Origin of the sequence: Pseudomonas sp. VI4.1 (assembly GCF_002029345.1) — a bacterium.
Lineage (GTDB): Bacteria > Pseudomonadota > Gammaproteobacteria > Pseudomonadales > Pseudomonadaceae > Aquipseudomonas.
Window position 1 is genome coordinate 57672 of record NZ_MULM01000182.1, and the last position, 57671, is coordinate 115342.

Annotated in this window: 54 protein-coding genes, 1 tRNA gene and 3 pseudogenes (2 of these 58 cut by a window edge); 42 read left to right on the plus strand and 16 right to left on the minus strand. The window is 59.4% G+C overall.

Going from position 1 to position 57671, the window contains the following annotated elements:
- The 19 genes from BZ163_RS30235 to BZ163_RS30325 all read left to right on the plus strand — a co-directional run.
- Positions 1–853 carry the 3' end of a bifunctional diguanylate cyclase/phosphodiesterase gene (locus BZ163_RS30235; protein WP_128873978.1) on the plus strand. 2867 nt of this gene lie to the left of the window's left edge, so only the last 853 of its 3720 coding nucleotides appear in the window; the start codon falls outside the window, past its left edge; it ends in the stop codon at positions 851–853.
- Between the two features lie 15 nt (positions 854–868).
- Positions 869–945, plus strand: a tRNA-Ile gene (locus BZ163_RS30240).
- A 124-nt stretch (positions 946–1069) separates the two neighbouring features.
- A complete protein-coding gene (locus tag BZ163_RS30245; RefSeq protein WP_128873979.1) occupies positions 1070–2089 on the plus strand; it encodes a site-specific integrase in 1020 nt (339 codons plus the stop codon).
- Positions 2086–2628 carry a hypothetical protein gene (locus BZ163_RS30250; protein WP_128873980.1) on the plus strand — a complete coding sequence of 181 codons (543 nt, stop codon included), beginning with the start codon at positions 2086–2088 and terminating at the stop codon, positions 2626–2628. Before BZ163_RS30245 ends, BZ163_RS30250 begins: the two co-directional genes overlap by 4 nt.
- Positions 2629–2690: 62 nt before the next feature.
- A complete protein-coding gene (locus BZ163_RS30255) occupies positions 2691–2960 on the plus strand; it encodes a hypothetical protein (protein WP_128873981.1) in 270 nt (89 codons plus the stop codon).
- 3 nt (positions 2961–2963) lie between these two features.
- Positions 2964–3287, plus strand: coding sequence for a hypothetical protein (locus tag BZ163_RS30260; protein WP_128873982.1), 324 nt, complete (start codon positions 2964–2966; stop codon positions 3285–3287).
- A 2-nt stretch (positions 3288–3289) separates the two neighbouring features.
- A complete protein-coding gene (locus tag BZ163_RS30265; RefSeq protein WP_128873983.1) occupies positions 3290–3520 on the plus strand; it encodes a hypothetical protein in 231 nt (76 codons plus the stop codon).
- Between the two features lie 159 nt (positions 3521–3679).
- Complete coding sequence (locus tag BZ163_RS30270) at positions 3680–6334, plus strand: phage/plasmid primase, P4 family (protein WP_128873984.1); 2655 nt, start codon at positions 3680–3682, stop codon at positions 6332–6334.
- A 231-nt stretch (positions 6335–6565) separates the two neighbouring features.
- The gene (locus BZ163_RS30275) at positions 6566–6883 is read left to right on the plus strand and encodes a hypothetical protein (protein WP_128873985.1); all 318 of its coding nucleotides are present in this window, start codon (positions 6566–6568) and stop codon (positions 6881–6883) included.
- 317 nt (positions 6884–7200) lie between these two features.
- Complete coding sequence (locus BZ163_RS30280) at positions 7201–7605, plus strand: hypothetical protein (protein WP_128873986.1); 405 nt, start codon at positions 7201–7203, stop codon at positions 7603–7605.
- A 94-nt stretch (positions 7606–7699) separates the two neighbouring features.
- A complete protein-coding gene (locus BZ163_RS30285) occupies positions 7700–8170 on the plus strand; it encodes a hypothetical protein (RefSeq protein ID WP_128873987.1) in 471 nt (156 codons plus the stop codon).
- Complete coding sequence (locus BZ163_RS30290; protein WP_128873988.1) at positions 8167–8655, plus strand: hypothetical protein; 489 nt, start codon at positions 8167–8169, stop codon at positions 8653–8655. Before BZ163_RS30285 ends, BZ163_RS30290 begins: the two co-directional genes overlap by 4 nt.
- On the plus strand, positions 8655–8990 hold the full coding sequence (locus BZ163_RS30295) for a hypothetical protein (protein WP_128873989.1): 336 nt from the start codon (positions 8655–8657) through the stop codon (positions 8988–8990). Before BZ163_RS30290 ends, BZ163_RS30295 begins: the two co-directional genes overlap by 1 nt.
- Positions 8983–9921 carry a hypothetical protein gene (locus BZ163_RS30300; RefSeq protein WP_128873990.1) on the plus strand — a complete coding sequence of 313 codons (939 nt, stop codon included), beginning with the start codon at positions 8983–8985 and terminating at the stop codon, positions 9919–9921. Before BZ163_RS30295 ends, BZ163_RS30300 begins: the two co-directional genes overlap by 8 nt.
- Positions 9922–10022: 101 nt before the next feature.
- Positions 10023–10403, plus strand: a complete 381-nt coding sequence (locus tag BZ163_RS30305; RefSeq protein ID WP_128873991.1) for a hypothetical protein — start codon at positions 10023–10025, stop codon at positions 10401–10403.
- Positions 10404–10413: 10 nt separating this feature from the next.
- The gene (locus BZ163_RS30310; protein WP_128873992.1) at positions 10414–10602 is read left to right on the plus strand and encodes a hypothetical protein; all 189 of its coding nucleotides are present in this window, start codon (positions 10414–10416) and stop codon (positions 10600–10602) included.
- On the plus strand, positions 10599–11051 hold the full coding sequence (locus BZ163_RS30315) for a hypothetical protein (RefSeq protein WP_128873993.1): 453 nt from the start codon (positions 10599–10601) through the stop codon (positions 11049–11051). The genes BZ163_RS30310 and BZ163_RS30315 overlap by 4 nt, the downstream gene beginning before the upstream one ends.
- Positions 11052–11056: 5 nt before the next feature.
- Positions 11057–11239 carry a hypothetical protein gene (locus BZ163_RS30320; protein WP_178110516.1) on the plus strand — a complete coding sequence of 61 codons (183 nt, stop codon included), beginning with the start codon at positions 11057–11059 and terminating at the stop codon, positions 11237–11239.
- Entirely contained in the window at positions 11239–11919 is a 681-nt protein-coding gene (locus tag BZ163_RS30325; RefSeq protein WP_128873995.1) for a hypothetical protein, read from the plus strand. Before BZ163_RS30320 ends, BZ163_RS30325 begins: the two co-directional genes overlap by 1 nt.
- A gap of 25 nt (positions 11920–11944) precedes the next feature.
- Here BZ163_RS30325 and BZ163_RS30330 read toward each other — a convergent pair whose 3' ends face one another.
- A complete protein-coding gene (locus BZ163_RS30330) occupies positions 11945–12157 on the minus strand; it encodes a hypothetical protein (protein ID WP_128873996.1) in 213 nt (70 codons plus the stop codon).
- Between the two features lie 283 nt (positions 12158–12440).
- Between BZ163_RS30330 and BZ163_RS30335 the strand changes: the two genes are divergently transcribed.
- Positions 12441–13238, plus strand: coding sequence for a hypothetical protein (locus tag BZ163_RS30335; protein WP_128873997.1), 798 nt, complete (start codon positions 12441–12443; stop codon positions 13236–13238).
- Positions 13239–13283: 45 nt separating this feature from the next.
- Complete coding sequence (locus tag BZ163_RS30340) at positions 13284–13517, plus strand: hypothetical protein (protein WP_128873998.1); 234 nt, start codon at positions 13284–13286, stop codon at positions 13515–13517.
- Positions 13518–14419: 902 nt separating this feature from the next.
- Here BZ163_RS30340 and BZ163_RS36145 read toward each other — a convergent pair.
- The gene (locus BZ163_RS36145; protein ID WP_128873999.1) at positions 14420–14608 is read right to left on the minus strand and encodes a hypothetical protein; all 189 of its coding nucleotides are present in this window, start codon (positions 14606–14608) and stop codon (positions 14420–14422) included.
- Between the two features lie 664 nt (positions 14609–15272).
- On the opposite strand from BZ163_RS36145, the gene BZ163_RS30355 reads away from it, so the two are divergent.
- Positions 15273–15581, plus strand: coding sequence for a DUF3077 domain-containing protein (locus tag BZ163_RS30355; protein WP_128874000.1), 309 nt, complete (start codon positions 15273–15275; stop codon positions 15579–15581).
- 303 nt (positions 15582–15884) lie between these two features.
- On the opposite strand, the gene BZ163_RS30360 is transcribed toward BZ163_RS30355, so the two are convergent.
- Together BZ163_RS30360 and BZ163_RS30365 are read right to left on the minus strand one after the other, a co-directional pair.
- Positions 15885–16532, minus strand: a complete 648-nt coding sequence (locus BZ163_RS30360; protein ID WP_128874001.1) for a peptidase M41 — start codon at positions 16530–16532, stop codon at positions 15885–15887.
- Positions 16533–16680: 148 nt separating this feature from the next.
- A pseudogene (locus tag BZ163_RS30365) lies at positions 16681–19034 on the minus strand (glucose/quinate/shikimate family membrane-bound PQQ-dependent dehydrogenase).
- A 176-nt stretch (positions 19035–19210) separates the two neighbouring features.
- On the opposite strand from BZ163_RS30365, the gene BZ163_RS30370 reads away from it, so the two are divergent.
- From BZ163_RS30370 to BZ163_RS30415, 10 genes are all read left to right on the plus strand, one after another.
- Positions 19211–19672 carry an Lrp/AsnC family transcriptional regulator gene (locus BZ163_RS30370; protein ID WP_128874002.1) on the plus strand — a complete coding sequence of 154 codons (462 nt, stop codon included), beginning with the start codon at positions 19211–19213 and terminating at the stop codon, positions 19670–19672.
- A gap of 180 nt (positions 19673–19852) precedes the next feature.
- Positions 19853–21550 carry an NAD(P)/FAD-dependent oxidoreductase gene (locus BZ163_RS30375; RefSeq protein ID WP_128874003.1) on the plus strand — a complete coding sequence of 566 codons (1698 nt, stop codon included), beginning with the start codon at positions 19853–19855 and terminating at the stop codon, positions 21548–21550.
- Positions 21551–21562: 12 nt separating this feature from the next.
- Positions 21563–22357 (plus strand): carbon-nitrogen hydrolase family protein, encoded by a 795-nt coding sequence (locus tag BZ163_RS30380; RefSeq protein WP_128874004.1) that lies wholly within the window; start codon positions 21563–21565, stop codon positions 22355–22357.
- Positions 22358–22462: 105 nt separating this feature from the next.
- Positions 22463–24892, plus strand: coding sequence for a pyrroloquinoline quinone biosynthesis protein PqqF (gene pqqF / locus BZ163_RS30385; RefSeq protein WP_128874005.1), 2430 nt, complete (start codon positions 22463–22465; stop codon positions 24890–24892).
- A gap of 156 nt (positions 24893–25048) precedes the next feature.
- Positions 25049–25123 (plus strand): pyrroloquinoline quinone precursor peptide PqqA, encoded by a 75-nt coding sequence (pqqA, locus tag BZ163_RS30390; RefSeq protein WP_009045898.1) that lies wholly within the window; start codon positions 25049–25051, stop codon positions 25121–25123.
- Between the two features lie 87 nt (positions 25124–25210).
- A complete protein-coding gene (pqqB, locus tag BZ163_RS30395; protein WP_128874006.1) occupies positions 25211–26122 on the plus strand; it encodes a pyrroloquinoline quinone biosynthesis protein PqqB in 912 nt (303 codons plus the stop codon).
- A gap of 11 nt (positions 26123–26133) precedes the next feature.
- A complete protein-coding gene (pqqC, locus tag BZ163_RS30400; RefSeq protein ID WP_128874098.1) occupies positions 26134–26871 on the plus strand; it encodes a pyrroloquinoline-quinone synthase PqqC in 738 nt (245 codons plus the stop codon).
- Positions 26868–27143: a pyrroloquinoline quinone biosynthesis peptide chaperone PqqD gene (gene pqqD, locus BZ163_RS30405; protein ID WP_128874007.1), complete on the plus strand. Its 276-nt coding sequence runs from the start codon at positions 26868–26870 to the stop codon at positions 27141–27143. Before pqqC ends, pqqD begins: the two co-directional genes overlap by 4 nt.
- A complete protein-coding gene (pqqE, locus tag BZ163_RS30410) occupies positions 27136–28290 on the plus strand; it encodes a pyrroloquinoline quinone biosynthesis protein PqqE (RefSeq protein ID WP_168187424.1) in 1155 nt (384 codons plus the stop codon). Before pqqD ends, pqqE begins: the two co-directional genes overlap by 8 nt.
- On the plus strand, positions 28256–30079 hold the full coding sequence (locus BZ163_RS30415) for a S9 family peptidase (RefSeq protein ID WP_128874009.1): 1824 nt from the start codon (positions 28256–28258) through the stop codon (positions 30077–30079). The genes pqqE and BZ163_RS30415 overlap by 35 nt, the downstream gene beginning before the upstream one ends.
- A gap of 152 nt (positions 30080–30231) precedes the next feature.
- Here BZ163_RS30415 and BZ163_RS30420 read toward each other — a convergent pair whose 3' ends face one another.
- A complete protein-coding gene (locus BZ163_RS30420) occupies positions 30232–30390 on the minus strand; it encodes a YqaE/Pmp3 family membrane protein (protein WP_007904205.1) in 159 nt (52 codons plus the stop codon).
- A 209-nt stretch (positions 30391–30599) separates the two neighbouring features.
- Positions 30600–31883: an aspartate aminotransferase family protein gene (locus BZ163_RS30425; protein ID WP_128874010.1), complete on the minus strand. Its 1284-nt coding sequence runs from the start codon at positions 31881–31883 to the stop codon at positions 30600–30602.
- Positions 31884–32052: 169 nt separating this feature from the next.
- On the opposite strand from BZ163_RS30425, the gene BZ163_RS30430 reads away from it, so the two are divergent.
- Entirely contained in the window at positions 32053–32970 is a 918-nt protein-coding gene (locus BZ163_RS30430; protein ID WP_128874011.1) for a LysR family transcriptional regulator, read from the plus strand.
- A 252-nt stretch (positions 32971–33222) separates the two neighbouring features.
- Here BZ163_RS30430 and BZ163_RS30435 read toward each other — a convergent pair whose 3' ends face one another.
- The 8 genes and pseudogenes from BZ163_RS30435 to bioB form a co-directional block, all read right to left on the minus strand.
- On the minus strand, positions 33223–35001 hold the full coding sequence (locus BZ163_RS30435; protein WP_128874012.1) for an acyl-CoA dehydrogenase C-terminal domain-containing protein: 1779 nt from the start codon (positions 34999–35001) through the stop codon (positions 33223–33225).
- A 313-nt stretch (positions 35002–35314) separates the two neighbouring features.
- On the minus strand, positions 35315–37111 hold the full coding sequence (locus tag BZ163_RS30440) for an acyl-CoA dehydrogenase C-terminal domain-containing protein (RefSeq protein WP_128874013.1): 1797 nt from the start codon (positions 37109–37111) through the stop codon (positions 35315–35317).
- A 266-nt stretch (positions 37112–37377) separates the two neighbouring features.
- A pseudogene (locus tag BZ163_RS30445) lies at positions 37378–39182 on the minus strand (phenylacyl-CoA dehydrogenase).
- A gap of 298 nt (positions 39183–39480) precedes the next feature.
- Positions 39481–40161, minus strand: a complete 681-nt coding sequence (bioD, locus tag BZ163_RS30450; RefSeq protein ID WP_128874014.1) for a dethiobiotin synthase — start codon at positions 40159–40161, stop codon at positions 39481–39483.
- A complete protein-coding gene (gene bioC, locus BZ163_RS30455) occupies positions 40158–40970 on the minus strand; it encodes a malonyl-ACP O-methyltransferase BioC (protein ID WP_128874015.1) in 813 nt (270 codons plus the stop codon). Before bioC ends, bioD begins: the two co-directional genes overlap by 4 nt.
- Positions 40963–41693, minus strand: a pseudogene (locus BZ163_RS30460) (alpha/beta fold hydrolase). The gene bioC and the pseudogene BZ163_RS30460 overlap by 8 nt, the downstream one beginning before the upstream one ends.
- Positions 41686–42864, minus strand: a complete 1179-nt coding sequence (bioF, locus tag BZ163_RS30465; RefSeq protein WP_128874016.1) for an 8-amino-7-oxononanoate synthase — start codon at positions 42862–42864, stop codon at positions 41686–41688. The pseudogene BZ163_RS30460 and the gene bioF overlap by 8 nt, the downstream one beginning before the upstream one ends.
- A gap of 170 nt (positions 42865–43034) precedes the next feature.
- Positions 43035–44090: a biotin synthase BioB gene (gene bioB, locus BZ163_RS30475; RefSeq protein ID WP_128874017.1), complete on the minus strand. Its 1056-nt coding sequence runs from the start codon at positions 44088–44090 to the stop codon at positions 43035–43037.
- 92 nt (positions 44091–44182) lie between these two features.
- On the opposite strand from bioB, the gene BZ163_RS30480 reads away from it, so the two are divergent.
- From BZ163_RS30480 to rarD, 5 genes are all read left to right on the plus strand, one after another.
- Entirely contained in the window at positions 44183–44923 is a 741-nt protein-coding gene (locus BZ163_RS30480; protein ID WP_128874018.1) for a ComF family protein, read from the plus strand.
- A gap of 147 nt (positions 44924–45070) precedes the next feature.
- Entirely contained in the window at positions 45071–45835 is a 765-nt protein-coding gene (locus BZ163_RS30485) for a TOBE domain-containing protein (RefSeq protein WP_128874019.1), read from the plus strand.
- Positions 45836–45893: 58 nt separating this feature from the next.
- Positions 45894–47795: a PhoX family phosphatase gene (locus BZ163_RS30490; protein WP_128874020.1), complete on the plus strand. Its 1902-nt coding sequence runs from the start codon at positions 45894–45896 to the stop codon at positions 47793–47795.
- Between the two features lie 208 nt (positions 47796–48003).
- A complete protein-coding gene (locus tag BZ163_RS30495) occupies positions 48004–48978 on the plus strand; it encodes a serine/threonine protein kinase (RefSeq protein WP_064680141.1) in 975 nt (324 codons plus the stop codon).
- A gap of 186 nt (positions 48979–49164) precedes the next feature.
- Entirely contained in the window at positions 49165–50052 is an 888-nt protein-coding gene (gene rarD, locus BZ163_RS30500; RefSeq protein ID WP_128874021.1) for an EamA family transporter RarD, read from the plus strand.
- A 213-nt stretch (positions 50053–50265) separates the two neighbouring features.
- On the opposite strand, the gene BZ163_RS30505 is transcribed toward rarD, so the two are convergent.
- On the minus strand, positions 50266–50784 hold the full coding sequence (locus BZ163_RS30505) for a glycine cleavage system protein R (protein WP_128874022.1): 519 nt from the start codon (positions 50782–50784) through the stop codon (positions 50266–50268).
- A gap of 544 nt (positions 50785–51328) precedes the next feature.
- Here BZ163_RS30505 and BZ163_RS30510 point away from each other — a divergent pair.
- The gene (locus tag BZ163_RS30510) at positions 51329–53506 is read left to right on the plus strand and encodes a malate synthase G (protein ID WP_128874023.1); all 2178 of its coding nucleotides are present in this window, start codon (positions 51329–51331) and stop codon (positions 53504–53506) included.
- Positions 53507–53593: 87 nt separating this feature from the next.
- Here the strand turns inward: BZ163_RS30510 and BZ163_RS30515 are convergent, their stop codons facing one another.
- Positions 53594–54040 (minus strand): response regulator, encoded by a 447-nt coding sequence (locus tag BZ163_RS30515; protein WP_128874024.1) that lies wholly within the window; start codon positions 54038–54040, stop codon positions 53594–53596.
- A 252-nt stretch (positions 54041–54292) separates the two neighbouring features.
- Between BZ163_RS30515 and BZ163_RS30520 the strand changes: the two genes are divergently transcribed.
- The 3 genes from BZ163_RS30520 to BZ163_RS30530 form a co-directional block, all read left to right on the plus strand.
- A complete protein-coding gene (locus BZ163_RS30520) occupies positions 54293–56233 on the plus strand; it encodes a putative nucleotidyltransferase substrate binding domain-containing protein (protein ID WP_128874025.1) in 1941 nt (646 codons plus the stop codon).
- Positions 56230–56937, plus strand: a complete 708-nt coding sequence (locus BZ163_RS30525; protein ID WP_128874026.1) for a PolC-type DNA polymerase III — start codon at positions 56230–56232, stop codon at positions 56935–56937. The genes BZ163_RS30520 and BZ163_RS30525 overlap by 4 nt, the downstream gene beginning before the upstream one ends.
- A gap of 251 nt (positions 56938–57188) precedes the next feature.
- Positions 57189–57671, plus strand: partial view of an RNA polymerase sigma factor gene (locus tag BZ163_RS30530; RefSeq protein WP_128874027.1) — the 5' portion only. It continues 36 nt past the right edge of the window; only the first 483 of its 519 coding nucleotides appear in the window; it begins with the start codon at positions 57189–57191; its stop codon lies off the right edge, out of view.

Genomic DNA, 57671 nt, shown 5'->3' on the forward strand with positions numbered 1-57671 from the left:
GGTCGAAAGCTACACCCGCGACCTCACCGCCCAAGCCAGCGAGCGCGTCGCGCTGGAGCACGAACTGCGACGCGCCATCGAGCGCAATGAACTGTTCCTGCACTATCAGCCGAAGATCAGCCTCGACGACCATCGCCTGGTCGGCGCCGAAGCACTCATTCGCTGGCGCCACCCGACCTTCGGCGACGTGCCGCCGGAGCACTTTATTCCCCTGGCCGAAGAAAACGGCATGATCCTGCAAATCGGCGACTGGGTACTCGAAACCGCCTGCCGGCAGATGTACGAATGGAACCAGGTCTACGAATGCCTCGGCCCACTGTCGGTCAACCTCGCCGGCGCGCAACTGCGTCAGCCGAACCTGCTTGGCCGCATCGAACAATTGCTCAAGGACAACGGCCTCAGACCCGACCTCCTGCAATTGGAAATCACCGAAAACTTCATCATGAGTCAGGCCGAAGAAGCGCTGGCGGTGCTGCACCAACTCAAACACCTGGGCGTGCAACTGGCGATCGACGACTTCGGCACCGGCTACTCGTCCCTGAGCTACCTCAAACGCCTGCCGCTGGACATTCTCAAGATCGACCAGTCCTTCGTCCGCGGCCTGCCGGACGATCCCCACGACGCGGCCATCGTTCGCGCCATTATCGCCCTGGGCCGAAGCATGCAATTCACCGTGATCGCCGAGGGCGTGGAAACCCTCGCACAGCAGCAATTCCTCGCAGCGGAAGGGTGTGAACAGATCCAGGGCTACATCGTCAGCCTGCCCCTGCCACCGGCCGAATTCGCCGCGACGTTTCTTCGTACAGCCAAATTGGATTTTTCGGATAGCACAGCCGAGAAACCATCGCTATAATCCGCGACCTACTGAGGGCCTATAGCTCAGTTGGTTAGAGCAGAGGACTCATAATCCTTTGGTCCACGGTTCAAGTCCGTGTGGGCCCACCAGATTCTCCACCAACATCAAGGGTTTACCTGCGATGTCGCAACAACCGAAAGCGTGCAAGGTACGGGAAAAGGTACGTCCTCCCGTTCGACTAGCTGGGCCCATCCGGGCCTTGGGAGTTACGCCATGCACGTCACCTACGTCAAGAAACCGCTCAAGGTCGGATTCAGCTACAAGGCTGTGATCCGTTCCGGCGACAAATTGATCGCCAGCAAAACCTTCACCCTCAAGAAAGACGCCAAGACCTGGGCAGACGCCCTGCTGCGTGATAATCAGCGCCTTGAAGCCCTGGGCAACCCGAAGGCGAGGATCACCCTCAGCACCCTGGCCGAGCTGTACATGGATGCGTGGACGGGTCGGGACATCTCTCGTCAAGGCCGGGTCAAGGCGCTGACTGATGCCTACGGCAAGGAACGTCTGCTCGACATCACCACGACCTTGATCAAGGCCGACCTCAAGACCTACGCCGAGGGTCGCAAACCAGCGACGATCAATCGACGGAAAGCCTGCTGGTCGGTACTGATGCAGTTCGCCGTTGACGAAGAGTACATCGCTACCAACCCCGCGAAGGGCATCGCCAGCAAAACCGAGAACAACGCCAGGATTCGCTCTCTCGACGACGATGAGCGCAAGGCGCTGCTCGCTGCCTGCGACGCATCGGACTGGCCGCTGTTGAAGCTGCTGGTCGTGTTGGGAATGACCACCGGTGCACGCCTGGGCGAATTGCAGTCATTGCGCTGGGAAGGCATCGACCTCAAGAAGCGTACCGCGACCCTCGCCATGACCAAGAACGGCGATCCCCGCGTGCTGGTGTTTCCGGCACCAGCGATCACCACGCTGATGCTGCACAGGAAGGCCGAGGGGTTGGTGTTCGGTCGCGCCGATGGTGAGAAGCCGATGTGCTTTCGCAAGCACTGGAACGCGGCGCTGAAGGTGGCTGGCCTTAAGGCGTTCCACTTCCATGACTTGAGGCACGACGCGGCCACCTCCTTGATCAACGCTGGCACCGACTTGTACACCACTGGTCAGATCCTCGGCCATCGCAGCCCGCAATCGACGGCACGCTACGCCCACCTCAGCATCAAGACCAAGCAGGCCGCTGCCGACAGGACGATGGCTGAGGTGTTCGGGAGGCTGGAAAAATGAATGACCTTCGTGAGCGTGCCGAGTTTTGGGGTGTAGATCCTGAACCGTTGATCCAGGCGGTCGAATCCGCCATGCGGGACAGGCGCTACTGGGAATTGCGGAAGCCGCTGATTGCCAGTGCCGAACCCGCCGACTGCAAACATCGGCTCAAGCAGGCGCACAAGGCGATTGCAGCGCTGCCGCTGCGCGCCCGTGACCATCTGCATTGGCATCTGGCCGACCGCATCGCCTGTGACGCCAGGCTTGGCCGTGAACAGGTTCGCCACCTGATGCAAGCCGATCTGCTGACCATGATCCTCGACGCCTTGGCCGAACGTTTCGACAGCGAGGTCGAAGATCGTCAGCAGGAATTCATCCGGCTGGTGCTGGCATGGAAAGATGCAGGCGGTGAGGTCGAGATTGACGGACGGTACGACGGCGACTTGATCGAATTCCTGGGTATTGCCTACCAGTACCTGGGCGAGACCCTGACCGCCGACGCGATCCGGCTTCGGCTGGACCGTGCCCCTCGACGCGGGCCCCCCGAAACCGAGGGGTAGGCGTCGGGTAGCAGAATCGGCTTAGGTAAAATCGAGACTCCAACACACTCTTCGGAGTCTCGATGATGACCACTGCAACTTCACCTATCGTTACGCATGGCAGCGAGCAAAGCTTGCCGCAGTTGCTGGCACAAGCCAAAGCCGTTGTCGTCTCGCGTCAGCAGTTGCTTGAAGCCATTCCCGCCTTAAAGCCTGCCACCCTCTCCTATCTGCTGCGCAACTCCGAACACAACGGTCTGGCTAAAACCGGCGCCGTACTGCGTCCCGGCAAAGAGTTTTTATTTGACTTGGAAGTGTTCCTGACTTGGCTGCGTTCGCGCAAGGCTTGGTAAATCATGACCCCCGACGATGTAAAGGAGACACTGCAAATGTGCAGTCCCTCCATCTCACTCACAGTGAAGCAAGCCGCCCAGGTGATGAACGTCAGCGAGCGTTCCGTATATAGCGCAAGAAAGATCCAGAGGGAAGCTACGCCCGATGTGATTGAGGCGGTAGAGCAAGGTCGCATGTCACTGAATGCGGCACTGAAGACCCTTAATCCAGACAAGGCACCAACGATTAGTGTGGGCGAGCACCTGAGCCTGGTGCTGGCAGAAAACGAAAGTCTTAAGCGTGAGATAGCAAGGCTTAACGCGAAAATCAAAATGCTGGGGTATTAACCATGGCTACTTTTCTGCGCGTTATCTTCGTTGGCGAGCCGCTTTATATAAACGCCGACTTTATCGAACACGTTGATATACAGGATGGTGTTGCCTTTATATTCACCTCCCATTTTCTTAAGGAGGTGGAAAAGGGAACTGGGTTGGAAGAGGCTGATGCGCCTCATATGAACGCCAATCTTTGGTTGGCCTATATCGAAGAATCGCAGAAAACCAAGGGCGTGCAATCATGAACCACGAAACCTTAACCCTGTACCACCACTATCTCAGCGCAAGCGAGATTTACAGTCTGAAAGAAAGGCAGGCATAAAAAAGCCCTCTCAGGCAAGGATGCCGGGAAGGGCTTGAGGTGTACCCGTAACAACGCACATGCCATTAAGGGTAAACATATTATGGCGGATAAAACAGAAGTACCGCAAGTCAATACCGGGAAAGTCCTGGCTTTCCTGAAACTGTTCACGAAAGGGTTAACCGAAGGCTATCTGCAAGTCGAAGCCATCGCATCGGCGATGACGAAAGACGACAAGCCGGATATCCGGCGTCGAACCGTCGCACTGGCTAACCTCGACGACCTGACCACGTTCATCGAACAGTACAAAGAGTGGAACCTGTATTTCCGGCCCAACCTTCTGAGGGACTCACAAGGTAGCGGCAAGGGTGGCGCAGCCTTAAAAACCGACATCATTGCCGGAACCTGTTTCCATCTCGATTTTGACCCTAATGATCCACCAGAAGGTATGACGCTGGATGCCAAGCGCGAGCATCTAATAGCCGAACGCGAACGTATCAAGCTGGCACTGGCGAACTTCAAGGTGTCACCCTCATTCGTGATCGACTCGGGTGGCGGCTACCAAGCGTTCTGGAAGCAGCAAGCACCTGCCCCGATAGGTGAGGTCGAGGCGATCAACCAGCGCCTGTGTGTGTTCTTCAAGACCCCGGATAGCTGCCACAGCAGCCAGCACCTCATGCGCCTTCCGTACACCGTCAACCGGCCCGGTTACAAGAAGCTCGCCAAGGGTCGCGAGGTAGTGGCTACCAAGCTGCCGGTGAAGAACGACAAGCGCTACACCCTGGATGACTTCGCGTTCCTGCCTACCGCGGAGGCGACCGGCGCGAAGGCCAAAGCCAAGGGCAAGGTCGAGACTGATGTCTCTGACCTGCCGAAGCGTTTCCGCGACCTGCTGGCTACAGACGAAGGTCTACAGAAACGTTGGTCTGGTAACGACGAGGGTCTAAAAGAGGGCGACCGTAGCGCCCGCGACATGTCGATCACCTCACGGCTGGTGCGGTACGGCTTCAATAACGCCGTGATCGCCAGAATCCTCAGGGCCTGCCCTAACAGCAAGGCCTGTCAGGATGAGCGGAACGACGACTATATAAACGCCATGATCAGCAAGGCACGTTACGGTAGAGTTCTATCTGCTACAGAGCCTTTGTCTACCGCGCACAGGTTTGTAGCCGAGGTGTTGACCGACGATGATGGTGTTCCTCTGCTGCGGCGCTGGAACGACGACTATTACTTGTGGCAAGACGGGGCCTACAAGCTTCGCGCCGACTGCGATGTCGAGAAGCTGGTTTGGGAATACCTCGAACCGGCCAAGGTTCATATCCCAGGCAAGACGCCCAAGGCTGCCGCTGCGCTTGCACCGGCTCAGATGTCCGCACTTGCACCTGCGGCGCAGGCTGCCGTGAATACCATGCTGGCGGCTACGGCTGCGGCTGTGAAGGCTACGGCTGCGCTTGCTACGACTGCTTCCTTCAAGGTGAACCCGACCAAGGTCAGGAATGTCGAGGCAGCGCTTTGTAGTGCGGTTCTGCTGACCAGTGATGTCCAGAATCCAGCATGGATCGACGGCGCGACGGGGTATGACCCTGCTGAGCTGCTGATCATGGCGAACGGCATTCTGCATATACCGACGCGGGAGCTGCTGGATCACGATCCAAGGTTATTCAGCAGCATGGCGCTGCCGTTCGCCTATGACCCGAATGCCAAGAAGCCCGAAGAGTGGTTGAAGTTCCTGCACAGCCTGTTCACAGATGAGGGTGGTGTTCTCGACGAAGAGGCTATCGATACCTTGCAGGAGTGGTTCGGCTACTGCCTGACCACAAAGGCGCAGCATGACAAGATCCTGATGATCATCGGCCCCAAACGTGGCGGCAAAAGCACCATCGTTCGGATTCTGCGTGCATTGATCGGTGAGATGAACTGTGTAGGTTCGACCCTGGACGCGATGGCTGATCACTTCGGGATGGAGTCGATGATTGGCAAGCGCCTGGTGATATTCCCCGACTCACGCCTGAGCAGTAAAGCCGACATGCGCAAGCTGACCGCCAACGTGCTGACCGCCTCAGGAGGTGATCGGCAATCCATCCCACGCAAACACAAGCCGGATTGGTTGGGTCAGTTGCTGATCAAGCTGATGCTGATCAGCAACGAATTGCCGAAAATGCTCGATGACAGCGAGGCTCTGAATTCGCGGCTCATCTTCTTGCACTTGCGCAAGTCCTTCAGTGAAGCCGAGCAGGACAAGAACCTGACGGAAAAACTGCTGCTGGAATTGCCCGCCATTTTAACTTGGTCGCTTGATGGTTTGGTGCGGCTTAACTCGCGTGGTTATTTTATCCAGCCTACTTCGGCGCTGGAACTGGTAGAGGAAATGGAAAACCTGACGTCGCCTATCGGCGCTTTTATCCGGGATAGGTGCGTGATTGACCCTAATGCGTGGGCCTATAAAGAAACACTTTTTACGGCGTGGAAAGGCTACTGCCTTAGTGAAAATCGTAATTATGAGGGAACTACCGCATCTTTCGGCGTTTCGTTGCGCGCGGCAGTGCCTAAATTGATAACGAAAAAGGTCGGCCCGAAGGGCGCTCAACGTTCGGCCTACTTCGGAATTGGCATGGCTACTGTCGCTACCCGCGTAAGTGATGACCAGAAGAGGTTTTTTGACGGCCACCAGCCACCGGCAGGCGCCGAAACGGCAAAAACGTCTGAAATAGCTGATCTAGACGCTTTCAAGGCTAAAAAAAGGGCCGAGCTGATGTAAGGCGGTATCCATGGTATCCAGGCGTATCCATGCAATTTCTCATTGCAGTTGAATAATTCACTAAAAAAAAAAAAGGTAATTATTTATATGCAATGGGGTTTTGCCTGGATACGCCTGGATACCGCACCGCCAGCACCTGTGAAAGGCGCGGGCTAGACGCTCGCAAGGCGTATCCAGGCGCCTGGATACGGCCCGGATACCGCCAAACTGTGAAATGTGGAGGTTTTTATCATGCAAGAAGTTAAAGTGGTCGATGCGGCATATGTCCGTGGGATGGTCATGAACCAAGACGTTACAAATGGTCTGGAGTCCGGTCGCTTTTATCTGGCGATCAAGGTGAAAAAGCCGACTGCCAAAACTAAGTCCATGCGCCAGTTTCGTAACAGGCGTCTCGAAGCTGGGTATCGGCGCTTTGAGGTTTTATTACCAGCACATATTTATGACGCGCTGTATTCCTTACGGCGTGAAGGTGAAACCTTTATAAAAATGTTTGAGCGGTTACTGTCCGGTGATATCGATCAAACATCCATGGCGCAGACACACGAATAGAAAATCCGCAGATTCCCGAACACCTGGGTGCGGCAGCGCGGCAAGAAGGCTACTCGAAAACAATACCGCCAATTGGCGGGGTTTTTACCCCATAAACGGATACTCAATCCGTGTGTCATACACAGCTGGCGCGGCTCCCAAGCCAGCGAGGTACGTTTTTGAGGTACGTTCAGACGCCGAATGGTGGATAAATGTACAGCACTAATACGACGCCTTCTGCGGCATCACAGGCGGACCCTGGCAAAAGGTATTGCCGAAGAGCTAGCGCGTCCCACACGCGACCACGCGCAGCCAGATTTGATATTTGAGGTGATGATATGACCAGCAGCACGTATGAATCAACCATGCCCGACACTCTGGAGCGTGCGCGCCGTATGGCACCGCCCTTGCTGGGTCGGACCAACGCTTTGCTCGATGAGCTGGAGTGGTCGCGGGTCGAGTTACAGCGGCTCCAGGCTCAACAACCTGCACCTGATCCAGATAAGGCATTAGCCAGGAAACTCAGGGCAGCACATGCCCGTGAATCAAGGACCGCAGACCTGCACACCGCAATAGACGTCTACGTCGAGAAGTATCGCAAGCAACTTCGTGATTGGACTGATAGCAAAAAATCCAGCCGCGCCAAGTGGCTGGCAAGGCTGATGAAAGCCGACGCTGGTGCGAATGACGCGGTGCCACACTGGCGTTATATCGAGAGCTACATAAATACCATGCACTTCTAATTACAGAACGACAGGGTATTTCCTTTTCATGCCTTACAACGACCGCGCTTCACGCTATACATACTCCAGACATAACCAACTGGAGTATCCCCAAGTGAGCAGATCAGACGTAGCCGTAGAACAGCACCAACCGGTAGTCTCTTTGACCTCGAAAGATGTTCGGTTGAGGGAAAGTGCGGGCAATGAATTTCGTATCGTATATCCAGCCGGGACACCGCCAGAAAGACGTGAAGAATCAAGCTTTTACGCTACTGTTGCCCACCAATTCCAGCCGTATGACGAACTCATCCTTATCGATGCCGGGCGCACTAGTTACAGCCGCTACTTGGTCCTGGCCTGCGGTGTCGGTTACTGTGAGGTTCATAAATTATACGAATCCCACTTGCCTAGTCTGATGTGCAGCATTGGTGAACGCCTGCCCTCAAACCATAAAATAGTATATTGCGGGCCTGATGAACTGTGGAGTGCTGTCCGTTCCAGTGACGGCATCACGATCATCAAGAACGCCCAGTCACAAGATGCCTGCCTGCAAGAATTGCTGCAACATGCGAGTCTCAGGAAATGAATAATGACCTTATCAATCGACATGTCTTGAACGTGACGATCCAGTTTATAAGTTTCAGGGGAACTCTGGAGGCGTTCGTGGGCTATGTGACGCATAGCATGGGCGACAGTGCGCCCTCCATTGCGGATGTTATTCATTATCTTATAAAGGCCGAAACACATAAGGAGCTATTAAATTGGGACGTGGGCATCTGGAGAAACACGGACGGTAGTTGGAGCCTTGTATCCCTTGCCACACCGCCAGATATCGAACAAATGCGCTACCGGCTGGAACATTTCCCTATCTCCAATACGCAATGCCGTTGGTGTTTACAGGACGCCAAGCGCTTGGCCGACAATGATCTTATCGTTGAGAAAGACATAAAAGGTCTGCCGGTGCACAACTCCCGGTGCCATAAAATTTGTATGAAGCCCTGGCTGACGATGAGAAACCAAGTAGCAAGAGCCGACGCCCAAACCACTCCACAAAAAGCGAGTCTTATCTAATGGCAGACCTCAACCACCAAATCGTCTCCGCGCTTAAAACCCTGATCCGCCAGAACGGCGGTGAAATCCACGGTTATTGGCCTGACATTGCCGACCGGATCGCCTGCGAGATTGGCGGCGACCCCGACGACTTCATAGTGAAGAAGTTCGAGGAACATTTGCGCGCCATGGGCCTGAAATACTTCTTCGAAGACCATAAGGACATCGATTTTATGCGGGACTGGATCACCGGGGAATTGAATTTCGTGGACCGCAAACTGGTTTTTACTGCGTGCGAAGTCTCCTTTAACAGAGTGACGAAAGAGATTACGTGGAAGGAGGTGAAACATGAGTAACGATGTCGATGTATATGGCGGTGGCAATGACCTCCAGCCCTATTCCCAGCCACTGGCGCCAGCCCCGTCACCCGATTGGGGCGGCAATGGTGTTGACACTCTAACGTCACGCGAACTCGACGAGTATCAAGGTCAACGTAGCGACCAAGGTTTGCAAATCTTCGGCCAGACATTACCCGCTGGAGCCGATCCCCAGCACCTAGCTCAAACGTTAAACGAGATCCAGGCATTAATAGCTTCTGATCTGATGCGCCTTGGTCATCCGCAGGCTTATATCAATGCGGCCATAAGCTGGTTTCAAAACTCTGCCCGTAAAACCCCGGTGCGTGAGCGTAAGCTGCATAATTTTAACTTGTACAATCAGGCCGGTGATCTGGCCGCTGAGTCCTGGGCAAATGCCATGGCAAGGGCCGGTGCTACTCAGGATTTTATCTCTAATTGTCTTTGGCTTTTAGGGGAACTTAATAAAAAGCTTGGTGAAAGCCAAGATACCCCAGCGCAGGGAAGCGCACCTATTTCTGCATCAGGACGGCCTGATGATCTGGACGATGCTACTTATAATCAGCTTTACGATTACAACGAAAAAATGAAGCCACGCACCGAGGGCATTCTGCGTGGTAAATGGGGTAACGCTTATGAAGCCAATCGTCGTATGGTCGATGACTATCTGCAATCGCTGAGTGCTGCGGAGAAGAATCACTTTGACCAGTTCCTGAACAACGGCTTGCACGCTCTCAATGACCCCACTGTGATTCTCGGGCTGCATGGTCAGGCGATTGGGATCAATAACATACCAAAATCAGGATCGGCGCTGGCGGACGAAATCAACATGATGCATGACGTTATAAAGAATCATCGGAAGCTGTGGTTATCTGATGAAAGGATGCAAAGTCGCTACCGCGAGCTTATCCGCATTAGGGATGGTGGCTGACATGAAAAGCGTAAAACACATCGTCGCGAAGATGGAGTTAGAGCGGCGGCGCTTTGAAAAAAAGCAAGCCAAGAAAAATCGTAAACAGAGGGGTGAATCAAATGGCTAACGTACTGCATCCACGACCAAGTAACAGAACATTCGCTTCCATAACGATGTCCACAACATCCACGGGAGAATCAGAGCCAGTGTCACTTTCCGGGTTGACCCTTTCAGCCGTCCAGATTTCCAGCGGATGGACCACGGCATCGTTAGGCTTTAAATCAAACTGTGATGGCAGCACCAACTTCTACCCCGTCAAGGATTCCCTTGGAAATTTTCTCACATACAGTTGCAGCGCAGCGCAGGTGCTGGCACTCGATCCGGCGTTGTTTGCAGGGTTGGAGCGATTGGTACTGGTGTCGATGACCACCGCCGGAGTAGGCGTAGCGCAGAATGCTGCGCGCAGTCTGGTCCTCGGCCTATCACCGGCTTACATGTAGGAGATTTTATATGACTGACATAAATGCCCATTCGTTGTTAAACGAAGCCCGCGAAGCACGCGAAAAGCTGGCCCTTCTCGGCGGGCATGACCGGTTGCTGGCCAAGATCGACTCGATGCTGGCGCTCCATCACCATCACGGCGGACAGCTGCTCACGCTGAAAAACTGGCTCGATCAGGCCGAGAGGATTCTGAAATGAACCCGAAGCTTCAGATCCTTGAGCGCAGATTGGCGCGGCAGTCCCCTGAGAAGATCCCGGCGCCCGCCGATGATGATCTGGCCGCCGCGATCCAGCGACTGGTTGATCAGCGCGTAGCTGATGCACTTGAAAGGCAGCCTGTAAAGCCACCAGCCCGTGTGCAGCGGGTGCTCGACCAGTTCGATGCACCCAAGCCCTACACCAGCTTCGACCAGATCCCAGCGACGCCCAAGACACCCGCGCCGAAGGCAAGGGAAATCAGCCTCCAAAGGGATGAGTTGGGTAGGATCAACATCGTGAATGCAGGCGGTATGCAGTGGTATGCGCAGCGAAACGAGCTGGGCGATATCGTCCGCTTGGTGCCTGCCGACATTACGCCCATGCCTCCCGCTATCGAGCCGCCAGCACTGGCAGCAGCGCGAAAATATAACCCCGGTGAACCGAGGTAATGACCATGAAGATCGATTTCGACGCTAACGAAGACAGCCAGGCACAAGCGATCCTGTTGGTGAACGCCCTGAGCCAATGGATCGAAGAGCAGCCACAACAACCGCCACGTCCCGGCAAGGCGCAGTTTTGCTACCGGCCCGATGGCACGCTGGATTCGATCCACGCCGAGTTGGACGGGGCTGAATAATGGCAACCCGAGGTAAACCCGTTGGCTTGCCGAAATCCGGTGGCAGGGTTAAAAAATCTTTGGATCGTCAACAGAGGGTGCTAATCAGTGGCGAGCTGGCGCACTCGATCTTGGCTACGTTCGAGTTGTTGGGTGGCACCGCTGCCATGTTTGAATGGGCGGCGGAAAACCAGACGGTGTTCTACACCCAGATCCTTTCCAGACTGATGCCAGCTCCTCAGCGGGATGATCCCGCTATCGAGGTCAACACGCAGGTCAATATTGGAGACGCGAACCTGACCGAGCGCCAAGCCGCTGTGCGGGTCGCGTTCGCCTTGGCTAAAGCAACCTATCAGTTGCAGGATGAAGAGCCCGCTATCGATATCACACCACGGCAAGCCTGCGACTGGCGCGACCCTGTCGGTGTAAGAGAACCTGATCCGCCACCACTACTTCGGCCCGAGCCTGAGCCGATTGGTCCCGACAAACAACGCTGGGTCGAAGAACTGCCATTGACCGATGAGCAGCGTCGAGACAACGCCCTGGTACGGGAGACGCTGGAATGCACCTTGGAAAATTACCGTGGCGGTCCCGGCGAGCAAGGAGGCTCGGTGTCACGGTCAAGTCCGACTGCGGTGACGAAGCGATCAGCTGGTGAGCTGGCCCGAAGCATGTCGCGTCGAGGCCGGGACCTGCTGTGAAGAGGTCGGGCCAGCCGTCGAGTAATCAGGACTGGCGTATCGTCAAAATGGCATCGGTGATGGCTTGAGCATTCGCATCCAGCGTTTCCATGGCCGTCGTGGCGTTAGCTGCAACACTCCCCACTCCGTTCTCTGACAGCCATGCAGTGATCTCTTCTATCGCTGCTCCCAGGGCGTGCTGGTTGTGCAGGAGCAACGTCAGGGCATCCGCCGTGGCGATCTTGCAGTTATCGGGCATGGCAATCGTCCTTGAGGAATGGTGCAGGAAGCTTAGTTCATCTGCCCTGGCTGAGAGCTGATCGGTGTGACCAGACCTCTCAAACTGACCGCGCACAATCGCGCTGAAGCAACGTTCTCTACCAGGGCGATGCAACCCCACAGGCCGCCTTGTTCACTCCCCCTGATTTCCGTAGGAATACAGTGAACAGAAACTGAATTTTGTGATATCAAAGAGCCTTCAAAGGATAAGTATGGGAGTCGGTAGGTGCTGGCTCCCCTTTTTAAGAAAAGTAGGGATAGGAATGCTCCTCGCAAAGAACTGCTTCACAAAGGACAACCTGAAAACTAGAAAAACGATAAAGCTGGGCACATTGTATGAGTATAGAAAAATCGAAAGTGCTCAGATCGTCGATAAGGATGAAGGCAAGTACTCTTTTTTACTAAAATTTGACGGAACAGTTGAGATTGAACGGCGCTGGTTCAGTCTCATGTTTCAAGGTGCAATCGGCTTAGGTGGCGATGAGCATCACCCGCGAATCCCAGGAGCCATGAGCGCAGCCATCCATAAACTTGAAATGGTTGGCGGCGATGAACAGATCATCAAAGTGCGAAATTCAAGCGCAAGCATCCAGCGAGAAGCGCTGAACGGATTTATTTTTTGCATGTCCCAAGTTAGGAAATTTCGAGATGCTGTAGGATTATTTCCCGACTACGATGATTGTTGGTACATGACCACAACCAAAGCTCATGACCTTGGGGTAGCGCTTTCAATACTGCTACGGGACCGCATTACCTCTGGGCGTCATTCAGGTAATCACATCGTGGACCCAAATATTCCATTAGTAAATCTGTCGATTCACTGTCGGCATGAACTGGTGTCTTATCTTGGTCGTGAGATTCATATTTCAGATACCAGCGTGTTCACCGCAGACCACTTCATGGACAAAATCTGGGATATGGCGTTCGTAAAGCCACCCTCTTTCCTGGCAGAGAAGGAATACCGATTCAGCTTCACAGTGGTGGCGGGAGACAGAATCCTCATACCTACTGTGGATAATGTGGTTTTGAATGCTGAGCACCTGGTGGATTGGGCGATATGATCTGCGATTGATTGCGCATAGCATTCATTAACTAGGAGAAATGTAATGTCCAACGTTGACGTGTATTTGCCAGCAGTAGATGGATCGGCGTATTGGCCAGTAGCGAAAGGAGACTCGTGCAAGGAGGCTGTACACGTCCTCTTCACGGACGACTTCGCCGCGCCACCTCACCGGCTAGTGATCAAAGTCACAACGGAAACGGGGAAGGTGGTCGAAGTGAGCATTCCCTACGATGACACTGGAAAGGCCACAGTGCGAATCGACGGCGAGTCCGTGTAAGCATCTCGGCGGAATCTGCGCCCGACAGGTGCCGACCAGCGGTCGCTGTAACCCAACCAGAAACGACAAGGGCCTGCATTGCTGCAAGCCCAATCCGCGAGGTACGTCGCGAGGTACGTAAAGCAACGCCAAACGACTACATTGCAACTCCACGCAACTACGGCTAACCTTTGATTTAGCACGCTTTGCACGTAGTTGTGTGGCGTTCTGGTGACTATAAGCGGGACTCATAATCCTTTGGTCCACGGTTCAAGTCCGTGTGGGCCCACCAAACAAATCAAAGGCTTACGTCATTCAGACGTAGGCCTTTTTTGTTTCTAGGGGCTTTCGCACCTATATAAAGTCAGTAAGGCGAGCCTGCCACCTGCCGGGGCGCAGATTCCGCCATGCTGGGCTGTCGCCAGGTGGATGCTGGCGCCACACCTATGCCGCAGACAGACCGGTATGGGAAGGCGCTTACGCTGCACAGCCGAAGGAGTTGCACCAGAATCCAGCCGACGCTAAATCCGACCTTGGCATTTTCAGTGGCAAGAACCTGTGGGACCTACAAGCGAACGTCGATCCAAGTAACGTCATCTTCCAAGTCGGTGATTGTAAACCCAGGCGACTTTAAGACTTCAGCCTGGCGAACCTCGCTCATTTCACCCCAGAAGCCGTCTGTAGCGAATACAAAGCGCTCGCCTGCCACCGCACTTCGAACCACGATCTCGGGCTCAGGCGCCCTGCCGGCCTTATAGCTTCGAGTAATCCGGTGGCGCGCTGGATCGCATGCCAGCTCGCGGTGTGATCGGTCGCGCTTCCAGTTGGCAAGGCAATGAGGTGACGTGATCCAGTCAATCCGCCCCTCGGCATTGACCACACCGCAGCCGCAGTCGCCTTCGTATGGATCGTCAGCAGGCCATTTACAACCACGGCTCTGAAGCAATGCCGGGATGTGGACCGGTCAAATGATCAGTAGCTAGAGCGTCCTCCATGAAGCGAATGACATCTGTCATGATTGGCACGGCACCTTTGTCCGCTATCGGTAGCCTTTCTTCCTGCGCATGCAAGCTGGCCATTTTGAACAGCAGCAAAATATCTTGACTCTTCATGAAGCCCTTTAGCTTCTCTGTCCACATTCCATAAAACGTGGACAGCGGTCACATGCACCAACTCACATAGTCAACATCTTTATGAGACTCCGGCGATAAGCGGGGTAAGCACAAAGCCGGCAGCGATGGCGGATGGGTGATGCTCATCCACAAACATCCTCTATGACGCTGGATATCCTATATGCAGATACAGTTGGCCTCGGTGCATCAGTCGGCGGCTCACAATCCTTTGGTCCTCGGTTCAAGTCCGTGTGTGCCCACCAAACAAGAAAGCCGCGCAATGCGCGGTTTCGTGTAACTGACGTTTAACTTTGTTTGCAGGAGCTGTCGAAATATCGGATGACGTCCTAGGACCTTGTAGGCAAACTCCGAAAATTGCGTTTGGGCATTTTGATGCCTTGTTGCGCTTTTCTTCGACGGGATACTCTCCGGATATCGCTGCCATTCAGCGATCGGGCTTGGAAACCCGTCTAGTCAAGTCAAGTGCAACAGTCCCGTCACACTCCAGACGTTTTTACGGCTGCGACTCAGTGTTATGGCAGCTGTGCGTGGGACGTCTTCGGACGTGCCGGTTTCCTTGGCTCCCGGTTTCCAACCTGCGCACAGCTGCCACCCATTCGCTTGGAAACGAATGTGGCAGCTCTTTAAGTCGAGGAGCTTCATCATGACAAAAGCAAATTCATCTGATTATTCAGAACTAAAAACCGTCGGCTTCACCCCCTTCCTGTACCTCTCGGACCAACCGCTGTTCCACGTCTGCCGCAACGTCCCCATCGCCGACGCCCTGGCCCAAGCCTCCGACCTGTTATTCCTCGCCAAATCGCTGACCGTCGACGCAGCCTATGTCCAAGACTCCGATCGCCACGCATGGGCCGCGCACTATCTGACGACGATGAGCAAAGCAGTGATTGATGATGTGGTGAAGGTGCTAACGCGGGAGCCGGCTAGAACGGCGGTTAAATCTGAAGAATAGCGGCAAATCAAGCAGCGCTATGAGCCCCGAACTGTCGGGGCTTTCGAATCATGATCGGGACATTCTTGAAATGCGTAATGCAGACAAACCTGTCTGATAGACAGCAAAAAGCCTCGATACTTTCGCATCAAGGCTTCTTGTGAATCTGAATATCGGCCTCTCCTTTCACGGTTTCCCGCTTATCCCGCTCACTGGCTGGGAGTGGCTTGCGCCACCGAAATCAACACCCCTTGCTTCCAAGGTTCCGGTCTGTGCTGACAACGCAACAATAGCGTTGATATCAAACTGGGGCATCCAACGTTTCTACGTCCAAACCTTTAACGCTGGAATAGCCTGCACTGGCCCCAGCCGTTCAAGCATCTCCCCCGTCAACACAACCTCATACGTATCCCCCGCCCTTCCCCACTGCTCCACCATGACCATGCCGTCCACCAACGCCAATGCCAATTCAGTAATAGTATCGGCCAACGCTTCCACGATTTCTTGAGTCCGCAGCCACACGCGACCGGTAATCTCCTTGAGCTCCGCCATTATGCGATCAGACGACGCGGGATCTGTATCGGGGTAGACAATGTTGCGTAGCAGTTGCTGCAACTCTCTTATTTTTGCGTAATCCTGCTCCGCCCCAAGGCCTCCTTTGAGGATGATTGTGGCTTTCGGCTTATCGACGAGTTTCCTGGGCGAATGGGTTGAAGATAAGGTCTGCCCCATGGCGCCCGCCAGGAGGACCATCATCCGGGCTTGCAAATACTCCTTCATCGCGTCTACCGACGAAATCGACCGCGCCAAGGTGATTGAAGCGCCACCTTGATGCCGTAAGTCCATGGTCACTGCCAGCGTCACGCCGCCCGTTGCAAACCCCAAGGCACGGGCCATGACGTAGTGCGCCATTTCGTGATGTGCAATCTGCAATGCATGGTCCCGCACAGCGGGAGGCATCTTCTTCGTCATTTGTGTCACCTCGCATCCCTGGATTTCGCATTCGACTACGAGTGAAAGTCGCTGTCCATCCTGGCGTCCCGTTGATGGCGTCAGGTCAGTTCGCACAGCCAAAAAAGCCGCGCAATTGCGCGGCTTTTTCGTACCTTCGATTCAGCCTTTACTTCGGCAACGCATACGCAATCACGTAGTCCCCACGATCCGGCGACTGCCGCGCACCGCCAACAGTCAGCAAGATGTACTGCTTGCCGGTTTTCGGCGAAACGTAAGTCATCGGTCCAGACTGACTTCCCACAGGCAAACGCGACTTCCAGATTTCATTACCATTGCCGGTATCGAAAGCGCGCAGGTAGAAATCCTGAGTGCCCGCAAAGAACAACAGACCCGACTGGGTGGCCAGCGACGCGCCGAGGGTCGGCATGCCTATCGGAATCGGCAGGTGCATGCGGATGCCCAATGGGCCAGTGTCTTGAACGGTACCAACGGGGACTTGCCACATCAGCTTGTGGGTCTTGAGGTCGATGGCGGACATGGTGCCAAACGGTGGTTTCTGGCATGGAATGCCGGCTGCCGAGAGGAAGCGTTCGCGCATGGCGCCGAACGGTGTGCCTTCCTGCGGCACCACGCCCATTTCGATACCACTGGCCCCGGCGGCGATCTTGTCGCGGGGGATCATGTAGTTGGCCAGGCCCAGGCGCATGTCGTTGACGAACATGTAGTTCGTGTTCGGATCCACCGAGACGCTGCCCCAGTTCATGCCACCCAGCGAACCCGGGAACTGCAAGGCACGGTCCATGCCCGGCGGGGTGTAGACGCCTTCGTGGCGCATGCCTTTGAACTGGATGCGGCACATCAGCTGGTCAAACGGCGTGGCGCCCCACATGTCGGATTCGGTGAGGGTCTGGTTGCCGATGGACGGCATGTCCACCGAGAACGGCTGGGTCGGTGAGTAGCGCTCGCCAGGCACGCTGCCTTGCGGGACCGGACGCTCTTCGACGCGGGCGATCGGCACGCCGGTTTCGCGGTTGAGCAGGAAGATCTCGCCCTGTTTGGTGACTTGCGCCAAGGCTGGCTGGGTGCCGCCCTTGTCGTCAGGCACGTCGTACAGCAGCGGCTGGGCGGGCAGGTCGAAGTCCCACAGATCGTGGTGCGTGGTCTGGAAATGCCAGCGCACCTGGCCGGTCTTCACGTCGATGGCGACAATGGACGAGCTCCACTTGTCGTCAAATTCCGTGCGTTGGCCGGCGAAGAAGTCCGGCGTGGCGTTGCCGGTTGGCAGGTAGACCAGACCGAGACGGGCATCGTAGGACATGGCCGACCAAACGTTCGGGGTGCCACGGGTATAGGTTTCGCCGGCTGGCGGACGTTTGGTGGTGTTCGGGTTGCCCGGATCCCAGGCCCACACCAGCTCACCGCTGCGCACGTCGTAGGCACGGACCACCCCTGGCGGTTCGCCGGTGGAATAGTTATCGGCCACGCGGCCGCCGATGATCACCACGTCCCCGGCTACCAGCGGGGTTGAAGTCTGCTGGTAATAACCAGGCTTCACTTCGCCCATGTCGGTGGTCAGGTCGACCGTGCCCTTGTTGCCAAACTCTTCACACGGCTGGCCGGTTTCGGCGTTTAGCGCGATCAGTCGCGCATCGCCGGTCGGTAGAAACAAACGTTTCGTACAGGCAGCAGGCTGACTGTCCGAGGTCGCAGGCGTTTCGGAATAGCCCAGCCCCCGGCAGCGCTGCCAGTTGGGCGCGGTACCTTGTGGATCGAACTTCCAGCGCTGGGCGCCGGTGTCGGCATCCAGGGCGAAGACTTTGCCGTAGGCGGTGCAGGTGTAGACCGTGTCGCCGATTTGCAGCGGCGTGTTCTGGTCTTCGGCGCGGCGCCGGTGCTTTGTGGAATGTCGCCGGTGCGGAAGGTCCAGGCCACCTGCAGCTGGTCGATGTTGCCTTTATTGATCTGGTCCAGCGCGGCGAAGCGGTTGCCGGCGGTGGTGTTGCCCCAATGCGCCCAGTCTTTCTGTTCAGTGCCCGCAGCGACCGGCGTCACAGCGGGTTCACTGCTGGCCTTGACCACATGGGTCGGCACGAACATGTAGGCCAGCGTCGCAACGACACCAACCCCCAGAATGCCGGCGAGACCGTAGGCACCACGGCCCGCCGTCGCGCCGGAGGCACGCACCAGGGTCGGGTAGATCAACACGACAACCAGGCCGATCACGGCGAAAGTCAGCACCCGCGAAACCAGCGGCCAGTATTCGAACCCGGCATCCCATACCGCCCAGATCGCCGTCAGGATCAACGCCAGGCCATACAGCCATGCGCCCTGCGGTTTACGCCGGGCGATCATCAGCCCGGACACCAGCATCGCCAGGCCCATCAGCAGGAAGTACGCGCTGCCGCCGAGCGAAATCAGATAGCCACCGCCACCGGCCAGGCCAAGTCCGATCAAGGCGATCAGGACACCCAGCCCCAGTAGCAACCATTTGCTGCCGCCGGCAGCCCCAGAAGTATTCATGTCGAAAAATTTTCCCCATTCGTGACAAGCGCGGAATAATGTACGAACTAGTTACTTATGGCAAATTGTCGCAGGCAAAAATGGCATGAACGGTACTGAGCCTAGATCAAACAGCCGGGTGACGAGATGTGCCTGTAACATGCACACCCATTGCTTTGTGCCGCTGGAGCCCGCCCTTGCCTGATATCCGCCCCCCCATCCTTGACGAAATCGACCGCCAATTGATCGCGGCCCTGCAAATCAATGCCCGCGAAAGCGTAGCCATGCTTGCACGGCAATTGGGGATTGCCCGCACGACCGTCACATCGCGGTTGGCACGATTGGAGAAGGCCAAAGTGATCACCGGTTACGGCGTGCGTTTGGGGCAGCGCGTGGTGGATGGAGGATTGCAGGCGTATGTCGGGATCACGGTGCAGCCGCGATCCGGCAAGGAGGTGTTGCGTCGCCTCAGCGCCATGGCTCAGGTACAGCAGCTCTGTGCGGTGAGTGGCGAATTTGATTATGTGGCGTGGTTGCGCACTGACTCGCCGGAGCAGCTGGATCAGTTGCTGGATCAGATTGGCAGTGTGGAGGGGGTGGAGAAGACGACGACTTCGATCATCTTGAGCAGCAAGATTGATCGGGGGCAGCCGGTTTAAGCATCGTCCAATGTGGGAGCATTGATCAGTGTGTAGCTATAGATCGTCATATTGATTAATTAATTAGCAAAACGACGACACTTTGCGTCTTATTAACGTGTTCTACGCTCTCTAGAATGGCTGTCATCTTTTCCTATACTCAGATGCGCATTCCGCGTCGGGTCGCCAGCAAGGTCAGCCATGAACAACAACAATCGCCATCCTGCAGACGGTAAAAAACCAGTCACCGTTTTTGGTCCGGACTTTCCCTTCGCCTTCGACGACTGGATCGAACACCCGGCCGGCCTGGGCAGCATTCCTGCGCACAATCACGGTGTCGAAGTGGCGATTGTCGGCGCCGGGATCGCCGGGCTGGTGGCGGCTTACGAACTGATGAAGCTGGGCCTCAAGCCCGTCGTCTATGAAGCCTCGAAAATGGGTGGGCGCCTGCGTTCCCAAGCGTTCAACGGCGCCGAAGGCATCATCGCCGAACTCGGTGGCATGCGTTTCCCGGTGTCGTCCACCGCGTTTTATCACTACGTCGATAAACTCGGCCTGCAGACCAAACCTTTCCCGAACCCGTTGACCCCGGCTTCGGGCAGCACCGTGATCGATCTGGAAGGCGAAACCCATTACGCCCAGAAGCTGGCGGATCTTCCTGCACTGTTCCAGGAAGTGGCCGACGCCTGGGCGGATGCCCTGGAAGCCGGTTCGCAGTTCTCCGATATCCAGCAAGCGATCCGCGACCGCGACGTGCCACGTCTCAAAGAACTGTGGAACACCCTGGTGCCGTTGTGGGACGACCGCACCTTTTACGATTTCGTCGCCACCTCCGAAGCGTTCGCCAAACTGTCGTTCCATCACCGCGAAGTGTTCGGCCAAGTCGGTTTCGGCACCGGCGGCTGGGATTCGGACTTCCCCAACTCGATGCTGGAAATCTTCCGCGTGGTGATGACCAACTGCGACGATCACCAACACCTGGTGGTCGGTGGCGTGGAACAAGTGCCGCTGGGTATCTGGCGTCATGTGCCGGAACGCTGCGTGCACTGGCCCGAGGGCACCAGCCTCAGTTCACTGCACCGTGGCGCGCCGCGCTCCGGCGTGAAGAAAATTGCCCATGCCCCCGACGGGCGCTTTACGGTCACCGACAACTACGGCGACACCCGCGAATACGCGGCGGTGCTCACCACCTGCCAGAGCTGGCTGTTGACCACCCAGATCGAGTGCGACGAAAGCCTGTTCTCGCAAAAGATGTGGATGGCCCTGGACCGCACCCGCTACATGCAGTCGTCGAAAACCTTCGTGATGGTCGACCGCCCGTTCTGGAAGGACAAGGACCCGGAAACCGGCCGCGACCTGATGAGCATGACCCTCACCGACCGCCTGACCCGCGGCACGTACTTGTTTGAAAACGGCAAGTTCGCCAACGGCGACGATAAGCCGGGGGTGATTTGCCTGTCGTATTCATGGATGAGCGACGCGCTGAAAATGCTCCCGCACCCGGTGGAAAAACGCGTGAAGCTGGCGCTGGATGCCTTGAAGAAGATCTACCCGAAAGTCGACATTGCCGCACGGATCATCGGCGACCCGATCACCGTGTCCTGGGAAGCCGACCCGCATTTCCTCGGTGCTTTCAAAGGCGCCCTGCCCGGCCACTACCGCTACAATCAGCGGATGTACGCGCATTTCATGCAGGCCGACATGCCGGCCGAGCAGCGCGGTATTTTCATCGCCGGCGACGACGTTTCATGGACGCCGGCCTGGGTCGAAGGCGCGGTGCAGACCTCGCTCAATGCCGTGTGGGGCATCATGAAACACTTTGGCGGTGAAACTCACGCCGAGAACCCGGGCCCAGGCGATGTGTTCAACGAGATCGGTCCGATCGCCCTGCCCGAGTAAGAGGAATCCGAAATGCGCGTAGCCCTTTACCAATGCCCACCCTTGCCCCTGGAGGTTGCCGGCAATTTGCAACGCCTGCATCAACTGGCGCTGGAGGCCAAGGGCGCCGACTTGCTGGTGCTGCCGGAGATGTTCCTGACCGGCTACAACATCGGCCTCGATGCGGTCAGCGTGCTGGCGGAGGTGTACAACGGGGAGTCGGCGCAGCAGATCGCGCGCATCGCCAAGACCGCGGGGATTGCCATTTTGTATGGCTATCCCGAGCGCACTGAAGACGGACAGATCTACAACGCCGTGCAATTGATCGACGCCCAGGGCGAACGCCTGTGCAACTACCGCAAGACGCATCTGTTCGGCGATCTCGATCGCTCGATGTTCAGCGCGGGCAAGGATGACTTGCCCTTGGTCGAGCTCAATGGCTGGAAGCTCGGCTTCTTGATCTGTTACGACCTGGAGTTTCCGGAAAATGCCCGGCGCCTGGCCCTGGCCGGTGCCGAACTGATTCTGGTACCCACGGCCAACATGATTCCCTACGACTTCATCGCCGATGTCACCGTGCGCGCCCGGGCCTTCGAAAACCAGTGTTATGTGGCCTATGCCAACTACTGCGGACACGAAGGCGACATCCACTACTGCGGCCAGAGCAGTATCGCCGCGCCGGACGGCAGCCGCATTGCCCAGGCGGGCCTCGATGAAGCACTGATCGTCGGCGAGCTGGATCGCCAGTTGATGGTCGATTCCCGCGCTGCCAATCGCTACCTCCTCGATCGCCGCCCCGAGCTATACAGCGACCTGCACAAGCGCTGATCCACTTGAGGAATGTGCTCGATGAGTTTGCCCTGCCGTGTGGAAATTCATTGAGAACGCCCCCTGATCCGCTAGCATTAGCGCTTCTCTGTTCTGGAAGTGCTCATGCCTGCGCTGAATCACCCCCGCCTTCACACTGAAACCCTGGCCAACGGCCTGCGGGTGACGTTGCGTCATGCGCCCGAATTGAAGCGTTGCGCTGCGGCGTTGCGCGTGGCCGCGGGCAGCCATGATGTGCCGCTGGCCTGGCCTGGCCTGGCGCACTTTCTTGAACACCTGTTGTTCCTCGGTACCGAGCGATTTCCGGCAGGCCAAGGCCTGATGGCTTACGTACAAGGTCACGGCGGGCAGGTGAATGCGCAAACCTGTGAACGCACCACCGACTTCTTTTTTGAAGTGCCCCTGCAGGCGTTCAGCGGTGGGCTGGAGCGACTGTCAGACATGCTCGCGCATCCGCGCATGAACCCGGACGATCAGCGGCGGGAACGGGAAGTGCTGCACGCAGAATTTGTCGCCTGGTCTCGGGATGCGACAGCCCAGCGACAATTTTCGCTGTTTGATGGCGTTTGCGCCGCTCACCCGTTGCGTGCGTTTCATGCGGGTAATCGCTATAGCCTGCCGCTGCCGCAGAGCGGGTTCCAGCAGGCACTGAAGGATTTCCATCAACGGTTTTATCAGACCGGGCAGATGACGCTGAGCCTGGCGGGGCCGCAGAGTATCGATGAGTTGAAGTCGCTGGCGCAAAGCGTTGGCGCTGTCCTTGCGCCAGGAAAACAAGTCCCGCAACAACCCCCAGTGCCGCTGATGGCGTCTTCCAGCAATAGTTATCAACAGGCCGGCGAAGGTCGGCTGGACCTGTTGTTTGCCTTCGAAGCGCTGCCGGATTCATCGGCCGAAGCCTTGGCGTTCCTGTGCCATTGGTTGAACGCGGCAAAACCCGGGGGGCTGCTCGCGGTATTGCGCGCCAGCGGGATGGCCGACAGCCTGAAAGCCGCGCCGCTGTACCGGTTCAATGCGCAAGCGTTGCTGCACATCGAATTCACCTTGCCCAACCAGGCAGCCCACGCCGGGATCCGCGAGCAGTTACTGGACTGGCTGGGCTTTTTTGCCTCTGGCCAGGACTGGAGCGCATTGCGCGAAGAATACGCTGCCCTGTTGCAACGACAGCAGCAAGTCAGCACGGCCCTGCAACTGGCCCGGCTGGACAGCGAGCAGCTTGAGCGCGGTTTATCCGACCAGGGTGCCGTCGCCCTGAAGCAGATCCTCCAGCAAATGGGCGCTGTGGATAACTTCAGCCACCCATGGCAACTGCCGACAGCCAACCCGTTTTTATCCACCGAACCTCAAGCGCCGAGTGCCGGACTGATCCGCGGCCAGACCAGCAAACACCGTGGTCTGCGAACCTTTGCCCAGGATCGCACGCGCAGTCGCCGCGAACACTCGCCGATGCACTTCAGCCAGGCCTTGCCGGATAACACCGCGCAAGGCGCCGTATACCTGCGTTGGCGCCTGGACTCGGCGCCTTGCAGCAAGCTTCAATCCGCACTGGAACACCATCTGCAACCCTTGCGTGACGATGCTCGGCAGGCGGGTGTCGAGTTTTCTCTCAGCGCTTCGGGCAATGAATGGCTGTTGAAGATGACCGGACTGCAGGAGCCGATGCCGGTAGTCCTCGAGCATGCGTTGAAAGAACTGACAAAGGCGGCTATCGATGTCTCACCAGCGACATCGACAAGCACCCCGCTGATGCCGATTCGGCAGCTGCTCAAGGCACTGCCTGAGCGCTGCCTTGCGCACACCGCCGAAACGGGCGACTGGCAGCAGCTTTGGACGAATGCGCGCTGGGAGGGTCTGGCGACCGGCTTGTCCGCCCGGACTCAAGCGGCGATGGGCCTGGCCTTGAGCCGTGTACCGGGCAACCCGGACACTCAACTGACGCCGCTGTCATCGATCGGCGCACAGCTATGGCACTGCATCGACACCGACTCCAGCGAGCACGCGCTATTGCTCTTCTGCCCGAGCGCAACCCGGGACATCGCCGACGAAGCCGCCTGGCGCTTGCTCGCTCACCTGTGCCAGACCCCCTTCTACCAACGCCTGCGGGTAGAGCTGCAACTGGGCTATGCCGTCTTCAGCGGCCTGCGCCAGGTTCATGGGCAGACCGGGCTGCTATTCGGCGTGCAATCACCCAGCGTTGCGCCGGTGGACCTGCTGGGGCACATCGAACAGTTCCTGAACGCCTTGCCAGGGCTGATCGATGGCATCGATGACTTGGCCTTCGTCGCCCAACGCCAAGCCTTGGCCGATCAGTTCGTCAGCACCGCGCTGCCCGTCGCTCAGGCTGCCGAACTGTTGTGGCAGGGCAAACTGGCCGGCCACTCGTCGGATTATCTGACCCAATTGCCCGAGGCGATTCTGCAGATCGACCGCGCCACCCTGCTCAATGCCATCCGGCGACTGAACAAGGCAGACGGCGGCAGGCGCTGCCTGGCCAACAGCGCGGCGCCGGGTGCGCCCTGGCAAGCGGCAAACTGATCATTACCGGTACTGCAATGAGCTTTCTCAAAGATTCGCGGCCAATCATTTTGAAATTTTGAGTAACATAGCCGCCTAACTATCTGAACATCTCCGCTGGAGGTGGACTATATGTATAGGTATCAACTGTCCCGTCTACCTGAAAGGAGCACTCTTATGTCCTGGTCCAAACCTGCTTACACCGACCTGCGTATCGGCTTTGAAGTCACCATGTACTTCGCAAGCCGCTAAGTTCTGCCATTTTTGGTGGAGCATGATGTTCAACGCCTCGGCTCGCCGGGGCGTTTTTATTTTCAGCGTTTAAATGATGGAGCAGCCATGTTTGTCCAGATTCTAGGTTCCGCCGCTGGCGGCGGCTTCCCCCAGTGGAACTGTAACTGCGCGAACTGCGCGGGTTTTCGTAGCGGCAGCCTGCGAGCCAAGGCGCGAACCCAGTCATCCATCGCGATTTCCGACGACGGCGTGAACTGGGTGCTGTGCAATGCCTCGCCGGACATCCGCGCCCAGCTCCAGAGCTTCGCGCCCATGCAACCGGGCCGCGCCCTGCGCGATACCGGGATCAGCGCAGTCATCCTGATGGACAGCCAGATCGACCACACCACCGGCCTGCTCAGCCTGCGCGAAGGTTGCCCGCATCAGGTCTGGTGCACCGACATGGTCCACGAAGACCTGACTACCGGCTTTCCGTTGTTCACCATGCTGACCCACTGGAATGGCGGGCTGAGCTGGAACCGCATCGAACTCGACCGCAGCTTCACCATCCCGGCCTGCCCGAGCCTGCGCTTTACCCCGCTGCCCCTGCGCAGCGCCGCGCCACCGTACTCTCCACACCGCTTCGACCCGCACCCGGGCGACAACATCGGCCTGATCGTCGAAGACCTGAGCACCGGCGGCAAGCTGTTCTACGCCCCGGGCCTGGGCAAGGTCGATGCGCCGCTGCTGGAAATCATGGCCGGCAGCGATTGCCTGCTGGTGGACGGCACGATGTGGGACGACGACGAAATGCAGCGTCGGGGCGTCGGCACTCGCACTGGCCGGGAAATGGGCCACCTGGCACAGAACGGCCCCGGCGGCATGCTGGAAGTGCTGGAGCAACTGCCCAAGCCGCGCAAAGTGCTGATTCACATCAACAACACCAACCCGATTCTCGATGAGGACTCGCCGGAGCGTGCGGAGCTGGGTCGGCGCAAGGTTGAAGTGGCGTATGACGGCATGAGTATTGTGCTGTGACTGACATCGCAATGTCCCCCGCCGAATTCGAAGCAGCCCTGCGGGCAAAGGGCGCCTACTACCACATCTACCACCCCTATCATGTGGCGATGTATGAAGGCCGGGCGACCCGCGAGCAGATCCAGGGCTGGGTCGCCAACCGCTTTTACTATCAGGTGAACATCCCACTGAAGGACGCCGCCATCCTCGCCAACTGCCCGGACCGCGAGATCCGCCGCGAGTGGATACAGCGCCTGCTCGACCATGACGGTGCCCCCGGCGAAGACGGCGGCATCGAAGCCTGGCTGCGTCTGGGCCAGGCCGTCGGCCTCGACCCGGATCAGCTGCGCTCCCAGGAACTGGTGCTGCCCGGCGTGCGTTTCGCCGTGGACGCCTACGTCAACTTCGCCCGCCGCGCCAGTTGGCAGGAAGCCGCAAGCAGCTCGCTGACCGAACTGTTCGCGCCGCAGATCCACCAATCGCGCCTCGACAGCTGGCCGCAGCATTACCCGTGGATCGACCCGGCTGGCTACGAGTATTTCCGCACCCGCCTGGGTCAGGCGCGCCGGGATGTCGAACATGGTCTGGCGATCACGCTCGAGCACTACAAGACCCGGGAAGGCCAGGAGCGCATGCTGGAAATTCTCCAGTTCAAACTGGACATTCTTTGGAGCATGCTCGATGCCATGAGCATGGCCTACGAACTGAACCGCCCGCCGTATCACAGCGTGACCGGGCAACGGGTCTGGCATAAAGGAATCACCCTATGAGTTTCGACCGCAGCAAGACCCCGACCTGGCGTCCCGGCTATCGCTTCCAGTACGAACCGGCTCAGAAAGGCCATGTGTTGCTCTATCCGGAAGGCATGATCAAACTCAATGAAAGCGCTGCCTTGATCGGCGGCCTGATCGACGGCGAGCGGGATGTCGCGGCGATCATCACCGAACTGGACGCGCAATTCCCCGGCGTGCCCGAGCTCGGTGAAGACATCGAGCAATTCATGGAGGTCGCCCGTGCTCAGCACTGGATCGAACTTGCCTGATTCCGTTTCAGCCAAGTTACCGCCCAAACCCGAGATCGGCCTGCCGCTGTGGCTGCTGGCCGAGCTGACGTATCGCTGCCCGCTGCAATGCCCCTACTGCTCCAACCCGCTGGATTTTGCCGAGCAAGGCAAGGAACTGAGCACCGAGCAGTGGATCAAGGTGTTCCGCGAAGCGCGGGAAATGGGCGCGGCGCAGTTGGGTTTTTCCGGGGGTGAACCGCTGGTGCGCCAGGACCTCGCCGAGCTGATCTTTGAAGCGCGCAAGCTGGGCTTCTACACCAACCTGATCACCTCGGGCATCGGCCTCACCGAGCAGAAAATCAGCGACTTCAAAAAAGCCGGCCTGGACCACATCCAGATCAGCTTCCAGGCCAGCGACGAGCAAGTGAACAACCTGCTGGCCGGCTCGAAAAAAGCCTTCGCGCAGAAACTGGAAATGGCCCGCGCGGTGAAAGCCCACGGCTATCCGATGGTGTTGAATTTCGTGACCCACCGGCACAACATCGACAAGATCGACCGCATCATCGAGCTGTGCATCGCCCTTGAAGCCGACTTCGTCGAACTCGCCACCTGCCAGTTTTACGGTTGGGCGCAGCTCAATCGGGTCGGCCTGTTGCCGACCAAGGAACAACTGGTCCGCGCCGAACGTGTCACCAATGAATATCGCGCCAAGCTGGAAGCCGAAGGGCATCCGTGCAAACTGATTTTCGTCACCCCGGACTATTATGAAGAACGCCCGAAAGCCTGCATGAACGGCTGGGGCAGCATTTTTCTGACCGTCACGCCGGACGGAACCGCCCTGCCTTGTCACGGCGCCCGACAGCTGCCGGTGCAATTTCCCAACGTGCGCGACCACAGCATGCAGCATATCTGGTACGACTCGTTCGGCTTCAACCGTTTTCGCGGTTACGACTGGATGCCCGAGCCGTGCCGCTCTTGCGACGAGAAAGAAAAAGACTTCGGCGGCTGCCGTTGCCAGGCGTTCATGCTCACGGGTGACGCGAGCAACGCCGACCCGGTGTGCAGCAAGTCGCACCATCACGGCGTGATCCTCAAGGCCCGCGAAGAAGCCGAGCACGCAACCCAGACCATCGAACAACTGGCCTTTCGCAATGAACGAAATTCACGCCTCATCGCCAAAAGCTGAACCCTTCAGCGCCGCCAGAGCCGTCGCCGCCGGTGTCGACTTTGCCGAATTGCAGCTCGGCCGGCATGGACTGTTCTGGAACGAGTACCGCCCCGAAGATGCCGCCTGCCGCCTCTGGCAGTGGCGCGACGGCCAGGCCCATTGCCTGACGCCGCCGGGTTTCAGTGTGCGCAGTCGAGTGTACGAATACGGCGGTGGGGCGTTTTGCCTGACCGATGACGGAGTCGTTTTCGTCAACGAGGCCGACCAGCAGCTTTATCGACAGTCGCTCACCGGCGAGCCTGAGGCGCTGACGTCAAACGAGTGTCGCTACGGCGATCTGCAGTTCGCCGACGGGCGGGTGCTGGCGGTTGAAGAGTACCGTGACCGGCATCGTCTGGTGGCCATAAACCTGCTGGACGGGGCGCGACACTTACTGGCCGAAGGTGCGGATTTTTACGCCGCACCGACCCTGAGTCCGGATGCTCGCCGCCTGGCCTGGATCGAATGGCGCCGCCCGGACCAGCCATGGACCGCGACCCGCCTGATGGTTGCCGAACGCCAGGGCGATGGCGGTTATGTCCAGCCGCGCTGCGTGGCCGGCGATGGCGTTCAGGAGTCGTTGCAACAGCCTCGGTTCGATGCCGGCGGCCGGCTGTTTTGCCTGACCGATCGCGGCGGCTATTGGCAGCCATGGATGGAATCGGGCGATGACCTGAGCCCTTTGCCCAGCGCCGCAGCCGACCATGGGCCGGCACCGTGGCAACTGGGCGGATGCACCTGGCTGCCACTGGGCGAAGGCCGCTATCTGGCAAGCTGGACCGAAGGCGGTTTTGGCCGGCTGGGACTTGGCGGTGACAAGGGAGAGGATTTCACCGGCGACTACAGCCGCTTCCGCCACCTCGCCCTGGACGAGCAGTTCATTTACTGCATCGCCGCGTCGCCGATCAGCCCGGCGGCGGTGATTGCCATCGATCGCAGCACCCGCCAGGTCAAGGTGCTGGCCGGCGGTGTCGCGCCATTGCCTGCCGAACAGATCAGCCTGCCGCAAACCCTGCGCTATCCGAGCGGCTCGGGCCAAGCCCATGGCTTCTTCTACCCGGCGATGAGCGGGAAGGCGAAACCGCCCCTCGTGGTGTTCATCCACGGCGGCCCGACCTCGGCCTGCTACCCGATGCTCGACCCGCGTATCCAGTACTGGGCGCAACGCGGCTTCGCCGTGGCCGACCTCAATTACCGCGGCAGCAGCGGCTACGGCCGGGCTTATCGCCAGGCGCTGCATTTGAGCTGGGGCGATGTCGATGTCGAAGATGCGTGCGCGGTCGTCACCTATCTCGCCGAGCGTGGGCTGATCGACGGTGACCAGGCGTTTATTCGTGGCGGCAGCGCCGGCGGCTACACCACCCTTTGCGCCTTGGCCTTCCACCAGGTCTTTCGCGCTGGCGCCAGCCTGTATGGCGTCAGCGATCCTGTCGCCCTTGGCCGTGCGACCCACAAGTTCGAAGGCGACTATCTGGATTGGTTGATCGGTGATCCGGTCGTGGATGCCGAACGTTACGCCGCGCGAACGCCGCTGCTGCACGCGGGCAACATCAGTGTCCCGGTGATTTTCTTTCAAGGTGAACTGGATGCCGTGGTGGTGCCGCAACAGACACGCGACATGGTCGAGGCGCTGCAGAAAAACGGCATCCCGGTTGAAGCGCATTATTACGCGGACGAACGCCATGGTTTCCGCAAGGCCGGCAATCAGGCCCATGCGCTGGAGCAGGAGTGGTTGTTTTATCGGCGGGTGATGGCGCTCGCGGTCTGAAGTCTGCGCTTGGCGCAGGAATTGTGGCGCCTCATTCGCGAGCAAGCCCGGTCCCACATTTGATCTCGGTCGCACACAAATACTGTGCTCACTGAAGATCTAATGTGGGACCGGGCTTGCTCGCGAAAGCGATCTATCTGACGCAGATGAACTCAGCGTTTGGCAATGATGTACACCGCATGCACGATCCCCGGAATATAACCGCACAACGTCAGCAGAATATTCAGCCAGAACGCGCCAGCAAAACCGACCTGCAGGAACACACCCAGTGGCGGCAACAGAATGGCGATGATGATTCGAATAAAGTCCATGGGGCAGCTCCTGGTTGAGGTTGGCTCGTGTGAGCCTACACCTTATCGACCCATACCGTTCGTCAGGGTTCAGTATCGTCGCAGTCCGGGCATCGAACCTTGACGGCAAAGGCTGCCGACAAAAAAACGCCCCGCGCCAAAAGAAACAAGCGCGAGGCGATGCGTTATACCGCGAGACGGTTCGGTATTTCGTGCAGGACCGAGTCTGATCAGACCGCAATCCCTTTGCGGCACTGCAGTTGCGCGGTGCGCACACGGGAGAAGGCACGCGCCAGGCGCAGAAGCATGTCGTCGATGTTGGCCTTGCTGACGGTCAGGGCCGGGGTAAAGCGCAGGCAATCGGGTTGCGGGGCGTTGAGCAGCAGCCCTTCGTACAGCGCAGCTTTGACGACGTTGTCCGCCGAATCGTCAGACAACGTCAGCCCCCAAAGCAGCCCCTGCCCACGTAATTCGCCGTGGCCGTAGCGATGGGCCAATCGAGCCAGGCCGTCGCGCAGGTGCTGGCCGGTATCGCCGACATGCTCGAGAAAAGCCTTGTCCTGCACACTGTCGAGTACGGCAAGACCGGCCGCCGTCATCAGCGCATTGCCATGGTGAGTGCCCATCAGCTCGCCGATATCGAAACAGCAGGCCTTGCCCCGCGCCAGCAACGCCGCCAATGGCACGCCCCCGCCCAGGCCTTTGCCGAGCACGACGATATCGGCCCGCACTCCGTAGGACTGTTCGGCGAGCAACGTGCCGCAGCGACCGACCCCGGTTTGCACTTCGTCAAGGATCAGCAGGATCCCCAGTTCACGGCACAGCCGCTCGACCCCCTTGAGGTAATGCGCGGTGGCCGGAATCACCCCGGCTTCGCTCTGGATCGGCTCCAGCATGATTGCCACGGTCCGGGCATCCACGGCCGCGTGCAGCGCCGCAAGGTCATTGAACGGAACGTGACTGAAGCCTGGCAGTTGCGGCTCGAATCGATTGATCAAGCTGGAACTGTCCGACGCCGATATCGTCGCGAGACTACGCCCGTGGCAACCGTTATTGGCCACGATGATTCGCGAGGCACCACCGCGATGCTGCTGTCCCCACTTGCGTGCCAGCTTGATCGCCGCTTCGCAGGCTTCACTGCCACTGTTGAGCAGGTACGCCTGGTCACTGCCGGTACTGGCGCACAAGCGCTGGGCGAGGTTGAGCATCCCGCGGTTATGCAGACCGAAACCGGGGTTGATCAGCGACCGGGCTTGCGCCGCGAGGGCATTGACCAGTGCCGAAGGACTATGCCCGAGGCTATTGGCGCCTACACCCTGTGAGAAATCCAGGTACGCGCGGTCTTCGCTGTCCCACAACCAGGAGCCCTGGCCGCGCGCAAACACCTGTTTCGGCCGCTCGACACTGGGCATCAGGCACTCACTGGTGAGGTTGTCGCCCTTGGACGGCGGGTGGTCGTCAACGGCCAAGTCATCAAGACTCGGTGGATTGCGCCGCAAGTTGAACAAATTCATCTGCTCAAACCTCGTGTGAGGTTTTTTGCCTTACCTATGTAAACACCATCGGTATAAACGGTATTCATCGCGCTCTTTGGCCCTGCAAGCCTTGTGAATGCGGTTAGACTAGGCTCAGACAAGACGTTGGACCATTTCGATTTCACAGCATTTTCGATAAGCATTACTTATGGATTTCAAGCAACTGCGTTATTTCGTCGCGGTCTATGAAGAGGGCCATGTGGGCCGGGCCGCCGAGCGACTGTCAATCTCCCAGCCGGCGCTGTCACAGCAGATTCGCCATCTCGAACAGAACCTGGATGTCAGCCTGTTCGAACGCAGCAGCAAACGTCTGCTGCCAACCCTGGCCGCCCACACGCTGTACAACCACGCGCTGCCGTTGCTTGATGGCCTGCAACGGGCGCGCGAAGCCTTGGGTAATTTCAAGGGGCAGGCGCTACGCACCCTGGCCATCGGTGTGTTGCAGACCGTCCATACCAGCCTGGTACCACAGATGCTCGAACGCGTGCGCAAGGCGCAGCCGCATCTGGTGGTGCAGATCTATGAACTGACGGGGCTGGAAATCGAGCGACGGCTGCTCAACGGTTCGCTGGATATCGGCATCAGCTACTTGCCGCCCCGTCAGCCCGGCCTGCACGGTGTGCTGCTCTACGAAGACGAACTGACCCTGGTCATCCCGGCGGACCACCCATTGCGCGAATTCAAGAAAGTGTCCATGAGTCAGGCCGCGGAGTTGCCGATGTTGCTGCTGGGTGAAGAGTTCCAGGTGCGACAGATCTGGCAAACGCAACTGGCCAGCCTGGGACGACGTCCGCAGGTGCAGGCCGAACTGAACAACATGGCGGGGATTCTCGACAGCCTGCCCCACACCCGGCTGGCGACTGTCCTTCCCGGACGCTCGCAGAGGGCGCTCGGGAACAACCAACTGCTATGGAAACCACTGACCGAGCCGCGGGTGCCATTGAAAGTCGGGTTGGTGTGTCGGGACGTGCAGCGTCAACAAGCCTCGCTGGCGTTGTTGCGGACCTTGCTGGAAGAGGTGATGAACGGACCGGATGACCGCCTGGACAACTCGCCCTCCCTGTAGGGGTCAGCTGAACACTGTTCAGCGGAGCACTTTTCAATCGCGCAAAGAAAACCCCGCCGAAGCGGGGCTTTGCAGACTTTTCCCTGACATCCTTTTCACTCCGCCGTCCTGGCAGAATCCTACGTGTCCGTGTTGTTGCTTTGCGCTTCCTGCGCGACGTCCATAAGCAGTAGATTAACTGTGGATCCAATTTTCGACTATGGGAAAACAGCATCACGCTTTGTAAGAGATTGCTTACATGGCGTTACCGGGTCAGAACTGGGCAGCATCGAGCAAAAACAGCGATTCGCTACCGGCCTGCACCGATGCGCTCAACGAATGAATACGCGGCAACAAGCGCGCGAAATAGAACCGCGCCGTGCCCAGTTTGCTGGCGTAGAAATCGTCCTGCGCTTCTTTGCCCAAGGCCGCCTTGGCCATCAGTGCCCACATGTAGGCATAGGCCACGTAACCGAAGGTTTGCAGGTACTCGACCGAGGCGGCGCCGATTTCGTTCGGGTTGTGTTTCGCCCGGTCGAGCAACCACGCGGTCAATTCGTCGAGGGTGGTCACCGCGTCGTTCAGCGGCTGGGTGAATTCGGCGAGGTCTGGGCTGGCGGTCGCGGTGAAATGGCGGATTTCGTCGGCGAACAGGCTGTAGAACGCCCCGCCCGTGCCGACGATCTTGCGGCCGACCAGGTCCAGCGCCTGAATGCCATTGGTGCCTTCGTAGATCTGGGTGATGCGCACGTCGCGCACCAGTTGCTCCTGGCCCCACTCGCGGATGTAACCGTGGCCGCCGAATACCTGCTGGCCGTGGATCGTGGTTTCCAGGCCGAGATCGGTGAGGAACGCCTTGGCCACCGGGGTCAGCAAGGCGACCAGGTCTTCGGCGCGTTTACGGGTGGTGGCGTCTTCGCTGAATTTGGCGGTGTCCAGTTGCATCGCCACATAGGTGGAGAAGGCCCGCCCGCCTTCGTTCGAGGCTTTCATGGTCAGCAGCATGCGACGCACGTCCGGGTGGACGATGATCGGGTCGGCGACCTTGCCCTGGTTTTGCGCGCCGGTCGGCGCACGGCTTTGCAGGCGATCGCGGGCGTATTCCACGGCGTTCTGGTAGGAGCGCTCGCCGCTGGCCAGGCCCTGGATGCCGACGCCCAGGCGCTCGTAATTCATCATGGTGAACATCGCCGCCAACCCTTTGTTCGGCTCACCGACCAGGTAACCCACGGCTTCGTCGAAGTTCATCACGCAGGTCGCGGAGGCCTGGATGCCCATCTTGTGTTCGATCGAGCCGCAGTTGACCGGGTTGCGTGCGCCCAGGCTGCCATCGGCGTTGACCATGAACTTCGGCACCAGGAACAGCGAAATGCCTTTCGGCCCCGCCGGTGCGTCCGGCAGCTTGGCCAGCACCAGGTGGATGACGTTCTCGGTCAGGTCGTGTTCACCGCCGGTGATGAAGATTTTGGTGCCGCTGACCTTGTAGGAACCGTCGGCCTGAGGCTCGGCCTTGGTACGGATGATCCCCAGGTCGGTCCCGGCGTGCGGCTCGGTCAGGCACATCGAACCGGCCCAGACCCCGGCGTACATGTTCGGCAGGTAGGCAGCTTTCAGCTCGTCACTGGCGTGGGCGTTGATCGACAGACAAGCGCCGGCGGTCAGCATCGGGTACAGGCCGAACGACAGGCTGGCGGAGTTGACCATTTCCTCGACCTGGGCCGAGACCGCCTTGGGCATGCCCATGCCACCGTAGGCGGGATCGCCACCGACACCGACCCAACCGCCTTGCGCGTAAGTCTGGTACGCCTGCAGGAAACCGGCCGGGGTGGTGACGACTCCGTCCGCCCAATGGCAGCCTTCTTCGTCAGCCGCACGGCTCAACGGCGCGATGCTTTTGCTGGTGACCTTGCCGGCTTCTTCGAGAATGGCTTCGACGGTTTCGGCATCCACGGTCTCGGCCAGCGCCGGCAGTTCGGCCCAGAGTCTGGCGACCTCGAAGACTTCATTGAGGACGAAGCGCATATCGCGCAGGGGCGCTTTGTAGTCAGCCATGGCAAACCTCGCAAGATCTAAACAGGTGAGTCGTAGGGATGTCTCTTTCGTTGAGGCCGAGTGTACCCCAACAACTTTTACGACACATAGGGTCAGTCAGTGACCGTTTTGTTATTTTTGGTCACTGAATATCCAGGGATGACACAGCCCGCTGTAGGAGCAAGCTTGCTCGCGATGGTCGTCAACGATAACGCGTGCTGACTGGATAACCGCGGCGCCCTTGAGTCCTTCGCGAGCAAGCTCGCTCCTACATAAACGCGGCGCACTCGGGTCCATCGCCGGAACGCTGCCCGGAGCGAGTTCGTGCCTACATTTAAAGCGCGAACAACTCCGCCGGCAGCTGCATCAGGCAATCGCTACCCGCCTCGATAGCAGCCCGATGCGCGGCGGTGCGTGGCAACAATCGCTTGAAGTAAAACTCGCTGGTCGCCAATTTGCCCTTGCAGTAATCGGCATCGCCACTGCCGTCGTCGAGCTGCGCCTGAGCCACCAGCGCCATACGCAGCCACAGATAACCCAGGATGATGTAACCGCTGTACATCAGATAATCCACCGATGCAGCACCGACCTCATCCGGATTTTTCATCGCGGCCATGCCGACTTTGGTGGTCAACTCGCCCCATTGCTGATTCAGTTCGTTGAGCTGCGCCACATAGCTGGCGAGCTGCGGATGCCCGGCGTTGGCGGCGCAGAATGTGTGGACGATCCTGGTGAATCCGCGCAACAGCTTGCCCTGGCTACCAAGCACCTTTCGTCCGAGCAAGTCCAGCGCCTGAATCCCGTTGGTGCCCTCGTAGATCGGCGCGATCCGGCAGTCGCGGACCAACTGCTCCATGCCCCATTCACGAATGAAACCGTGACCACCGAACACCTGCATGCCGTGGTTGGTCACCTCCAGGCCCGTGTCGGTCATGAAGGCTTTGCAGATCGGCGTCAGGAACGCCAATAAGTCTTCGGCCTCTTGCCGTGCGCCAGCGTCCGGGCTCAGATGCGCGGTATCCAGCCATTGCGCGGTGAAGTAGGTCAGCGCCCGATTGCCTTCGTTGAAGGCTTTCATGGTCAGCAACATCCGGCGCACATCCGGATGAACGATGATCGGGTCGGCGACTTTCTCCGGTGCTTTCGGGCCGGTCAGCGAGCGCATCTGCAGACGGTCATTGGCGTATTGGATGGCCCCCTGGAAACTCGCCTCGCCCAGGCACAGCCCCTGCATTCCGGTGCCAAGGCGTGCATGGTTCATCATGGTGAACATGCAGTTGAGGCCCTTGTTCGGCTCACCGATCAAAAAGCCCTGGGCCCCGTCGAAGTTGAGCACGCAGGTGGCCGAGGCCTTGATCCCCATTTTGTGTTCGATCGAACCGCAGGACACCCCGTTGCGCTCGCCCGCCTCGCCTTGGGCATCGGGCAGGAACTTGGGCACGATGAACAGCGAAATGCCCTTGGTCCCGGCCGGCGCATCCGGCAGCTTCGCCAGCACCAGGTGAATGATGTTATCGCTCATGTCGTGTTCGCCGGCGGAGATGAAAATCTTGCTGCCGGAGATCGCGTAACTGCCATCGGTCGCCGGTACGGCGCGGGTCTTGATGATGCCCAGGTCAGTGCCGCAATGGGCTTCGGTCAGGCACATGGTGCCGGTCCATTGGCCGGCGGTGAGTTTGCTCAGGTAGGTCTGCTTTTGCGCGTGCGTACCGTGCGCGTGGATCGCCGACATCGCACCGTGGGTCAGGCCGGGGTACATGCCCCAGGACGTATTGCTGGAACCGACCATCTCACTGATGACCAGGCCCAGGGAGCTGGGCAAACCCTGGCCGCCGTAGGTCGGATCCGCTGCCAGACCATGCCACCCGCCTTCAACGTATTGGGCGAAGGCCTGCTTGAACCCTGCAGGCGTCGTCACCACGCCGTTGTCGAAATGGCAGCCTTCTTCGTCACCGCTGCGGTTGAGCGGTGCGAGCACGTTCTCACAGAACTTCGCGCCTTCTTCAAGGATCGCATTGACCATGTCCGGGCTGGCATCGGTGGCGCCCAGCGCGGCGTAGTGGCGGTGAAAGTCGAACACGTGGTCGATCAGAAAGCGCATGTCGCGCAGGGGAGCTTTGTACTCAGGCATGGTTATTTCTCCGGCAGCAGATGGCTCAAACCTACTGCCGCCCGCCAGGCCCCACAATCACTGTCCAGACGCTGAATGCGCGATCATCACTCAACCCGCAGCGGCGTTTTTTGTGCTCTGGAATGTGAGCCAGATTTTTGCGACTCAAGCGGCGCATCTGATTCACCGCGTCGTCTGGTTCGCCAGCAAGCCGGCTCCTACACGGGGCACAAAAAAAGGCCGCTGCTTCCGAAGAAGCAGCGGCCTTGTGAAAAACCGCGTAAGGCTTAGTAGCCCAGTGCGAAGTCTTCTTCTTTCATGTCCATCAGGTTGCTGGCGCCCGACAGCATGGTTACCACGTGGGTGCGGGTACGCGGCAGGATGCGCTGGAAGTAGAAGCGCGCGGTCTGCAGCTTGGCGGTGTAGAACGCCTCTTCCGAGGTGCCGGCAGCCAGTTTTTCGGCAGCCAGGCGCGCCATGTCAGCCCAGAAGTAGGCCAGGCAGGCGTAACCGGAGTACATCAGGTAATCCACCGACGCCGCGCCGACTTCTTCGCGGTCTTTCATGGCCGCCATACCGACCTTCATGGTCAGTTCGCCCCATTCCTTGTTCAGCGCCGCCAATGGCTCGACGAACTCTTTGACCGCTTCGTTGCCTTCGTTGGTCTGGCAGAACTTGTGGACGATCCTGGTGAAGCCTTTCAGGGCTTCGCCTTGAGTCATCAGCACTTTACGGCCCAGCAGGTCGAGTGCCTGGATCCCGGTGGTGCCTTCGTACAGCATCGAAATGCGGCTGTCGCGAACGTTCTGCTCCATGCCCCACTCGGCGATGAAGCCGTGGCCGCCGTAGATCTGCACGCCGTGGTTGGCGGACTCGAAACCGACTTCAGTCATGAAGGCTTTGGCGATCGGCGTCATGAACGCCAACAGGGCGTCGGCTTTTTTCTTCTCTTCTTCATCCACGCCATATTTGACGATGTCGACTTGCTTGGCGGTGAAGTAAACCATCGCACGGTTGCCTTCAGCGAAGGCTTTCATGGTCAACAGCATGCGACGTACGTCGGGGTGCACGATGATCGGGTCAGCGGCTTTTTCCGGCGCTTTCGGGCCCGTCAGGGAGCGCATTTGCAGGCGATCGCGAGCGTATTTCAGGCCGCCCTGGAAGCCGATTTCGGCGTGGGCCAGACCTTGCAGTGCGGTGCCCAGGCGAGCGGTGTTCATAAAGGTGAACATGCAGTTCAGACCTTTGTTCGCCGGGCCGATCAGGTAACCGGTGGCCGCGTCGAAGTTCATCACGCAGGTGGCGTTGCCGTGGATGCCCATCTTGTGTTCCAGGGAACCACAGGTCACGGCGTTACGCGCGCCGATCGAACCGTCGGCGTTCGGCATGAACTTCGGCACGATGAACAGGGAAATGCCTTTGGTGCCGGCCGGTGCATCCGGCAGGCGTGCCAGCACGATGTGGACGATGTTGTCGGCCATGTCGTGTTCGCCGGCCGATATGAAGATCTTGGTGCCGGAGACTTTGTACGAACCGTCGGCCTGAGGGTCGGCCTTGGTGCGCAGCATGCCCAGGTCGGTGCCGCAGTGCGGTTCGGTCAGGCACATGGTGCCGGTCCATTCGCCGGACACCAGTTTGGTCAGGTAAGCCTCTTGCTGCTCAGGCGTGCCGTGCTCGGAGATGGTGTTCATCGCGCCATGGGACAGGCCTGGGTACATGCCCCACGACCAGTTGGCCTCGCCGACCATTTCGCTGACTGCCAGGCCCAGAGACTCCGGCAGGCCTTGCCCGCCGTGCTCGACGTCGTGGGCCAGGCTTGGCCAGCCGCCTTCGACGAATTGCTTGTAGGCTTCCTTGAACCCGTCGGGGTTTTAACGCCGGACTCGCTCCAGGTGCAGCCTTCGGTGTCACCCACGCGGTTCAGCGGAGCCAGTACCTGCTCACAAAACTTGGCGCCTTCTTCGAGAATGGCGTCAACCATGTCCGGAGTTGCGTCTGCACAAGCCGGAAGGCTCTGATAGTGCGCTTCGTAGCCGAGCAGTTCGTCACGAACGAAGCGAATATCACGCAAGGGGGCCTTGTAGTCAGGCATAGCGATAAACCTCTGCTGATGTAACCGGGAAATGAACGACCGCATTGATTTGTTGTGACGGTCAAACAGTTGTTTGAAACATACGTTTACCACCAAATCTTGTCAAGCGCCGATCTTTTGCCGTTCGTCATCACGCCGCGTGAATGGCGGGCGTGCAGCCACGCCACGGCAGCGATGGGACCCATGGGCCATGCATGAAAGATTAGTTGAGGGATAAGGACTTACGCAGAAAAACGCCGCGCAGGGTCGCGGCGTTGGCAGGTGAATTCAGCCAGGCGGGTTCAGCGAGGCGCAGCCCTCAATCCAGCAGATCCAACTGTAGATGCTCGGCCACCGCTTCGGCCGTCACCGATTTGAGTTTCGGCACGCGGCCAAGGCATGGCGCCGGGATTCGCTCGGCGAGTGTCGCCAGGTTCTCTTCCAGGCGCGCGGTTTTCGAATCGATGATATTGGCCACCCAACCCGCCAATTGCAGACCGTCCCGCGCAATCGCCTCTGCGGTCAGCAGCGCATGATTGATGCAACCCAAACGCACACCAACCACCAGGATCACCGGCAAGTCCAGCGCCATCGCCAGATCCGACAGGTTGTTCTGATCCGCCAGGGGCACGCGCCAGCCGCCGGCGCCTTCGATCAGGGTGAAGTCAGCCTGCAGGTCGAGAAGCTCGCGCATCGGCGTCAACAGTGATTGCACGGTCAATACCACGCCAGCCTCCCGCGCCGCCAGATGCGGAGCGATCGCCGGCTCGAATGCCACCGGGTTGACCTGGGCATAGGTCAAAGGCACCGAGCATTGCGCCATCAACGCCAGCGCGTCGGCATTGCGCAAGCCCTTGGGCGTGACGTCGCAGCCGGAAGCCACCGGCTTGCCCGCCGCCGTGCTCAAGCCTGCCAATCGCGCGGCATGCAGCAGGCCTGCGGCAATGGTGGTCTTGCCGATATCGGTGTCGGTGCCAGTGATGAAATAGGCTGCACTCATAAGGGTTTCTCCAAAACGGCGTACACCACTTGATAAGTCGCCGGCAGACCTTCGGCCTGGCGAAACTGCTCATAGGCCTCGACCAGGCCGAGGATTCGCGCCCTGCCGGTCAAACCGCCCGGCCGACCGGGGTTCAGGTTGTGCGCACCCAGCGCCTTGAGTTCATGAGTCAGGCTGCGCACATCCGGGTAATGCAACACATGGGGACGGGTTTCCAGCTGCGCGACGGTCAACCCGCTGCCCGCGCAAAGCTGTTGATAAACCCCGAACTCACGGAAGCGATTGACGTGCACCATGCCGTCCACCTGACGCCAACTGTCTCGCAGTTCGTACAATGTACCCACGCACAGACTAGCAAATGCGAACATTCCGCCAGGTTTCAGCACTCGATGCGCTTCACTGAGCACCGCGGCGAAGTCTGCGCACCACTGCACCGCCAGGCTGGAGAAGATCAAATCGCAGGTCGAAGCCTGCAATGGCAGGCGCTCGGCATCCCCGGCGATGAAATGCGTGGCCCCACCCAGTGGCCGTGCGTGATTGAGCATACCTTCGGCGATGTCCAGCGCCACGCCGTGGCAGGCCGGGAAACGCTCGTTCAACGCCCGACTGAAGTGTCCGGTGCCGCACCCCAGGTCCAGCCAGCGACCGGGTACGAAGTCTTCCGGCAAGCGGTTCAACAACTGGCTGCCAACATCGCGCTGCAATTCGGCAACGCTGTCATAACTCGCCGCTGCGCGGGAAAAGGAGGCCGCCACCTGGCGCTTGTCAGGCAAGCCGCCGGGCAGGTTGGGAAAGGATAGATCAGTCATCGCCGAACTCATGCAAAAAGGCCTGGATCGCCCCCGCCACACCGTGGGGGTCTTCCAGAAGAAACGCGTGGCCGGCCCGTTCAATCAGGCCGATTTCGACATCCGGCAGCAACCCCAGCAGGGCTTGTGCGGCCTCGGCGGGAACCAGCCCGTCGAGCCCGGCGAACAGGTGCAATTGCGGGCCGCGGAATGCCTGCAGCGCTTGACGGGTATCCAGTTGCGCGAGCAGTTCCAGACCGTTTATCGCCACCGATGCACTGGTATGCGGTGCGCCGCCGAGCAACAGTCTCGATAACCCGCGCGGTCTGCAGACCCCTGGGCGCAGAGCAGCGAAAAGCGTTTCAAGGTCGTGCGCGGTTCTGCCTTGCAGCCGGCCAGAAACGCGTCGAAGGTCTCGCCGGGCATCGCACTCGGCCATTGCTCATGGGCGACGAAGCAAGGATTGCTCGCCAGGGTCAGCAAGCCGCAGCAACGATCGCCGCGGCGGGCCGCCAACTCGGTGGCGAGCATACCGCCGAGGGACCAGCCACCCAGCCAGGCGTCCTGAGGCACGGTCGAATCCAGCTCATCCAGCCATTCTTCAAGATCGCTCGATTCCAGTTCCGGCAACGGCTCGATCTCGACCCGCAAGTGTTCATCCAGCCCCTGCAATGCCGCGGCCAATGGCTCCAGCGGTGAAATCCCCAGGCCCCAGCCGGGCAGCAGAATCAGACGATCACGCATGGTTTGGCTCCGGTCGCAGTTGTTGAAAACAATCGGCCAATCCATTCAACAATAGCTGCACCTGCGCCTCGCTGTGGGCAGCGCTCAAGGTCACGCGCAGTCGGGCGCTGCCGGCGGGCACGGTTGGCGGACGAATCGCTGTCACCATCAATCCGCGCTCGCGCAGCATCTGCGACAGTCGAACCGCACGCCCGGCATCGCCGATCATGATCGGCTGGATCGGCGTGAAGCTGTCCATCAGTTCCAGGCCAATCTGCTCGGCACCCTGGCGGAACTGGCGGATCAGCGTGTTCAGGTGCTCACGTCGCCAGTGTTCGCTGCGCAGCAGTTCCAGGCTTTTCAACGTCGCGCAGGCGAGGGCCGGTGGCTGGCTGGTGGTGTAGATGTAGGGGCGGGCGAACTGGATCAGCGTCTCGATCAGCTCTTCGCTGCCAGCGACAAAAGCACCGGCCGTACCGAACGCCTTGCCGAGGGTGCCGACCAGTACCGGCACGTCGTCCTGGCTCAGGCCGAAATGCTCGACGATCCCGCCGCCATTGGCGCCTAGCGGACCAAAGCCGTGGGCGTCATCGACCATCAGCCACGCGCCTTTGGCCTTGGCCTCCCGGGCCAGCGCCGGCAGGTCGGCGATGTCGCCGTCCATGCTGAACACGCCGTCGGTGACCACCAGCGTGTTACCGGTGGCCTTCTCCAGACGGTTGGCCAGACTCGCCGCGTCGTTATGCAGATAGCGATTGAAGCGCGCACCGGACAGCAGGCCCGCGTCCAGCAACGATGCGTGATTGAGGCGGTCTTCGAGCACCGTATCGCCCTGCCCCACCAGTGCGGTGACCGCGCCAAGGTTGGCCATGTAACCGGTGGTAAACAACAGCGCACGCGGGCGACCGGTCAGGTCGGCCAGCGCTTCTTCCAGCGCGTGATGCGGGCTGCTGTGGCCAATGACCAGGTGCGAAGCCCCGCCGCCGACGCCCCAACGGCTCGCACCGGCGCGCCAGGCTTCGATCACTTGCGGGTGATTGGCCAGGCCCAGGTAATCGTTGTTACAGAACGCCAGCAACGGCTGCCCATCGACCACCACTTCCGGGCCTTGAGGGCTTTCGAGCAGCGGGCGCTGGCGATAAAGGTTTTCGGCACGACGGGCAGCAAGGCGTGCGGCGAGATCGAAAGACATGCAGGCCTCTGAGGTCAAATCACATAACTCAGGTGAACACAATCCATGTGGGAGCGGGCTTGCTCGCGAAAGCGGCGGCACCGTCGACATCAATGTTGAATGTCATACCGCTTTCGCGAGCAAGCCCGCTCCCACATAGTTTTATATTCCAATCAAATCAACGGTGGCGATCAAACAGCCGCGTTATAAAACTGCTCGCTGCTCTTCTGCTCAACCAAAGCCTGCTCGATCGCCGCCTGATGCACTTCGTCGGCGTGTTCTTCGCGCGCTTCCGGCAGGATGCCCAGGCGCGAGAACAGTTGCATGTCCTTGTCGGCCTGCGGGTTCGCGGTGGTCAGCAGTTTGTCACCGTAGAAAATCGAGTTGGCGCCGGCGAAGAACGCCAGGGCCTGCATCTGTTCGTTCATGGCTTCGCGGCCAGCGGACAGGCGCACGTGAGACAGCGGCATCAGGATGCGGGCGACGGCGAGCATGCGGATGAAATCGAACGGGTCGATATCGTCGGCGTTTTCCAGCGGCGTGCCAGCCACCTTCACCAGCATGTTGATCGGGACCGACTCCGGATGCTCCGGCAGGTTGGCCAGCTGGATCAGCAGGTTGGCGCGGTCATCCAGCGACTCACCCATGCCGAGGATGCCGCCGGAGCAGATCTTCATCCCCGACTCACGCACATAGGCCAGGGTTTGCAGGCGCTCGCTGTACGTACGGGTGGTGATGATGCTGCCGTAGAATTCCGGCGAGGTGTCGAGGTTGTGGTTGTAATAGTCGAGGCCAGCCTGGGCCAGCGCTTCGGTCTGGTCCTGATCCAGGCGACCGAGGGTCATGCAGGTTTCCAGGCCCATGGCTTTCACGCCTTTGACCATCTCCAGCACGTACGGCATGTCTTTGGCCGACGGATGTTTCCAGGCAGCGCCCATGCAGAAACGAGTCGAGCCGATGGCCTTGGCGCGAGCGGCCTCTTCGAGGACCTTCTGCACTTCCATCAGTTTTTCTTTTTCCAGGCCGGTGTTGTAGTGACCGGACTGCGGACAATATTTGCAATCTTCCGGGCAGGCGCCGGTTTTGATCGACAGCAGCGTCGACACCTGGACCCGGTTGGCGTCGAAATGCGCGCGGTGCACCGTCTGCGCCTGGAACAACAGGTCATTGAATGGCTGAACGAAGAGTGCTTTGACTTCAGCCAAAGACCAGTCATGACGCAGGGTTGCAGTGGTGCTGGCGCTCATGGGCGTTTCCTTTGTTTTATGCTTGGCAAGCGCCTGGGGATCGGAATATCCACAGGGCGACACGGATGTTTCAGCATATTTAAGGAAGAGCGATGCGCTGTCAACCACGATACGACGGATCGGTTTACATCTGGTTAAAAAACGTACAGCACTGCTTGCTGTGCGGCGAAACGTCCGATGACGCGACACCCATTTGCACCGCCTGTGAAACCGAGCTCCCCTGGCTCGGCGACCAATGTCAGACCTGCGCCCTGCCCTTGCCCGCCGCCGGCATAACGTGCGGCCAGTGCTTGAAGCAACCGCCGGCCTTCGAACGGGTCGCCGTTCCCTGGACCTACAGCTTTCCGGTCGACAGCCTGATCACCCGTTTCAAGCACAGCGCGAAATGGCCGTTCGGTCGCCTGCTCGCCGAACTGCTCGCCCGATTTCTACTGCATCGTTTCGATGAAGACCTGGATCGACCCGACACGCTGGTTCCGGTACCACTGGCGGCCAAACGCCTGCGCCAACGGGGTTTCAACCAGGCGGCGATGCTTGCCCGCTGGCTCGGCACCACCCTCGACATTCCTTGCGATGAAAGGCTGTTGCTGAGGGTCCAGGACACCAGCGCGCAACAGGCGCTGAAGGCCGCTGCCCGCAAAAATAACCTGCGCCATGCCTTCGCACTGGCCCCGGATGCACCGATCAAGGGTCGGCACCTGGCGCTGGTGGATGACGTGCTGACCACCGGCGCCACGGCCCAGGCACTGGCCCGTCTATTGATGGACGCCGGCGCTGCACGGGTCGATGTCTATTGCCTGGCCCGAACCCCCAAACCCGGCGACACGGTTTGACCTGAGGACACAAACCCTGTGGGAGCCCTGTGGCGAGGGAGCTTGCTCCCTCGCCACAGGGCTCCCACAAGGATCGGGTCTGACTTGACTCCCGCAGCCCAAGCCGCCAACGTCACTCCCCATCACCACCGCCCAAAGCGTCTAGCCATGTCCTTGCCTACGTTGTTGTCCCAGCACATTGTCCGTCGTCCGCAGCGCATTGCCTTGCTGCAACACATTGCCGAACAGGGTTCGATCACCCGTGCCGCAAAAAGCGCAGGCCTGAGTTACAAGGCGGCGTGGGATGCCATCGACGAGCTGAACAACCTCGCGCAGAAACCGCTGGTGGAGCGCAGTGTCGGCGGCAAGGGCGGCGGTGGCGCCAGACTGTCCAGCGAAGGCGAGCGCGTCTTGCGCCTTTATCAAAAGCTGCAAGCGCTGCAGGCTCAGGTGCTGGAAGCTGCCGAAGATGCCAGCGACCTCGACCTGCTCGGTCGATTGATGCTCCGGACCAGCGCGCGCAATCAATTGCACGGCAAGGTCGTGGCGATCGCGAGCCAGGGTCGCAACGACTTGATTCGACTGGAACTGGCCGAAGGCTTGGTCATCGATGCGCAGATCACCCACGACAGCACCCTGCGCCTGGAGCTGGAAAGCGGGATCGAAGTGGTGGCGCTGATCAAGGCCGGCTGGCTTGACCTGCTCGGCCCCGAGGACGATCCAACGCCGGGAAACAATTGCCTGACAGGCGTCATCGAAGAAATCCTCGATGCCGAAGACGGTCCCAGCGAAGTGCGCATCGGCTTGCCCAATGGCCAGACCCTGTGTGCGCTGGCCGAACCGCTGCACTTGCGGAGCCGGGGCCTGGCCAAGGGTAAGGCGGTACGGGTGCAGTTCGCGCCCTCCAACGTTTTGCTCGGTACACCGCTCTGAAACATTACCGTCACGATCGCTCTTTAAGGTGGCTGCAAAAACCCGCAGGGAGCCTGTTGTGAGCCTATTAGAAGAAAACCAGTCCACCGACCTCGAAACCATGGTCGGCCTCAGCCGTCGTGGCTTTATCAGCGCCGGCGCCCTGTGCGGTGCAGCGATGTTCCTCGGCGGCAACCTGCTGAGCCGTAGCGTGCTCGCTGCCAGTGTCAGTGCAGGCACCGGCAAACTGTTAGGTTTTGACAGCATCCCCGCCGCTACCAGCGACACCATCAGCTTGCCGCCTGGCTACAAATCCTCGGTATTGATCAGCTGGGGCCAGCCGTTGCAAAAGGACGGCCCGGCGTTCGACCCGAGCGGCAACGGCACCGCCGAGCAACAGGAAGTCCAGTTCGGCGACAACAACGACGGCATGAGCCTGTTCGAGTTTCCTGCAGAGAAAGACCGGGCGTTGATGGCGATCAACAACGAGTACACCCACTACCGCTACCTCTACCCCCACGGCGGCATGCCGCAATCGGCCGACGATGTGCGCAAGGCACTGGCCTGCCAAGGCGTGTCGGTGATCGAGGTTCAGCGCAAGGACGGCCAGTGGCACTTCGTCCAGGGTTCGCGCTACAACCGGCGCATCCACGGTAACGCGCCGATCAGCCTGAGCGGCCCGGCCGCCGGCCATGAACTGCTGAAAACCAGCGCCGACCCCCAGGGCAAGAACGTCCTCGGCACCTTCCAGAACTGCGCCAATGGCAAGACGCCCTGGGGCACTTACCTGACTTGCGAAGAGAATTTCACCGATTGCTTCGGCAGCAGCCATGCCGAGCAAAAATTCGATGCCGCGCAGAAACGCTACGGTGTGGTGGCGGCCAGTAAAGAGATCAACTGGCATCAGCACGACGAGCGTTTCGACCTGGCGAAGAACCCGAACGAGCTCAACCGTCATGGCTGGGTGGTGGAAATCGACCCGTTCGATCCGCAGTCGACCCCGGTCAAGCGCACGGCCCTGGGCCGCTTCAAGCATGAAAATGCCGCCCTGGCCGAAACCAAAGACGGTCACGCAGTGGTGTACATGGGCGACGACGAGCGCGGCGAATTCATTTACAAATTCGTCAGCCGCGACAAGATCAACCACCAGGACCTCAAGGCCAACCGCGACCTGCTGGACCATGGCACCCTGTACGTGGCGCGCTTCGACGCAGGCGACGGCAATGCCGATCACCCCAAGGGCCAGGGCGAATGGATCGAGCTGACCCACGGTAAAAACGGCATCGATGCCGGCAGCGGCTTTGCCGATCAGGCCGAAGTGCTGATTCACGCGCGCCTCGCCGCCAGCGTGGTGAAAGCCACGCGCATGGACCGCCCGGAATGGATCGTCGTCAGCCCCAGGGATGGCCAGGTCTACTGCACCCTCACCAACAACGCCAAGCGCGGCGAGGACGGCCAACCGGTGGGCGGGCCGAACCCGCGTGAGAAGAACGTCTACGGGCAGATTTTGCGCTGGCGTACCGACCGTGACGATCACGGTGCCAAGACCTTTTCCTGGGACTTGTTCGTGGTGGCCGGCAACCCGGCCCTGCATGCCGGCACGCTGAAGGGCGGCTCGCCCAACATCACGCCACAGAACATGTTCAACAGCCCGGATGGCCTGGGCTTCGACAACGCCGGGCGGTTGTGGATTCTGACGGATGGCGATTCAAGCAATGCGGGTGATTTTGCCGGCATGGGCAACAACCAGATGCTGTGTGCCGACCCGACGACCGGGGAAATTCGGCGTTTCATGGTTGGGCCGGTGGGCTGCGAGGTGACGGGGATCAGCTTTTCGCCGGATCAGAAGACCTTGTTTGTGGGGATCCAGCATCCGGGGGAGAACGGTGGTTCAACATTCCCGGAGCATCTGCCCAATGGCAAGCCGCGGTCTTCGGTGATGGCGATCTCCCGGGAAGATGGCGGGATCGTCGGCGCCTGATGGGCCTCTTCGCGAGCAAGCCCGCTCCCACACTGGATCTCCTGCGTGTCACAAATAGTGTGAACACCAATGATCCAGTGTGGGAGCGGGCTTGCTCGCGAAGGCGTCAGCCCGGACAACACTCATCTCAAGCCCAACCCCTAAAGACACCCCGTCTGCGCTACCATGCTTGGCCGGACGCGGCAGCCTGCTGCGCGCAGGAGTCAGCATGGCCCACCCGTTTGCAACCCTCACCCCAGACCTCGTGCTCGATGCCGTCGAAAGCATCGGCTTTCTCAGCGACGCGCGCATCCTGGCGCTCAACAGCTACGAAAACCGTGTCTATCAGGTCGGTATCGAAGACTCCGAGCCGCTGATCGCCAAGTTCTACCGTCCGCAACGCTGGACCAACGAGGCGATTCTCGAAGAGCACCAGTTCACCTTCGAACTCGCCGAATGCGACGTGCCCGTGGTCGCGCCGATGATTCACAACGGTGCCAGCCTGCACGAACACAACGGTTTTCGCTTCACCCTGTTCCCCCGCCGTGGCGGCCGCGCGCCGGAGCCAGGCAATCTCGACCAGCTGTATCGCCTCGGCCAACTGCTCGGTCGTTTGCATGCCGTGGGCGCGACCAAGCCGTTCGAACACCGTGAAGCCCTCGGCGTGAAAAACTTCGGTCACGACTCGCTGACGACCTTGCTCGAAGGCAATTTCGTCCCCAAAAGCCTGCTGCCGGCCTACGAGTCCGTGGCCCGCGACCTGCTCAAGCGGGTGGAAGAGGTCTACAAGGCGACACCGCACCAGAACATCCGCATGCACGGCGACTGCCACCCCGGCAACATGATGTGCCGCGACGAGATGTTCCATATCGTCGACCTCGATGACTGTCGAATGGGCCCGGCGGTGCAAGACATCTGGATGATGCTCGCCGGCGATCGCCAGGAATGCCTGGGCCAGTTGTCGGAATTGATGGACGGCTACAACGAGTTCCACGACTTCGACCCGCGGGAACTGGCGCTGATCGAACCGCTGCGCGCCCTGCGCCTGATGCACTACAGCGCCTGGCTCGCCCGCCGCTGGGACGACCCGGCGTTCCCCCACAGCTTTCCGTGGTTTGGCAGCGAGCGGTATTGGGGGGATCAGGTGTTGGCGTTGCGCGAGCAGCTTGCTGCGCTCAATGAAGAACCACTAAAGCTTTTCTGATTCACATGGATCTGTAGGAGCCGGCTTGCTGGCGAAGAACGACAACGCGGTCTTATCTGTCGCACCGCGTGATCGTTCTTCGCTGGCAAGCCAGCTCCTACGGGGATCAGCACACCCATGGATCAGCACATCAAGACAAATCTCCTTACAATCCCTCTTTGTTAGCTACCTAAGCAAGGACTCTGCATGCAAGCCGCCAACCCGCGTCGCGGGTACATTCTGGGCCTGAGTGCCTACATCATCTGGGGATTGTTCCCGCTTTACTTCAAAGCCATCGCCAACGTGCCCGCCGTGGAGATCATCATCCACCGCGTGCTCTGGTCCGCCCTGTTCGGCGCCTTGCTGCTGATGGTCTGGAAACATCCGGGCTGGTGGCGCGAGTTGCGTGACAACCCGAAACGCCTGGCGATCCTGGCCCTGAGCGGCACGCTGATCGCGGCCAACTGGCTGACCTACGTCTGGGCGGTGAACAACGACCGCATGCTCGAAGCCAGCCTCGGTTACTACATCAACCCATTGGTGAATGTCCTGTTGGGCATGCTGATCCTCGGCGAACGGCTGCGACGCATGCAGTGGCTGGCCGTGGGTCTGGCGGCAGCCGGCGTTGCACAGCAGGTGTGGCAAGTCGGCAGCCTGCCGTGGGTGTCGCTGGTGCTGGCGGTGACCTTTGGCTTCTACGGATTGATTCGCAAACAGGCCCCCGTCAAGGCGCTGCCGGGCCTGGTGGCGGAAACCTGGATGCTGGTGCCGATTGCCGTCGCCTGGTTACTGTTCAATCCAGCGGCGAGTAGCGCCCAGGCCGAATTCTGGACGACCTCCGAAGCCTGGTGGCTGGTGGCTGCCGGGCCGGTGACGTTGATACCCCTGGTATGTTTCAACGCCGCTGCACGGCATTTGCCCTACACGACGCTCGGATTTCTTCAGTACCTGGCGCCGACGCTGGTGCTGTTGCAGGCCGTCCTGTTGTTTGGTGAACAGCTGTCGTCGAGCACACTGCTGGCGTTCATCTTTATCTGGGCCGGCCTGGCGGTTTACAGCATCGATGCGTGGATAAGTCTGCGTCGCCGCAGCTGATCGAAAAACGTACAACCCTCCACAGGCCACGTCTTTCGTGGCCTGTATCGATCCTTCCCAAGGTTATCCACAGCGTGATCCCCGCCGTTTGTGCGCAACTTATTGAAACTGAACGTTTTTTGATCAGATGCTGAAGAAGCCCGGTCGACATGGCCTGGCGGGCTGTCTCTACAGGTTATCCACAGGCAGGTGCACGTTTAAACTGGATAACCTTCAAGGCTCACTGCGCAATACCAGCTCCACCATCAGGTCGTCGGCCAGGGTTTCCAGGCGCGACTGCAATACATCCAGCGACAATGTCAGCGGCACCGCAAGTATCGCTTCGGCGTGAAACAACGGCTCGCTGCTCATTGGCGCCGGGCGTACCTCAGTCACCAGCTGCTCGAGGTTCACCCCCTGTTCGCTCAGCAAACGAGTAATGTCGCGGACGATCCCCGGCCGATCATTGCCCACCAGCTCCATCGCAATCGGCTTCCAGGTACAGGATTGCTCGATGCCACTTTCGGCAATCAGCACCCGAATGCCATGGGCGGATAATGCCTGCAGGGCGTCCACCAGTTCGTCGTAGGCTTCGGCTGGCACGCCCACCCGAAGAATCCCGGCGAACTGCCCGGCCATGCGCGACATTCGACTTTCCAGCCAGTTTCCGCCGTGCTCGGCGATGCACTGGGCGATGCGCTCGACCTGCCCAGGCTTGTCCGGAGCGATTACGGTGAGTACGAGGTGGTCCATGGCGCAGCCCTCTTTATCATGACTTTTGTTATAGAAGAGCAAGTATAGGCAAGGGGCGATTCTGTGTTGAATCGTCTGACGCCTTCGCTGGCAAGCCAGCTCCTACAGTTATCGCGCAAGGCCCTGTAGGAGCTGGCTTGCCAGCGAATGAAGGCACCACCGATCTGATGCGAACAACAAATCGTGTACAAGTTTTGATATTTAACTGGAACAATCCATTAGTTTTTTGAGAACATCCCGTTCCCCGACCTGACCGCAATGCGTCATAGGGTCGCAGAACGACGTAATTAGTCTAATTTTCACAAGCGCAATTCATCATGTAGTATGCCGCAGCGCGCACTACATAACGTGGATCGATGTCTGCCACAGGCGCAATCGCAACCCTGAAAGCCCCGTCAGCAAGGCCTCAAGCCGTTGATTGGTCAAAACCCAGCCGCCCGCATGGCATGTACTGGTAGACGGGTTTGTGGTTTAAATGGCCAGAGGCTTCATTGTTAAATTGAAGAGCTGAAAAGCGAAATAGCTGAGCAGAGTGAGGCAAGCAATGACTGAACACGTTCAAGTCGGTGGCCTGCAGGTCGCCAAAGTCCTGTTCGACTTCGTGAACAACGAAGCCATTCCCGGTACCGGCCTCACCGCCGATAAGTTCTGGGCCGGTGCCGACAAGGTCATTCATGACCTGGCGCCGAAGAACAAAGCCCTACTCGCCAAACGCGATGATTTCCAGGCTCGTATCGATGGCTGGCACCAATCCCGTGCCGGTCAACCGCATGACGCCGTGGCCTATAAAGCCTTCCTGCAAGACCTGGGTTATCTGCTGCCAGAAGTGGCCGATTTCCAGGTAACGACGCAAAACGTCGATGACGAAATCGCCCGCATGGCCGGTCCACAGCTCGTGGTGCCGGTCATGAACGCCCGTTTCGCGCTCAATGCCTCGAACGCCCGCTGGGGTTCGCTGTACGACGCGCTCTACGGCACCGACGCCATCAGCGAAGCTGACGGCGCGGAAAAAGGCAAAGGCTACAACAAGGTTCGTGGCGACAAGGTGATTGCCTTCGCCCGCGCCTTCCTCGACGAAGCGGCGCCATTGGCGGCCGGCACTCACGTCGATTCCACCGCCTACAAAATCGTTGACGGCAAACTGGTGGTCGCCCTAAAAGGCGGCAGCAACACCGGCCTGCGCAACGATGCCCAGCTGATCGGCTTCCACGGCGATGCAGCGGCACCGACCGCGATCCTGCTGAAAAACAACGGCCTGCACTTCGAAATCCAGGTCGACGCCAGCACCCCGGTCGGCCAGACCGACGCCGCCGGCGTCAAAGACATCCTGATGGAAGCCGCGCTGACCACCATCATGGACTGCGAAGACTCGGTCGCCGCCGTCGATGCCGACGACAAAGTGGTGATCTACCGCAACTGGCTCGGCCTGATGAAGGGCGATCTGTCGGAAGAAGTGTCCAAGGGCGGTCAGACCTTTACCCGCACCATGAACGCCGACCGCACCTACACCGGTATCGATGGCAAGGAACTGAGCCTGCACGGTCGTTCACTGTTGTTCGTGCGTAACGTCGGTCACCTGATGACCATCGACGCGATCCTCGACAAAGACGGCAACGAAGTGCCGGAAGGCATCCTCGACGGTCTGGTGACCAGCCTCGCGGCCATCCACAGCCTCAACGGCAACAATTCGCGCAAGAACAGCCGCACCGGCTCGGTCTATATCGTCAAGCCGAAGATGCACGGCCCGGAAGAAGCCGCGTTCACCAACGAGCTGTTCGGTCGCATCGAAGAGGTGTTGGGCCTGCCGCGCAATACCCTGAAAGTCGGGATCATGGACGAGGAGCGCCGTACCACGGTCAACCTCAAGGCCTGCATCAAGGCGGCCAGCGAGCGCGTGGTGTTCATCAACACCGGCTTCCTCGATCGCACCGGCGATGAAATCCACACCTCCATGGAAGCCGGCCCGATGGTGCGCAAGGCGGACATGAAGGCCGAGAAGTGGATCGGCGCCTACGAAAACTGGAACGTCGATATCGGTTTGAGCACCGGCCTGCAAGGTCGCGCCCAGATCGGTAAAGGCATGTGGGCCATGCCGGACCTGATGGCGGCGATGCTGGAACAGAAAATCGCTCACCCGCTGGCCGGCGCCAACACCGCCTGGGTGCCTTCGCCTACCGCCGCGGCATTGCACGCGCTGCACTATCACAAGGTCGATGTGTTCGCCCGTCAGGCCGAACTGGCCCAACGTGCGCGCGCGTCGGTCGACGACATCCTGACCATCCCGCTGGCGGTGAACCCGCAGTGGACCGCGGAACAGATCAAGAACGAACTGGACAACAACGCCCAGGGCATTCTCGGTTACGTGGTGCGCTGGATCGACCAGGGCGTGGGTTGCTCGAAGGTGCCGGATATCAACGACGTCGGCCTGATGGAAGACCGTGCGACCTTGCGGATTTCCAGCCAGCACATCGCCAACTGGCTGCGCCACGGTATCGTCACTGAAGATCAGGTCATGGAAAGCCTCAAGCGCATGGCGCCGGTGGTTGACCGCCAGAACGCCAATGACCCGCTGTACCGCCCGCTGGCACCGGACTTCGACAGCAACGTCGCCTTCCAGGCGGCGGTCGAACTGGTGGTCGAAGGCAGCAAACAACCGAACGGCTACACCGAGCCGGTTCTGCACCGTCGTCGTCGCGAGTTCAAGGCTGCCAATGGCCTGTAACTGAGCACTGATGCCGGATATAAAAAAGCCCTGATCGAAAGATCAGGGCTTTTTTGTCTGAGCAAGATCAAAAGATCTTTTAGCCGCTCACAAATCCATTCCCAACTCATGCTTGACCAGCTCTAACAGCTTGCCGGTATCGACAGGCTTGAGCAAAAAGTCCACCACACTCAGATGCATGGCGGCGATCGCGTCTTTCACGTCGGCGTCACCGGAAACGATGATGAACGGCATGGCCGCCCGTACTGATTCACGTACCTGGCGGATCAAGTCCAGGCCATCGACATGTCCCATTCGCAGATCGGTGATCACCAGGCCAATCGACGGCTTCTCGCTCAACATCTTGAGTGCGGTTTCGCCGCTGGCTGCGGTCATGCACCGAATGCCATCCAGGCCGAGAATCTCTGCCAGCAGCTCTCGCGCGTCTTTATCGTCGTCGACGATCAGCACCCGCTGCGGCGGCAAGTCAGGCTCGAGCATGACCGCACTCAGCGCTTCGCGCTCGGCGTCACTCAAAATATCGTGGTCGGACATGGCTAACTCTACAGTTCAAATTCAATCACCTGACTCATTCGTCAGACATCGCCAGCAAGACCTTCAATGTGCCCTTCGTCGGAAAGATCTCCTATAGCCAATGTAGGAGGCTTTTCTGAAAGTTGCGTCAGATATTTCCTAACTTCCACCCGCTGCACTTGCCGACCTAGACTTACGTCCAATGGGCACCCAGAGCGCAGGGGCCGACCATGGCTCAGTCATCCGACAACAACAATTCAAAAAACTGCGGTAATGGTTATGAGTAAAGCGGACGCCTTCACACAGGCAGGGAAAACCGCGGTGTTGCAAAACATCCAGGGCACTTTGCAATTTCTTTCGCGCTTCCCGCCCTTCAGCCAAATGGAACACGCCCACCTGGCGTACCTGGTCGAGCAATGTCAGCTGCGTTTTTATGCGCCCGGCGAGAGCATTATCAAGCCCGCCGATGGCCCGGTTGAGCATTTCTACATCGTCAAACAAGGCCAGGTCGTGGGTGAACGTCCCCACACGGCCAAAGGCGGAACTGAAACCACCTTCGCCATCACCACCGGCGAGTGCTTCCCCCTCGCCGCGCTGTTGGGTGAGCGCGCGACCCGCACCGAACACCTGGCCGCCGAAGACACCTTTTGCCTGCAGCTGAACAAGCTGGCGTTCATCAAACTGTTCGCGCTGTCCAGCGCGTTTCGCGACTTTGCCCTGCGCGGCGTCAGCAGCCTGCTGGATCAGGTCAACCAGCAAGTCCAGCAAAAAGCCGTGGAAACCCTGGGCACCCAGTACTCACTGAACACCCGGCTGGGTGATCTGGCCATGCGTCACCCAGTGACCTGCAGCCCCGCCACGCCATTGCGGGCCGCCGTGACACTGATGCACGACCAGCAAGTCGGCAGCATCGTCATCGTCGACGAGCAGAAAGCCCCGCTGGGCATTTTTACCCTGCGCGACCTGCGCCATGTGGTGGCCGACGGCACGGACGACTTCAATGAAGCCATCGAGCGCCACATGACCCAGGCGCCGTTTTTCCTGTCGCCGGACCACAGCGCCTTCGACGCGGCGATCGCCATGACCGAACGACACATCGCCCACGTCTGCCTGGTCAAGGACCATCGCCTGTGCGGCGTCGTGTCCGAGCGGGATCTGTTTTCCCTGCAGCGGGTCGACCTGGTGCACCTGGCACGGACCATCCGCAGCGCCCAGCGCGTGGAAAACCTGGTGGCATTGCGCGGCGAGATTGGCCAACTGGTGGAGCGCATGCTGGCCCACGGCGCGTCGTCGACCCAAATCACCCACATCATCACCCTGCTCAACGACCATACCGTGTGCCGGGTCATCGAGTTGACCCTCGCCGATAAAGGCGACCCCGGCATCCCATTCAGCTGGCTGTGCTTCGGCAGCGAAGGCCGCCGCGAGCAGACGCTGCACACCGATCAGGACAACGGCATTCTGTTCGAGGCCCGGGACGCGGCCCATGCCGCCGAGATCCGCGGCAAGCTGTTGCCGATCGCCCAGCAGATCAACCAGAGCCTGGCGCTCTGCGGCTTCACCTTGTGCAAGGGCAACATCATGGCCGGCAATCCCGAGCTGTGTCTGTCCCGGGCCGAGTGGGCGCGGCGTTTTGCGGCGTTTATCCGCGAAGCAACGCCGGAGAACCTGCTGGGCTCGAGCATCTACTTCGACTTGCGCGTGGTCTGGGGTGACGAGCAGGGCTGCGAGCAGCTGCGCCGGGGGATTCTCGAACAGGTCGAAGACAACCGGTTGTTCCAGCGCATGCTGGCCGAGAACGCCCTGCGCAATCGTCCCCCCGTAGGACGTTTCCGTGACTTCGTGCTGGCTCGCAAGCATGGCGAGAAAGCCACGCTGGACCTGAAAATCCAGGGCCTGACCCCCTTCGTCGACGGCGCTCGCTTACTGGCACTGGCCCACGGGATCGAAACGAACAATACCCTGGAGCGCTTTCGCCAGCTGGTGGACAAAGAGGTCATCGATCGGCTGGACGGCGCGGCGTACGAAGAGGCTTATCACTTCATTCAGCAAACCCGCATGCAGCAACATCAGCTCCAGACCCGGGAGAATTTGCCCCACTCCAACCGGGTCGACCCCGACAGCCTCAATCATCTGGATCGACGGATCCTGCGCGAATCCTTGCGCCAGGCCCAACGCCTGCAAAGCAGCCTGGCCCTGCGGTATCAGCTATGAGCCTGTTTTCATGGCTGCGCCCGTCAGGCCCGATGCTCTCCGGCGACCTTCAACTGCGTCTGCAACGCTTGCCGACGGCGGCCGCGCCGGGTGACTGCAGCCTGCGCGAACAGCGTTGGGTGGTACTCGACCTGGAAACCACCGGGCTGAACCTGAACAAGGATCGAGTACTGTCCATCGGCGCGGTGGTGATCGAGGATGGAGCGATCGACTTCAGCCAGCAATTCGAACGCACCTTGCAATGCAGCGAGCTCAAACTCGGCCCCAGCGTGTTGATTCACGGCCTGAGCCCCAGCGCAATCGCCGCCGGCAGCGACCCGGCCCACGCCTTGCTCGACTTCATGGAGTTTGTCGGTGACAGCCCCGTGCTGGCTTTTCATGCGCCGTTCGACCAACACATGCTCGGGCGCGCGTTGAAAGATCATCTGGGCCACAAGCTGCAACATCTGTTTTTTGATGTTGCGGATATCGCGCCGCTCCTGTGTCCACAAGCGAATATTCGCGAGGCCGGGCTGGATGAGTGGATCGACTGGTTCAAGCTGGAGGTGTTCGAGCGGCACAACGCCAGCGCCGACGCACTGGCCACGGCAGAACTGGCGCTGATCCTGTTCAGCCGGGCGCGGCAGCAGCAGATTGATAGTCCGTTGGATCTGCAGCAGCGGTTGAGGCAGTGGAAACGCAGGCAGCGCGCGCCGTCCTTCTAGATGCGCGGTGTCTGTTCCGGCCTCTTCGCCGGCAAGCCTGGCTCCTACAGGGTTATGGGTCGCCCACGAAATCGGCGAACGACTCAACATCCCTGTAGGAGCCAGGCTTGCCGGCGAAGAACGATAACGCGGTCCCTCTGAACACAACCGGTCCAAACCACCCGACCAGTGGCCAATTGCTTACCTCCCCCGCCTCTGCCACAATCGCGAATAATTCTCGTTAGTTAACACTTCCCAATCGGTGATACGGCGTGCCGTCAGTCCAAAGCCCCCAGAGTGAGCTCGTTGGCGCGTTGTATCGCGACCATCGCAGCTGGCTATTGGCCTGGCTGCGACGCAACGTGGCCTGTCCACAACGGGCCGAAGACCTGAGCCAGGACACCTTCGTCCGCCTGCTGGGCCGTGATGAACTCAAGGAACCTCGCGAACCGCGGGCGTTTCTGGTGGCGATCGCCAAGGGCCTGCTGTTCGACTATTTCCGCCGCGCCGCGCTGGAACAGGCCTACCTGACCGAACTGATGCTGATCCCCGAAGCCGAACAACCTTCGGTGGAAGAGCAACAGCTGATCCTCGAAGACTTGAAAAACATCGACCGCCTGCTCGGCCAACTCTCGAGCAAGGCCCGGGCCGCGTTTCTCTATAACCGCCTCGACGGCCTCGGCCACGCGGAGATCGCCGAGCGCCTGGGCGTGTCGGTGTCGCGGGTGCGTCAATACCTGGCCCAGGGCATTCGT

Bases quoted from the DNA above. Each gene is read 5' to 3' on its own strand.
- BZ163_RS30340 (WP_128873998.1), top strand. From the start codon at position 13,284: ATGTCCAACGTTGACGTGTATTTGCCAGCAGTAGATGGATCGGCGTAT.
- BZ163_RS30435 (WP_128874012.1), bottom strand. From the start codon at position 35,001: ATGGCTGACTACAAAGCGCCCCTGCGCGATATGCGCTTCGTCCTCAAT.
- bioF (WP_128874016.1), bottom strand. From the start codon at position 42,864: ATGTCTTTCGATCTCGCCGCACGCCTTGCTGCCCGTCGTGCCGAAAAC.
- BZ163_RS30480 (WP_128874018.1), top strand. From the start codon at position 44,183: ATGCGCTGTCAACCACGATACGACGGATCGGTTTACATCTGGTTAAAA.
- BZ163_RS30375 (WP_128874003.1), top strand. From the start codon at position 19,853: ATGAACAACAACAATCGCCATCCTGCAGACGGTAAAAAACCAGTCACC.
- BZ163_RS30275 (WP_128873985.1), top strand. From the start codon at position 6,566: ATGCAAGAAGTTAAAGTGGTCGATGCGGCATATGTCCGTGGGATGGTC.
- BZ163_RS30255 (WP_128873981.1), top strand. From the start codon at position 2,691: ATGATGACCACTGCAACTTCACCTATCGTTACGCATGGCAGCGAGCAA.
- pqqF (WP_128874005.1), top strand. From the start codon at position 22,463: ATGCCTGCGCTGAATCACCCCCGCCTTCACACTGAAACCCTGGCCAAC.
- BZ163_RS30270 (WP_128873984.1), top strand. From the start codon at position 3,680: ATGGCGGATAAAACAGAAGTACCGCAAGTCAATACCGGGAAAGTCCTG.
- pqqD (WP_128874007.1), top strand. From the start codon at position 26,868: ATGAGTTTCGACCGCAGCAAGACCCCGACCTGGCGTCCCGGCTATCGC.
- BZ163_RS30310 (WP_128873992.1), top strand. From the start codon at position 10,414: ATGACTGACATAAATGCCCATTCGTTGTTAAACGAAGCCCGCGAAGCA.
- BZ163_RS30325 (WP_128873995.1), top strand. From the start codon at position 11,239: ATGGCAACCCGAGGTAAACCCGTTGGCTTGCCGAAATCCGGTGGCAGG.
- BZ163_RS30380 (WP_128874004.1), top strand. From the start codon at position 21,563: ATGCGCGTAGCCCTTTACCAATGCCCACCCTTGCCCCTGGAGGTTGCC.
- BZ163_RS30305 (WP_128873991.1), top strand. From the start codon at position 10,023: ATGGCTAACGTACTGCATCCACGACCAAGTAACAGAACATTCGCTTCC.
- BZ163_RS30505 (WP_128874022.1), bottom strand. From the start codon at position 50,784: ATGGACCACCTCGTACTCACCGTAATCGCTCCGGACAAGCCTGGGCAG.
- BZ163_RS30520 (WP_128874025.1), top strand. From the start codon at position 54,293: ATGGTTATGAGTAAAGCGGACGCCTTCACACAGGCAGGGAAAACCGCG.
- BZ163_RS30300 (WP_128873990.1), top strand. From the start codon at position 8,983: ATGAGTAACGATGTCGATGTATATGGCGGTGGCAATGACCTCCAGCCC.
- BZ163_RS30320 (WP_178110516.1), top strand. From the start codon at position 11,057: ATGAAGATCGATTTCGACGCTAACGAAGACAGCCAGGCACAAGCGATC.
- BZ163_RS30430 (WP_128874011.1), top strand. From the start codon at position 32,053: ATGGATTTCAAGCAACTGCGTTATTTCGTCGCGGTCTATGAAGAGGGC.
- rarD (WP_128874021.1), top strand. From the start codon at position 49,165: ATGCAAGCCGCCAACCCGCGTCGCGGGTACATTCTGGGCCTGAGTGCC.
- BZ163_RS30330 (WP_128873996.1), bottom strand. From the start codon at position 12,157: ATGCCCGATAACTGCAAGATCGCCACGGCGGATGCCCTGACGTTGCTC.
- BZ163_RS30495 (WP_064680141.1), top strand. From the start codon at position 48,004: ATGGCCCACCCGTTTGCAACCCTCACCCCAGACCTCGTGCTCGATGCC.
- BZ163_RS30440 (WP_128874013.1), bottom strand. From the start codon at position 37,111: ATGCCTGAGTACAAAGCTCCCCTGCGCGACATGCGCTTTCTGATCGAC.
- BZ163_RS30515 (WP_128874024.1), bottom strand. From the start codon at position 54,040: ATGTCCGACCACGATATTTTGAGTGACGCCGAGCGCGAAGCGCTGAGT.
- BZ163_RS30360 (WP_128874001.1), bottom strand. From the start codon at position 16,532: ATGACGAAGAAGATGCCTCCCGCTGTGCGGGACCATGCATTGCAGATT.
- BZ163_RS30525 (WP_128874026.1), top strand. From the start codon at position 56,230: ATGAGCCTGTTTTCATGGCTGCGCCCGTCAGGCCCGATGCTCTCCGGC.
- BZ163_RS30265 (WP_128873983.1), top strand. From the start codon at position 3,290: ATGGCTACTTTTCTGCGCGTTATCTTCGTTGGCGAGCCGCTTTATATA.
- BZ163_RS30485 (WP_128874019.1), top strand. From the start codon at position 45,071: ATGTCCTTGCCTACGTTGTTGTCCCAGCACATTGTCCGTCGTCCGCAG.
- bioB (WP_128874017.1), bottom strand. From the start codon at position 44,090: ATGAGCGCCAGCACCACTGCAACCCTGCGTCATGACTGGTCTTTGGCT.
- BZ163_RS30425 (WP_128874010.1), bottom strand. From the start codon at position 31,883: ATGAATTTGTTCAACTTGCGGCGCAATCCACCGAGTCTTGATGACTTG.
- BZ163_RS30290 (WP_128873988.1), top strand. From the start codon at position 8,167: ATGAATAATGACCTTATCAATCGACATGTCTTGAACGTGACGATCCAG.
- BZ163_RS30315 (WP_128873993.1), top strand. From the start codon at position 10,599: ATGAACCCGAAGCTTCAGATCCTTGAGCGCAGATTGGCGCGGCAGTCC.
- BZ163_RS30415 (WP_128874009.1), top strand. From the start codon at position 28,256: ATGAACGAAATTCACGCCTCATCGCCAAAAGCTGAACCCTTCAGCGCC.
- BZ163_RS30280 (WP_128873986.1), top strand. From the start codon at position 7,201: ATGACCAGCAGCACGTATGAATCAACCATGCCCGACACTCTGGAGCGT.
- BZ163_RS30420 (WP_007904205.1), bottom strand. From the start codon at position 30,390: ATGGACTTTATTCGAATCATCATCGCCATTCTGTTGCCGCCACTGGGT.
- BZ163_RS30335 (WP_128873997.1), top strand. From the start codon at position 12,441: ATGCTCCTCGCAAAGAACTGCTTCACAAAGGACAACCTGAAAACTAGA.
- BZ163_RS30295 (WP_128873989.1), top strand. From the start codon at position 8,655: ATGGCAGACCTCAACCACCAAATCGTCTCCGCGCTTAAAACCCTGATC.
- BZ163_RS36145 (WP_128873999.1), bottom strand. From the start codon at position 14,608: ATGAAGAGTCAAGATATTTTGCTGCTGTTCAAAATGGCCAGCTTGCAT.
- BZ163_RS30245 (WP_128873979.1), top strand. From the start codon at position 1,070: ATGCACGTCACCTACGTCAAGAAACCGCTCAAGGTCGGATTCAGCTAC.
- bioC (WP_128874015.1), bottom strand. From the start codon at position 40,970: ATGACTGATCTATCCTTTCCCAACCTGCCCGGCGGCTTGCCTGACAAG.
- pqqB (WP_128874006.1), top strand. From the start codon at position 25,211: ATGTTTGTCCAGATTCTAGGTTCCGCCGCTGGCGGCGGCTTCCCCCAG.
- BZ163_RS30250 (WP_128873980.1), top strand. From the start codon at position 2,086: ATGAATGACCTTCGTGAGCGTGCCGAGTTTTGGGGTGTAGATCCTGAA.
- bioD (WP_128874014.1), bottom strand. From the start codon at position 40,161: ATGAGTGCAGCCTATTTCATCACTGGCACCGACACCGATATCGGCAAG.
- pqqC (WP_128874098.1), top strand. From the start codon at position 26,134: ATGTCCCCCGCCGAATTCGAAGCAGCCCTGCGGGCAAAGGGCGCCTAC.
- BZ163_RS30510 (WP_128874023.1), top strand. From the start codon at position 51,329: ATGACTGAACACGTTCAAGTCGGTGGCCTGCAGGTCGCCAAAGTCCTG.
- BZ163_RS30355 (WP_128874000.1), top strand. From the start codon at position 15,273: ATGACAAAAGCAAATTCATCTGATTATTCAGAACTAAAAACCGTCGGC.
- BZ163_RS30260 (WP_128873982.1), top strand. From the start codon at position 2,964: ATGACCCCCGACGATGTAAAGGAGACACTGCAAATGTGCAGTCCCTCC.